General features: G+C 50.8%; 55 protein-coding genes and 1 other RNA gene (2 of these 56 running past the window's edge). 13 read left to right on the top strand and 43 right to left on the bottom strand.

Annotation, left to right across the window (positions count from 1 at the left end; genetic code table 11):
* The 3 genes in view from AC3RCL_RS09285 to AC3RCL_RS09275 are tightly spaced (at most 32 nt apart) and all read left to right on the top strand, a layout consistent with a single transcriptional unit that may run on beyond the window.
* Positions 1–494, top strand: partial view of a spore germination protein gene (locus tag AC3RCL_RS09285; RefSeq protein WP_492535245.1) — the final stretch only. The gene continues 1,039 nt to the left of window position 1, outside the view; only the last 494 of its 1,533 coding nucleotides appear in the window; its start codon lies beyond the left edge, outside the window; its stop codon occupies positions 492–494.
* Between the two features lie 32 nt (positions 495–526).
* A complete protein-coding gene (locus tag AC3RCL_RS09280) occupies positions 527–1,618 on the top strand; it encodes a spore germination protein (RefSeq protein ID WP_492535244.1) in 1,092 nt (363 codons plus the stop codon).
* Positions 1,615–2,814, top strand: coding sequence for a Ger(x)C family spore germination protein (locus AC3RCL_RS09275; RefSeq protein ID WP_492535243.1), 1,200 nt, complete (start codon positions 1,615–1,617; stop codon positions 2,812–2,814). Before AC3RCL_RS09280 ends, AC3RCL_RS09275 begins: the two co-directional genes overlap by 4 nt.
* Here AC3RCL_RS09275 and AC3RCL_RS09270 read toward each other — a convergent pair.
* The 3 genes from AC3RCL_RS09270 to AC3RCL_RS09260 form a co-directional block, all read right to left on the bottom strand.
* A complete protein-coding gene (locus AC3RCL_RS09270; RefSeq protein WP_492535242.1) occupies positions 2,793–3,221 on the bottom strand; it encodes a GNAT family N-acetyltransferase in 429 nt (142 codons plus the stop codon). The two genes, AC3RCL_RS09275 and AC3RCL_RS09270, sit on opposite strands and share 22 nt — an antisense overlap.
* 14 nt (positions 3,222–3,235) lie before the next feature.
* On the bottom strand, positions 3,236–3,610 hold the full coding sequence (locus AC3RCL_RS09265; RefSeq protein WP_492535241.1) for a sensory rhodopsin transducer: 375 nt from the start codon (positions 3,608–3,610) through the stop codon (positions 3,236–3,238).
* Between the two features lie 94 nt (positions 3,611–3,704).
* Positions 3,705–4,811: a rhamnogalacturonan acetylesterase gene (locus AC3RCL_RS09260; protein ID WP_492535240.1), complete on the bottom strand. Its 1,107-nt coding sequence runs from the start codon at positions 4,809–4,811 to the stop codon at positions 3,705–3,707.
* 227 nt (positions 4,812–5,038) lie between these two features.
* Between AC3RCL_RS09260 and AC3RCL_RS09255 the strand changes: the two genes are divergently transcribed.
* From AC3RCL_RS09255 to AC3RCL_RS09230, 6 genes are all read left to right on the top strand, one after another.
* The gene (locus AC3RCL_RS09255; RefSeq protein WP_492535239.1) at positions 5,039–6,772 is read left to right on the top strand and encodes a cache domain-containing sensor histidine kinase; all 1,734 of its coding nucleotides are present in this window, start codon (positions 5,039–5,041) and stop codon (positions 6,770–6,772) included.
* Positions 6,773–6,785: 13 nt separating this feature from the next.
* Positions 6,786–8,333, top strand: coding sequence for a response regulator transcription factor (locus AC3RCL_RS09250; protein ID WP_492535238.1), 1,548 nt, complete (start codon positions 6,786–6,788; stop codon positions 8,331–8,333).
* 143 nt (positions 8,334–8,476) lie between these two features.
* Positions 8,477–9,817 carry an ABC transporter substrate-binding protein gene (locus tag AC3RCL_RS09245; RefSeq protein WP_332295470.1) on the top strand — a complete coding sequence of 447 codons (1,341 nt, stop codon included), beginning with the start codon at positions 8,477–8,479 and terminating at the stop codon, positions 9,815–9,817.
* Between the two features lie 118 nt (positions 9,818–9,935).
* Positions 9,936–10,835, top strand: coding sequence for a carbohydrate ABC transporter permease (locus AC3RCL_RS09240; protein ID WP_096776784.1), 900 nt, complete (start codon positions 9,936–9,938; stop codon positions 10,833–10,835).
* Positions 10,836–10,840: 5 nt separating this feature from the next.
* Positions 10,841–11,674, top strand: a complete 834-nt coding sequence (locus tag AC3RCL_RS09235; RefSeq protein ID WP_096776785.1) for a carbohydrate ABC transporter permease — start codon at positions 10,841–10,843, stop codon at positions 11,672–11,674.
* A gap of 44 nt (positions 11,675–11,718) precedes the next feature.
* Positions 11,719–12,750: a glycoside hydrolase family 88/105 protein gene (locus tag AC3RCL_RS09230; protein ID WP_492535237.1), complete on the top strand. Its 1,032-nt coding sequence runs from the start codon at positions 11,719–11,721 to the stop codon at positions 12,748–12,750.
* 122 nt (positions 12,751–12,872) lie between these two features.
* Here AC3RCL_RS09230 and AC3RCL_RS09225 read toward each other — a convergent pair whose 3' ends face one another.
* The 3 genes from AC3RCL_RS09225 to AC3RCL_RS09215 form a co-directional block, all read right to left on the bottom strand.
* Entirely contained in the window at positions 12,873–14,066 is a 1,194-nt protein-coding gene (locus tag AC3RCL_RS09225) for a transposase (protein ID WP_028407136.1), read from the bottom strand.
* A gap of 336 nt (positions 14,067–14,402) precedes the next feature.
* Positions 14,403–16,484: a peptidoglycan D,D-transpeptidase FtsI family protein gene (locus AC3RCL_RS09220; protein ID WP_492535236.1), complete on the bottom strand. Its 2,082-nt coding sequence runs from the start codon at positions 16,482–16,484 to the stop codon at positions 14,403–14,405.
* Positions 16,485–16,511: 27 nt separating this feature from the next.
* The gene (locus tag AC3RCL_RS09215) at positions 16,512–17,129 is read right to left on the bottom strand and encodes an NUDIX hydrolase (RefSeq protein ID WP_220684516.1); all 618 of its coding nucleotides are present in this window, start codon (positions 17,127–17,129) and stop codon (positions 16,512–16,514) included.
* A 145-nt stretch (positions 17,130–17,274) separates the two neighbouring features.
* On the opposite strand from AC3RCL_RS09215, the gene AC3RCL_RS09210 reads away from it, so the two are divergent.
* A complete protein-coding gene (locus tag AC3RCL_RS09210) occupies positions 17,275–17,757 on the top strand; it encodes a hypothetical protein (RefSeq protein ID WP_492535235.1) in 483 nt (160 codons plus the stop codon).
* Positions 17,758–17,839: 82 nt separating this feature from the next.
* On the opposite strand, the gene AC3RCL_RS09205 is transcribed toward AC3RCL_RS09210, so the two are convergent.
* From AC3RCL_RS09205 to AC3RCL_RS09160, 10 genes are all read right to left on the bottom strand, one after another.
* Complete coding sequence (locus tag AC3RCL_RS09205; protein WP_015736455.1) at positions 17,840–18,190, bottom strand: potassium channel family protein; 351 nt, start codon at positions 18,188–18,190, stop codon at positions 17,840–17,842.
* A 90-nt stretch (positions 18,191–18,280) separates the two neighbouring features.
* On the bottom strand, positions 18,281–18,853 hold the full coding sequence (locus AC3RCL_RS09200) for a hypothetical protein (RefSeq protein ID WP_492535234.1): 573 nt from the start codon (positions 18,851–18,853) through the stop codon (positions 18,281–18,283).
* Between the two features lie 52 nt (positions 18,854–18,905).
* Positions 18,906–22,241 carry a DEAD/DEAH box helicase gene (locus tag AC3RCL_RS09195; protein WP_492535233.1) on the bottom strand — a complete coding sequence of 1,112 codons (3,336 nt, stop codon included), beginning with the start codon at positions 22,239–22,241 and terminating at the stop codon, positions 18,906–18,908.
* A 200-nt stretch (positions 22,242–22,441) separates the two neighbouring features.
* Complete coding sequence (locus AC3RCL_RS09190; RefSeq protein WP_277746441.1) at positions 22,442–22,951, bottom strand: GNAT family N-acetyltransferase; 510 nt, start codon at positions 22,949–22,951, stop codon at positions 22,442–22,444.
* 103 nt (positions 22,952–23,054) lie between these two features.
* Positions 23,055–23,945: a TIGR01777 family oxidoreductase gene (locus AC3RCL_RS09185; RefSeq protein ID WP_192571203.1), complete on the bottom strand. Its 891-nt coding sequence runs from the start codon at positions 23,943–23,945 to the stop codon at positions 23,055–23,057.
* Between the two features lie 142 nt (positions 23,946–24,087).
* Positions 24,088–24,657 (bottom strand): methyltransferase domain-containing protein, encoded by a 570-nt coding sequence (locus AC3RCL_RS09180; protein WP_009589841.1) that lies wholly within the window; start codon positions 24,655–24,657, stop codon positions 24,088–24,090.
* Between the two features lie 366 nt (positions 24,658–25,023).
* Positions 25,024–26,082 carry an IS4 family transposase gene (locus AC3RCL_RS09175; protein WP_492535232.1) on the bottom strand — a complete coding sequence of 353 codons (1,059 nt, stop codon included), beginning with the start codon at positions 26,080–26,082 and terminating at the stop codon, positions 25,024–25,026.
* 47 nt (positions 26,083–26,129) lie between these two features.
* Positions 26,130–26,345, bottom strand: coding sequence for a hypothetical protein (locus tag AC3RCL_RS09170; protein ID WP_492535231.1), 216 nt, complete (start codon positions 26,343–26,345; stop codon positions 26,130–26,132).
* Between the two features lie 181 nt (positions 26,346–26,526).
* Positions 26,527–27,777 carry an extracellular solute-binding protein gene (locus AC3RCL_RS09165; RefSeq protein WP_492535230.1) on the bottom strand — a complete coding sequence of 417 codons (1,251 nt, stop codon included), beginning with the start codon at positions 27,775–27,777 and terminating at the stop codon, positions 26,527–26,529.
* A gap of 197 nt (positions 27,778–27,974) precedes the next feature.
* On the bottom strand, positions 27,975–29,306 hold the full coding sequence (locus AC3RCL_RS09160) for a PhoH family protein (RefSeq protein ID WP_492535229.1): 1,332 nt from the start codon (positions 29,304–29,306) through the stop codon (positions 27,975–27,977).
* A gap of 117 nt (positions 29,307–29,423) precedes the next feature.
* Here AC3RCL_RS09160 and AC3RCL_RS09155 point away from each other — a divergent pair, with 117 nt between their 5' ends.
* Positions 29,424–30,122, top strand: a complete 699-nt coding sequence (locus AC3RCL_RS09155; protein ID WP_277748374.1) for a YhcN/YlaJ family sporulation lipoprotein — start codon at positions 29,424–29,426, stop codon at positions 30,120–30,122.
* A 456-nt stretch (positions 30,123–30,578) separates the two neighbouring features.
* On the opposite strand, the gene AC3RCL_RS09150 is transcribed toward AC3RCL_RS09155, so the two are convergent.
* The 5 genes from AC3RCL_RS09150 to AC3RCL_RS09130 form a co-directional block, all read right to left on the bottom strand.
* The gene (locus AC3RCL_RS09150; protein ID WP_492535228.1) at positions 30,579–31,682 is read right to left on the bottom strand and encodes an LCP family protein; all 1,104 of its coding nucleotides are present in this window, start codon (positions 31,680–31,682) and stop codon (positions 30,579–30,581) included.
* A 163-nt stretch (positions 31,683–31,845) separates the two neighbouring features.
* Positions 31,846–32,139: a YlaH-like family protein gene (locus AC3RCL_RS09145; RefSeq protein WP_009592386.1), complete on the bottom strand. Its 294-nt coding sequence runs from the start codon at positions 32,137–32,139 to the stop codon at positions 31,846–31,848.
* A 39-nt stretch (positions 32,140–32,178) separates the two neighbouring features.
* On the bottom strand, positions 32,179–34,020 hold the full coding sequence (gene typA, locus AC3RCL_RS09140; protein ID WP_009592389.1) for a translational GTPase TypA: 1,842 nt from the start codon (positions 34,018–34,020) through the stop codon (positions 32,179–32,181).
* A 152-nt stretch (positions 34,021–34,172) separates the two neighbouring features.
* Positions 34,173–34,685, bottom strand: a complete 513-nt coding sequence (locus AC3RCL_RS09135; protein ID WP_090911800.1) for a hypothetical protein — start codon at positions 34,683–34,685, stop codon at positions 34,173–34,175.
* Between the two features lie 258 nt (positions 34,686–34,943).
* A complete protein-coding gene (locus tag AC3RCL_RS09130) occupies positions 34,944–35,606 on the bottom strand; it encodes a TerC family protein (protein ID WP_492535227.1) in 663 nt (220 codons plus the stop codon).
* 128 nt (positions 35,607–35,734) lie between these two features.
* Here AC3RCL_RS09130 and AC3RCL_RS09125 point away from each other — a divergent pair, with 128 nt between their 5' ends.
* A complete protein-coding gene (locus AC3RCL_RS09125; protein WP_096773056.1) occupies positions 35,735–36,427 on the top strand; it encodes a TerC family protein in 693 nt (230 codons plus the stop codon).
* Positions 36,428–36,559: 132 nt separating this feature from the next.
* On the opposite strand, the gene thiI is transcribed toward AC3RCL_RS09125, so the two are convergent.
* The 6 genes from thiI to AC3RCL_RS09095 form a co-directional block, all read right to left on the bottom strand.
* Positions 36,560–37,798 carry a tRNA uracil 4-sulfurtransferase ThiI gene (thiI, locus tag AC3RCL_RS09120; protein ID WP_096773055.1) on the bottom strand — a complete coding sequence of 413 codons (1,239 nt, stop codon included), beginning with the start codon at positions 37,796–37,798 and terminating at the stop codon, positions 36,560–36,562.
* On the bottom strand, positions 37,795–38,955 hold the full coding sequence (locus tag AC3RCL_RS09115; protein WP_492535226.1) for a cysteine desulfurase family protein: 1,161 nt from the start codon (positions 38,953–38,955) through the stop codon (positions 37,795–37,797). Before AC3RCL_RS09115 ends, thiI begins: the two co-directional genes overlap by 4 nt.
* 168 nt (positions 38,956–39,123) lie before the next feature.
* On the bottom strand, positions 39,124–39,813 hold the full coding sequence (locus AC3RCL_RS09110; RefSeq protein ID WP_192569228.1) for a lytic transglycosylase domain-containing protein: 690 nt from the start codon (positions 39,811–39,813) through the stop codon (positions 39,124–39,126).
* A 153-nt stretch (positions 39,814–39,966) separates the two neighbouring features.
* Complete coding sequence (locus AC3RCL_RS09105) at positions 39,967–40,329, bottom strand: hypothetical protein (protein ID WP_009592139.1); 363 nt, start codon at positions 40,327–40,329, stop codon at positions 39,967–39,969.
* A 69-nt stretch (positions 40,330–40,398) separates the two neighbouring features.
* Entirely contained in the window at positions 40,399–40,623 is a 225-nt protein-coding gene (locus tag AC3RCL_RS09100; RefSeq protein ID WP_006209042.1) for a DUF1540 domain-containing protein, read from the bottom strand.
* A 138-nt stretch (positions 40,624–40,761) separates the two neighbouring features.
* On the bottom strand, positions 40,762–41,268 hold the full coding sequence (locus AC3RCL_RS09095) for a YpuI family protein (RefSeq protein ID WP_009592128.1): 507 nt from the start codon (positions 41,266–41,268) through the stop codon (positions 40,762–40,764).
* Between the two features lie 254 nt (positions 41,269–41,522).
* Between AC3RCL_RS09095 and AC3RCL_RS09090 the strand changes: the two genes are divergently transcribed.
* Entirely contained in the window at positions 41,523–43,445 is a 1,923-nt protein-coding gene (locus tag AC3RCL_RS09090; protein WP_015734210.1) for a S8 family peptidase, read from the top strand.
* 74 nt (positions 43,446–43,519) lie between these two features.
* Here the strand turns inward: AC3RCL_RS09090 and AC3RCL_RS09085 are convergent, their stop codons facing one another.
* The 16 genes from AC3RCL_RS09085 to AC3RCL_RS09010 form a co-directional block, all read right to left on the bottom strand.
* On the bottom strand, positions 43,520–43,798 hold the full coding sequence (locus AC3RCL_RS09085; RefSeq protein ID WP_015734209.1) for a hypothetical protein: 279 nt from the start codon (positions 43,796–43,798) through the stop codon (positions 43,520–43,522).
* Positions 43,799–44,111: 313 nt separating this feature from the next.
* Positions 44,112–44,518: RNase P RNA component class A (gene rnpB, locus AC3RCL_RS09080), an RNA gene on the bottom strand.
* Positions 44,519–44,606: 88 nt separating this feature from the next.
* Positions 44,607–45,722 (bottom strand): Nif3-like dinuclear metal center hexameric protein, encoded by a 1,116-nt coding sequence (locus AC3RCL_RS09075; RefSeq protein WP_015734208.1) that lies wholly within the window; start codon positions 45,720–45,722, stop codon positions 44,607–44,609.
* On the bottom strand, positions 45,698–46,456 hold the full coding sequence (locus tag AC3RCL_RS09070) for a tRNA (adenine(22)-N(1))-methyltransferase (protein WP_041621953.1): 759 nt from the start codon (positions 46,454–46,456) through the stop codon (positions 45,698–45,700). The genes AC3RCL_RS09075 and AC3RCL_RS09070 overlap by 25 nt, the downstream gene beginning before the upstream one ends.
* A gap of 262 nt (positions 46,457–46,718) precedes the next feature.
* The gene (rpoD, locus tag AC3RCL_RS09065) at positions 46,719–47,849 is read right to left on the bottom strand and encodes an RNA polymerase sigma factor RpoD (RefSeq protein WP_036666181.1); all 1,131 of its coding nucleotides are present in this window, start codon (positions 47,847–47,849) and stop codon (positions 46,719–46,721) included.
* 42 nt (positions 47,850–47,891) lie between these two features.
* Positions 47,892–49,709, bottom strand: coding sequence for a DNA primase (gene dnaG, locus AC3RCL_RS09060; RefSeq protein ID WP_015734206.1), 1,818 nt, complete (start codon positions 49,707–49,709; stop codon positions 47,892–47,894).
* A 41-nt stretch (positions 49,710–49,750) separates the two neighbouring features.
* Entirely contained in the window at positions 49,751–50,227 is a 477-nt protein-coding gene (locus tag AC3RCL_RS09055; RefSeq protein ID WP_096773049.1) for a YaiI/YqxD family protein, read from the bottom strand.
* 213 nt (positions 50,228–50,440) lie between these two features.
* Positions 50,441–52,516 (bottom strand): glycine--tRNA ligase subunit beta, encoded by a 2,076-nt coding sequence (gene glyS / locus AC3RCL_RS09050; RefSeq protein ID WP_492535225.1) that lies wholly within the window; start codon positions 52,514–52,516, stop codon positions 50,441–50,443.
* A complete protein-coding gene (glyQ, locus tag AC3RCL_RS09045) occupies positions 52,509–53,396 on the bottom strand; it encodes a glycine--tRNA ligase subunit alpha (protein WP_015734204.1) in 888 nt (295 codons plus the stop codon). Before glyQ ends, glyS begins: the two co-directional genes overlap by 8 nt.
* Positions 53,397–53,766: 370 nt before the next feature.
* Complete coding sequence (recO, locus tag AC3RCL_RS09040; RefSeq protein ID WP_015734203.1) at positions 53,767–54,522, bottom strand: DNA repair protein RecO; 756 nt, start codon at positions 54,520–54,522, stop codon at positions 53,767–53,769.
* A 36-nt stretch (positions 54,523–54,558) separates the two neighbouring features.
* Complete coding sequence (locus AC3RCL_RS09035; protein ID WP_090911830.1) at positions 54,559–54,699, bottom strand: YqzL family protein; 141 nt, start codon at positions 54,697–54,699, stop codon at positions 54,559–54,561.
* A gap of 138 nt (positions 54,700–54,837) precedes the next feature.
* Positions 54,838–55,740 (bottom strand): GTPase Era, encoded by a 903-nt coding sequence (gene era, locus AC3RCL_RS09030; RefSeq protein ID WP_015734202.1) that lies wholly within the window; start codon positions 55,738–55,740, stop codon positions 54,838–54,840.
* A gap of 75 nt (positions 55,741–55,815) precedes the next feature.
* Complete coding sequence (cdd, locus tag AC3RCL_RS09025; protein ID WP_009590810.1) at positions 55,816–56,223, bottom strand: cytidine deaminase; 408 nt, start codon at positions 56,221–56,223, stop codon at positions 55,816–55,818.
* A 21-nt stretch (positions 56,224–56,244) separates the two neighbouring features.
* A complete protein-coding gene (locus tag AC3RCL_RS09020; RefSeq protein WP_492535224.1) occupies positions 56,245–56,628 on the bottom strand; it encodes a diacylglycerol kinase family protein in 384 nt (127 codons plus the stop codon).
* Positions 56,628–57,125, bottom strand: a complete 498-nt coding sequence (gene ybeY, locus AC3RCL_RS09015) for an rRNA maturation RNase YbeY (RefSeq protein WP_009590805.1) — start codon at positions 57,123–57,125, stop codon at positions 56,628–56,630. Before ybeY ends, AC3RCL_RS09020 begins: the two co-directional genes overlap by 1 nt.
* A 3-nt stretch (positions 57,126–57,128) precedes the next feature.
* Positions 57,129–57,671, bottom strand: the final stretch of a protein-coding gene (locus tag AC3RCL_RS09010; protein ID WP_492535223.1) for an HD family phosphohydrolase. Its footprint extends 1,758 nt past the window's final position; 543 of the gene's 2,301 nt are visible here — the last part of the coding sequence; its start codon lies beyond the right edge, outside the window; its stop codon occupies positions 57,129–57,131.

Raw genomic sequence — 57,671 nt, 5'->3', positions numbered from 1 at the left:
TCATGGGCACGAGGGAAGGCGTACCGTTTCCAGCCATAATCGAAGCCCTGATCATGGAAGTGGCGATCGAGATTCTGCGGGAAGGTGGTCTGCGATTGCCTAAACCCATTGGTCCGGCCATGGGTATCGTTGGCGGATTAGTCATAGGGGAAGCAGCCGTACAAGCGGGGATTGTCAGTCCGATTATGGTGATCGTGGTGGCGTTGACTGCCATTTCTTCCTTTGCCGTCCCTCAATACAGCGCTGGAATTACGTTTCGCATGCTTCGTTTTGTAGCGATGTTTTTCGCTGCTGTGTATGGATTGTACGGGGTCGTTTTGTTTTTCCTTTTCCTTTGCAGCCATTTAGTGAGGTTGAAGAGTTTTGGTGTTCCCTTTATCACTCCGGTCGTTCCTTATCGAGTAAGTGATTGGAAAGACTTAATGATTCGAATGCCACTTCTGAAGATGAAACGCTTTCGGAAGGCGATACATAAGAAAGATTCCATCCGTTAAGGATAGCTCTTTATGAAAGGAAATAAAACAACATGATGGGTAGTTCAAAGGGCCAAATTACGAATGTGCAAGCAGCGGTTATCCTCGTCAATTATATTCTTGCAGCCGGGATCCTCACCCTCCCCCGAACTTCCGTGGAGAAAGTGAAAACGCCCGATGTGTGGATCACCGTTATTTTGGGCGGAATCATCGCCATGATCGTAGGGCTGATCATCGTGAAATTAAACCAGCGATACCCCGAAAAAACCTTCTATCAATACAGCCAAGAAATTGTAGGAAAATGGATGGGCGGGTTCCTCAGTTTACTTATTATCGGTTACTTTTTTACACTTTCTGCATATGAAGTCAGAACAATGGCAGAAGTAACCGGCCTTTTTTTGCTGGAAGGTACCCCCACCTGGGCCATCATCCTTCCTTTTATGTGGATAGGTCTTTATCTGATCATAGGCGGAATAAACACGATCGCCCGTTTGTTTGAAATCATATTCCCTATTACCATCGTCATTTTTTTACTGGTTGCCTTTTTGAGTTTAGGCATATTTGAAATAGATAATCTCCGTCCCGTGTTAGGATTGGGAATTGTCCCTATGCTAAAGGGAATAAAGACAACCGCTCTCGCTTTTTTAGGTTCTGAAATTATGCTGCTCCTTGTAGCGTTTATGAAAAAGCCGGACAAAGCCGTTAAAGTTGTTCTAATTGGCGTATTCATCCCCTTGCTCTTTTACGTCATCACCGTTGTTATGGTCATCGGAGCCCTATCGATCGATGGAGTGGTCACGAGTACATGGCCCACGCTTGAACTTATGCGTAGTTTTGAAATCCCCGGTTTGATCTTTGAACGGTTTGAATCTTTCTTGCTTGTCATATGGATTATGCAAATATTCACGACCTTCACCATTACCTACTATGCGGCTGCTCTAGGGCTGGCCCAACTCTTCAAAAAAAAGATTCATTCATTTGTATATGGCTTGGTTCCGATAATTTACGTCATTGCCATGGCTCCCAAAAATATCAATGACCTATTTAAACTTGGGGATATGGTCGGCAATGTTGCGTTATTATTATTTGCCGTACTGCCAGTAATCTTACTTCTAGTCTCAAGAGTGAGAGGTGGAAAAGCTTGAAGCATATTACGATACGAACCCTCTTGAGTGCGCTGTTGGTTCTTATCCTCCTACCTCTTGCAGGATGCTGGAGCAATAAAGAAATTGAAGATTTGGGCCTCATTGTAGGTACTTCGTTGGATTTGGAAAAACAGGGGCCTCTGGAAGAGTCTGCGGGACAAGCAGGCGAGCCTCCTAAGCGGGATCGAATTACGATAACCAATCAAATTGTTACCGCAGAGACAACAGGCAAAGGAACAAAAACCGGTTCTTCACAACAAAAAGCGTATAACAACGTTTCCGAAACAGGAGATGCGATCCTGCCGACCTTACGCAATATGGTATTAAGAATCGAAAAGCACGCATTTGCTGAGCATTCAAAAGTGATTATTATTGGCGAGGATCTTGCACGTACCTTGGATTTGCAAAAGATCTTGGATTTTTTTATCAGGGAACAGGAGATGAGGCCAAGCGGCCTCCTTCTCATCGCTCAGAACCGTGCGAGCAAAACGCTAGAATCGAAAAAGCCGATGGAAATTCCAGCGTTTAAACTCGTTGAAATGACACATGGTCACGAAAGAACCACAAAGATCTTACCACCGACTACACTGACCAAGATCGAGGGGAAGCTGCATTCAGGGGCCAGCTTTCTTTTGCAAAATGTCGTTTCATCGTCGAATGGAGACATAAAATTTGCAGGAGCTGCCGTCATTGAAGGGAAAACTAGAAAACTGCGCGGTTTTTTGAATGAAAAGGAAATCGAAGGCTTAACGTGGATAACCGGAAAGGGGAAAGGCGGTCTGGTTAAAAGCGTGGATAAAAAGACAGGCCAGCCAATTATATATGAAATATTGTCAATGAAAAGTAAAATTAAGCCTCATGTTGACGGGAACAACATCTCGTTTGATATAAACATCGAGTCTGAAGGAAGAATCGCCGAGCATTGGGTGGTTTCGGAGAAAACCATGGAAACTGAATTTTTGAAAAGAACCGAAAGAGCGATTGAGGAAGAGGTGGAGCGTTTAGTTGAGAATGTCCTGGATAAAATTCAACATGAATACCGAGCAGACGTTTCCGGGTTCGGAAACAAATTGAGAATCAAGTATCCTCATATATGGAAAGAAGCCAAAAAAGATTGGGATCAAACCTTTAGTGAGGTTCCGATCAAGCATGAGGTCAAAATAACGATCAAGGATTATGGGACGTCCGATGAATGAGTTCGCTGAATATTCTTCTTCATCCCAATGGTGAATCGCTGAAAGCCCAGTTTCTCGTAATACGGTTCCAGTCCTTCCTCACACATCAGCTGCGGGAAGACCCGGGACTTCTCGCAATGTTCAACCAATCGTTGGAGGATCCGTCGGCCTATCCCTCTGGACTGATAATCCGGATGTACGCCTAATCCGCAAATAACGCCGGTGATCACCCCGTCGGAAATCACACGTCCCATGCCCACTAATTTCTGTCCTTCAAACGCATAGACGGCATACCAGCTATTCAAGCACATCATGTTCAATTCGGTAACGGATAGATGGATAGAGTTCCAACCAAGCGAAGCGTACAAAGCCTCCAGTTGCTGAAAATCCTCTGGGGGCTCTGAGGTGTAGATCACAGTCTGTGTCATACAATCACCATCCTTTAAGATCTGCTTACCGGGTACGCCATCACGCTCATTAGAGCATTCTCGGCCTGAGTGGAATCGAGTCGGCTGTATTGAACAAACACAGGTGCACTGCTTGTAACTTCCATGGCATAGGGAATACCCGAAGGAATGCCTTTCCCTTCGTCCGTTTTAAGCAAGCTGGTCCGTATGTGCTTGGTTCTTCTTGCTGGCACGATGGTTTCCATTCCCAGCAATGGGTCACGATCCTCGAAGTAAGCATGAATCGTAACCACTACGTCCTGCTCGGTTAAGTTCAAAACACAGACGGATTCATGACTGGTTAGTTCTCCGCTGCTTTCAGGAGGGATATACCCATCGGGAATAATCCATTGCTTTTCACCTTTTGACATGCGTTTCGCTCCTCGCTCGTATGATTTAGGGTGTTTTGAATAGATTCGCTGCGGGTGCCAAAGTTCCTCTTTTTCAGGTTCGGGACCCGGCTTGTTACCGCAGAAACAGGGACAACGGCTGGAGTCCAAGCGCCTTCAAACCGCCAACCACCATATCGGCCAACTGGACCGCTCCTCGCTGTTGAAAATGAGTGTTGTCCATTACGCCCTGCGGGAACCGAAGAAATTCCCCCGGCCTTCCCCACATAAACACGGATTTGGTACCTTCCGGACCCAGCCGGTTAAAATACTCCAGACTCAGCGCCGCCAAATCGACCAAGGGCACCTGCTCCTCCGCGGCCAGCTCCCGAACGGCCGTTACATAATCACCATGCGTGTCCTTCAGCCTTCCCTTGCCATCAAAGTAACGGCGGTGAACAGGGGTAACCAGGATCGGAGTCGCCTGTTTCTCCCTGCAAACGTCCACGTACCGTGTTAAAAACTCCCTGTATGTCGAGTTAGGTTCCGTATACCTTCCCTCGTCGCGCTTCTGATCGTTATGGCCAAACTGAATCAGCATATAATCATGGGGTTTCATCTTCTCCCGGATTTGCTCCAGGATTCCCTCCGCAATAAAGCTCTTGGAGCTTCGGCCGGAACGTGCATAATTGCTCACGGCCGCATCCGCTTTTATGAATGCGGGCAGCATTTGCCCCCACCCGGCATAAGGATAGCCGTCCGCGGGCTGGTTTGTTACCGTCGAATCCCCAGCCAGAAACACCTGGCACGCATGCGGAGCAGGCAGCACTTCCAATGCGTTAATTCGGGGAGCCCGTCCAGAAAAGTACAGTACGATTTTCCCTTGAACCGCTGGCACCGTCATACTGTAACGTTCAAAGTGGCCTGCCGGGATGAGTTTCCCAGCGAGCAGCATTTGCCCTTCCGTCCCCCGAATGGAGGTTTCCGTATCAAACCAGGCATCGCCAATCAATAGATGCAAGGTGTACAGGCCATCCGAGACATCGACCTGAAACGCTGCGTTCAGCGGGATGATAAAATCTCCCGTTAATGCCTCTCCCCCCGCCCGATTCACGGCAGATATGCTGGATACGGAATGGAATCCGTAGCCAAGCTCAGGAATATATAAGGTCTCAGCGGTTATTTTGATATGTTCATGGCCTGGCGTTTCCGTACCGAAATCGAATTTATACATGTTTTGCAACGACCTTCACCTCTCCCGGTCGAAATTCATCTAACTCCATTATGGAACGGTAACCGCCGAACATACATTCAAATAACCGTCCTCCATGTTCAAATAACCGACTAAATAAAGAAAAGCCGCACCGATTATCCCGGGTATTGGAATAACCTCGCATGTATTGACAGCGTTTACAACCCGGTACATAATGTGTACACAACATTTTAGGACCAGCGCAAGGAGACGTTGCCGTGCAAAAATGGATGACGATCTATAAAAATATGAAAATCAAAAATAAGCTTTCCCTTCTTATCAGCCTTATCGTTGCCATGGCATTTGCGTTCGCCGTCATCGTCCAGCAGTATGCCTTCTCCATCTACGACGAGCAGCTGTACCTCAAATCATCCCAGGTCCTTCACCTGTCTTCCTCCGCGATTGAGTCAGAGCTCGAGCGGGTCGAACAGTTATCCTTTAATATCATTACGGATACCCAGATCCAGAATATATTGCGTTCCATCGCCGGGAGCGAATCCGATTATGACAGGCTCATCCTCCGGCAGCATTTGGTAGACCGCCTCCTGAATTATGTCGGTTCCGAGCCCATGCTCTACTCCATTCACCTGATTGATTCATATGACCATCAACAGGACGTCGGCAGCGTCGTCCCGATTGATCCTGCCAAGAAGGAACGGATTCTTCAGCTTGCCGGGGACGCGGATGGAGAAGAACGCTGGATATACCCGGACGAAAGTGATTCGGCCCTTCTACTTTCCCGGGAAATAAGATCCTATTCCGGCACATTATTCGATCTTAACTACTTGGGCACCATCATCATTCGCATCAATATGGACAAAATCGTCCGGAAATCCGCCGGCGGGGAAGGCGACCTGATCGTGACCTCGGGTGCGGATGTGATCTATCCCGCAACGCCGCACTTCGATCCGGCGGTCATTCAATCCTCCCTGTCAACCGGAAACGGGTACCTTACCCGGGAAATCGATGGCCACACCTACTTCATTGCGCATAACCGATCGGGCAACACGGGCTGGACATATATGAATGTCACGCCCTTTAACCAAACCTTCAAGCAAATCATATTCATTAAAGAGCTTGTCATCATCGTATTTACCGTTATTTTCGCGGTTGCGATTCTGCTCGGCATCAGGTTCAGCCGGGGACTGACACGTCCTATCGAAAGTCTCATTGCCCGGATGAAACTCGCGGAAAAAGGAAACTTTGCGGAAGCCAACGTGCTGCCTCAGGACGCAGCCCCCGTCGCCATGAACGAGCTGGGACTGCTGCATCGCACATTCCGTCTCATGATCGAGCGAATCAACGCCCTCATTACCGAGAACTATTCAAATCGGCTGTTGATCAAAGAGACCGAGTTTAAAGCGCTGCAAGCGCAAATCAATCCTCACTTTCTGTATAACACGCTGGAATCCGTGAACTGGCTGGCGAAGATGAACAAGCAGTCCCAAATCTCCGACATGGTGCAGGCATTAGCCTTCCTTCTCCGAAACTCCGTCAGTTTGAAAGAGCCCATTCTGACATTGGGGGAAGAATTGGAGATCGTCCGAAACTACGTCATCATACAAAAATTCCGGTTCGAAGACCGCTTACAATTTACGCTGGATGTACAAGAGCAGGATCTGCACCGCAAAATACCTAAGCTGTCCCTTCAGCCCCTGCTCGAAAATGCGATTCATTACGCACTGGAGCCATCCGTTGACCCTTGTCGAATTACGTTGTCCTGCAAGGAGACGCCTTCCGCATTCTGCGTCATCGTCGAGGATGACGGTCCCGGCATGGCGCCGGATACCCTGACACTTCTGCGAAGCGGCGATTTGGCCACCGGCGGTAACGGAATCGGACTGTTAAACATCGAAGAACGGATCAAGCTGGCTTTTGGCGACCATTACGGTTTATCCATCGACAGCGGACCGGGTCTTGGAACCCGCGTGATTCTGTCTTTACCCAAATAACGGAGGGATTCGAATGTACAAAGTACTTCTTGTGGACGATGAACGGATTATTCTGGACGGCATATCTCAGATGGTGGACTGGTCGGCATACCGAACCGAGCTGGCGGGTACCGCCCAGAACGGAATTCAAGCGTATGAAAAAATCGTCAGGGAGAGCCCGGATATCGTCGTGTGCGACATTCGCATGCCCGGACTCGACGGTCTGGAGCTCGTTGCCAAGACCCACGCCTCCCATCCTCATATCAAATTCGTGCTGCTGTCCGGCTTCGGCGAATTCGAGTATGCTAACCGCGCCATGCAATACGGCGTGAAGCATTACCTGCTGAAACCGACCGACGAGGACAAGATCGGTGGAGCGCTGAAAGAGGTCATCGACGAGCTGATCCAGGACCGGAACAAGGAAACGTTTGTCCAGGAGATGAAGGACCGGCTCCGGAAGGTGCTGCCCCATGTCAAAGAACAGGTGCTCAAGGAGTTCGTCACCAACAAGACCTATGGGCGCCATGATCTGGAGGAGTACCGGAGCCTGTTCGAATACGATTTCGATCAGCCTGTGCGTCTTCTGCTGTTCCAGCTGGAAGGCTTCGTCGAATTCGAGCATCAATTCGCCGTGAAGAACATCGCCGAGGATCTGCTGGACACGACGCTGCTGAGCACGACCATCGGGCAGCAGGTCCTGGTGCTGATCGAGGACCGTAACGATCAGCAGTGGCTTCATCAGCAGCTCCAGGATATCCGCTGCATTTTTAAGCAGTATTACAAAATGGACGTCACGATCGCGATCAGCGATCCCGGGCCTGTTACCCAGGCGCGGAGGCTGTACCGGGATACGCTGCAGTGCCTGAACTACCGATTCTACTTGGACGAAAGCGGAATGATCACAACCGAGGATACGCTGCACGGCAGCGGTATGGAAGGAAGCTTCGTCCTTGATGAGGAGCGGCTGTGCATGCCCGTCCGATCCGGCCATCGAAACGAAGCGGAGCATGCCCTGACCGAGTTCGTTCAGGAACTGAAGCGTGCGCAGCTGAGCATCGAGATGACCAAATCCTATATCATTCAGCAATACGTATCCCTCATCCGGCTGACCGATCCGGACCAGATGCAGGAACGTTACGCGCGAATCCCGGAAATCGCCGAGATGAGCACGCTCCAAGCGATTCAAGGCGTACTGGAAGAAACGGTTCGGGAAATCACGCTGCGAAACTTTGAACGGAACAAGGTCCAATACAACGCCATCGTGCGCAAGGTGGTGGAGATCATCGAGAACCAGCTGGGCAACTCGGAGCTTACCCTCAACCTTGTGGCAAACGACATGCTGTATATGAACGCCGACTATCTTGGCAAGCTGTTCAAAAAGGAGACCGGCGAGAAGTTCTCCAATTACGTGATGAAGCTTCGGATGAAACGCGCAACCGAAATGATGCTGAGCGATCCCGATATCAAAATTTTTGAAATGGCGGAGCGGCTCGGTTTTGGCGACAATCCTCAATATTTCAGCCAAGTGTTCAAGAAACAGATCGGTTGCACGCCATCCGAATATATGAAAAAGAGCGATTAACTTGTACGTACATCTCTGCTTTTTAAACAAACTGCACGGTTTTTTTCCTTACTCTTTCTCCTCGAAAACTAGATAATTGGGAATGTAAGCACTAACATTTGAAACGATGATTCGTGGTCCATCAACAAAGGGGAGGAAATGGAATGAAAAAAGTGTTAAACGCGGTCCTGATGTTTTCCCTGATCGGAAGCTTGATCGGCTGTTCGGGCGGAGGCGCTGCCGAACAGCCGGCAAACGGCGGAACCGGAACGGAAACGCCGCCGGCGGCTGCAAGCGATAGCAAGGATCCGGTCAAGCTCCGCATTGCGTGGTGGGGCGGTCAGTCCCGGCATGATTATACCTTGAAGGTCATCGAAATGTATGAGTCCCAGAATCCGCATGTCACCATTGAACCGGAATATGCCCCATTCGATGACTATTGGAAGAAGCTTGCTCCCCAAGCGGTGGCCGGCGGACTTCCGGACATTATCCAAATGGACATCTCCTACCTGAATCAATATGCAGGCCGGAATCAGCTGGCGGATTTGAAGCCGTTCACCGAGAGCGGCGAGCTGGATGTCGCCGACGTCAGCGAGAATGCGCTGAGCGGCGGTGAGGTCAACGGCAAGCTGGTTGCCATGAACCTCGGCGTGAACGCACTCCAAACCACGTTTGACGTCGAGACGATGAAGAAGAACGGCATCGATATTCCGTCCAAGGAATGGACCTGGGACGACATGGACAAAATGGGGGCCCAAGCCAAAGAAAAAGGCCTGCAAATCGGAGGCTTTGCTTACCGGCATGACGTCTTCTTCCCGTACTATTTAAGAACCATCGGGCAAAAAATGTACAGCGCTGACGGCAAAACGATCGGGTACAGCGACGACCAGCCCTTTATCGATTACTTCACCCGCTACCAGAAATGGTACGACAACGGATATATCCTGTCTCTCGACAAGGAAGCCCAGAAGAAAGGCGTAGCGGAGGAGGATGAAATCGTCCTTGGCAATTCCATCTCGGGCACCGGCTGGTCCAACCAGTTCCTTGCCGTGGCCAATCTGGTAACCGACCGTTCGTTGGAGTTGAATCCGATGCCGGGTCCCGGAACGAAGGACGGTCTCTTCCTGAAACCTTCGATGTATTTCTCGGTCACCGAAACCTCGAAGCACAAGGAAGAAGCCGCCAAATTCATCAGCTTCTTCATCAACGACATCGAGGCCAACAAGCTGATCAAGGGCGAACGCGGCGTTCCCGTATCCGCCAAGGTAAAGGAAGCGCTGAAGCCGCTCCTCTCCGAGAACGAAGCCAAAATTTTCGACTATGTCACTTGGGCTGAGGCCAACAGCACGCCAGGAGATCCGCCTAACCCGATCGGTGCGGTAGAGATCGAGAAGCTGCTGCGAGATCTCAGCGAACGCATCCTGTTCAAGAAAATCTCGATCGAAGATGCCGCGGCCGAGTTCCGCAAGGAAGCGAATGCCATCTTGGCCAGATCTCAGCAATAACCAGGATACGGCTAGACAAGGCATCTCCCGCACGTCTTTCCCGTGCAAGAGATGCCTTTTTACATCAGTGACCCCTGCACGGGGCGCAACCAAATCTGAATCGTAGGGGTTGAAGTCTATGAAGAGGCTCCGCGAGAACGAGCACATCACCGGTTACGTGTTTTCAGCGCCGTTCGTTCTTGGTTTTCTCATCTTTACCTTATATCCAATCCTGTCGTCCCTGTATTATTCGTTCACCAATTACAATCTGATGGAAGCGCCGAGATGGCTGGGCCTCGGGAATTATGAGCGGTTGTTTCTGGAGGACGACAAGATCGGCAAGTCCTTTCAGGTCACGTTCACCTATGTATTCGCCAGCGTTCCCCTGCGCCTCATTTTCGCCCTCTTCGTTGCCATGATTCTGAATACCGCAACCAAAGCCGTAGGGCTGTACCGCTCCGCCTTTTACCTGCCTTCCCTCATCGGGGGAAGCGTGGCCGTGGCCATCATGTGGCAGCAGATCTTCGGCGACAAGGGGCTCGTGAACTCTGCCCTGTCCCTCTTCGGAATCCATTCCACGACCTCTTGGATCGGGAATCCCAGCACGGCGCTTTGGACGCTCATCGCATTGTCCATCTGGCAGTTCGGCTCCTCGATGATCATTTTTCTGGCCGGCTTGAAAAATATACCGAAGGATTACTACGAAGCCGCCAGCGTGGACGGTGCCAATGCGGTCCATCGCTTTTTCAAGATTACGCTGCCTATGCTCAGTCCGATCATTCTCTTCAATCTGACGCTCCAGACGATCTCGGCGTTCCTGACCTTCACCCCCGCCTACATTATATCGCGCGGCGAAGGCGGCCCGCTGGATCAAACGCTGCTTTATTCGCTCTATTTATACCGCAAGGCGTTTTCGCATTTTGAAATGGGTTACGCGTCGGCTCTTGCCTGGATCATGCTCATTATCGTCGGTGTCCTGACCTTGCTCATCTTCAGATCATCCACCCGCTGGGTTCATTACGAGACGAAAGGAGATTGACGGTTATGACCACATCCAGACGTGTTCTCTACCATACCCTGGTCGGATTGTTCGCCCTCGGCATGACCTATCCGATTCTGTGGCTGGTCGCCAGCTCGCTTAAGCCCAATCATGAAATATTCACGACGGCTTACAGCCTGATTCCGAGTCGGCTGGAATTCTCGAATTATGCTACAGGCTGGAAGGGATTCGCCGGGACCACCTTCGGCACCTTCTTCAAAAACTCGTTCATCATTGTCATCATCTCCACCATCGGTGCCGTCGCCTCCTCGGCGCTTGTCGCCTTCGGATTGGCTCGGACCAAGTTCTTCGGACAGCAGTTCTGGTTCGCCTGCATGATGATTACGATGATGCTGCCTCATGATGTCGTGATTGTTCCGCAGTATGTGATGTTCGCCAAATTCGGCTGGCTGTCTTCCTTCAAGCCGTTAATCGTTCCCCAATTCTTCGGCATTCCGTTCTTCATCTTTCTGATCATGCAGTTCATCCGCACGATTCCGAAGGAACTGGACGAAGCCGCCAAGATTGACGGATGCAGCAAGTACGGGATTTTCTTCCGGGTCGTTGTGCCGCTGATCGTGCCCGCGCTCATTACATGTTCGATTTTCTCCTTCTACTGGAGATGGGACGATTTCATCAATCCGCTCATTTATTTGAACAATCCGGAGAAATATCCCGTGTCACTTGCCTTGAAGTTGTTCCTTGACGGGGAGTCGCTTAATAACTGGGGCGGCATGTTTGCCATGGCTACCTTATCGCTGCTGCCGGTCGTCATCGTCTTCTTTATCTTCCAGAAATACATCGTGGAAGGGATCAGCACGACAGGATTGAAAGGGTAATCCATACACATAGATTCAATTGAATATGAAGGGAGTTTCTCATCATGCCAGCACTTGTATTTGATGATCAACAGATTGAGAATGTCATAGACCGCGTGGTTGACCGGACTTTTCGCATGGATTTCAGCTGGGATTGGCCGGGCGGGGTCGCCTTTTACGGGGTATGCGAAGCCTACAAGGCCACCGGCAAAAAGGAATATCTGGAACAGCTGAAAGCCTGGGTCGACGAAAATATGGAAGAGGGGCTGCCGAAGCTGTCCGTCAACGGCGTCTCCATCGGCCACTCCCTCCTGACGCTGTATGAGGTTTATGAGGATGAGCGGTATATCGAAACGGCCAAGGAAATGGCCGAGTATCTTACTCATGATGCACTGCGTTTCGGCAACGGCATCTTTCAGCATACGGTGAACTCCGAAACGTATAACTTTCCGGAGCAGGCGTGGGTCGATACGATGTTCATGGCAGGCTACTTCCTGCTTCGGATCGGCGTGATGCTGGACCGGGAGGATTACTTCGAGGATGGTTTGAAGCAGTATCATGGCCATGAGGATTGCCTGCAGGATCCCGTCACGAATCTGTATTACCACGGCTGGGACAACATCGCCGGCAACCATATGTCAGGCGTCTTCTGGTGCCGGGGCAATGCCTGGGCTGCCATCACGATGGCTCGTGCCCTGGAGCTTGTGCCGGTCACGCATCCGTCCTTCATGATCATCGAAGGCTCGCTGCGCGACCAGCTCAGCGCCCTGGTCCGGCTGCAGCATGAATCCGGCATGTGGCATACAATTACGACCGATCCGCAATCCCCGCTGGAAACGTCCGGCTCGGCCGGCATCGCCGCCGCCCTGTTGACCAAAGGACGCATCTATAATAAATACACGCAGAAATCGATTGACGGCATCATGGCCAAAATCACCGAGGATGGTACCGTAACCGGCGTATCTGCAGGTACGGCCGTCATGAAGGACGCCGCAGGTTACAGAGGCGTGCCCGATAAGCGAATCCAGGGCTGGGGCCAAGGCCTAGCCTTGACCTTTCTCGCAGAAGTGCTGAAGATCAGGAGCAATCCTTATTGATTGAGCATTTTGCATAATTCCGAATTTGGATAAATCATAGGAAGAACAGACATTGTCTCGTCTCTAAATCACGCGTTTTCTGAAAAAGGACAGACCTCCAGAATTTTTGAAGTTTGAACTTTTTAAGCGGCGGCTTGCTTTCTTCTCGAAGCAGTTGAGAGCGCAGATACGAGTAGGACGATGGCGTTCAAATACTGCTGCGTAGTGACTTTTTGAACGCCCCAGACATGCAGGCTATCCGCGGACAAATACGTTTTCATTCGAGAATTGCACCGTTCCACGCTGGTTCGTTCATTGTAAAGCTCTTTCCAGCGCTTGGTATCGCGATGCGGATTACTATATCGCCTTAGATCGTCCTTCGTATCGACTTTGACGACCATGCCATAGTTGGACGCTGAGCAAGTGGCCATGCCTAACGGGCAATCTACTTTGCCTGTGGCATGCGGACAACGAAACTTCAAGTAATCGCCGTCGGCGCCCCAGTAAGTCATCGCGAACCCCATCGTACAGCAGGGTGTTCCGTTTGTCGTCATGCCAGCGGGCGGTTCTTTTTCTCCCCGAGGATTGAGAGGAATAATGGCTTGAGCGTTCACCTTTCGAGCCGCTTCGTACACTTTCATTTGGTCATAGCCCGCATCAAGCATGAAGAATCTCGTGCGTTTATCGACAGCAACCTTCTCAATCAGGCTCGGCGCCATTTCTCCATCATTCACATGCGCTGGCGTGACTTCGAGCGCAAGTGGAAGTTCGCTTTTCGTATCCACCGCCAAGTGGAGCTTATAGCCGAACCAAGTCACTTTATTACCGAAGGAGTCGAACTTCGCTCCCCAGTTCGCATTGCCCGTTTGCTCGCTTTTTCGCTTAGGCTGCTTCTTTTCGTAAGCGTGAATCGAGGCACTGTCGATCGCAACATGATTTCCGTCGATGATGCCGTCTTGCTTGCAGCGATTGACCAAGTCTTCGAACAACTGTTTGGCCAGCTCTTTCTTCGTCAGCTCGGCAAAGACTCTGCTTAATGTAGCGATGGATGGAGCCTCGCGGTCGAGTGGAAGTCCGCATTGATAGCGAAACCTAAGATCGGTACTCAGTCGATGATGTAAACCAGTAAATGTCTGGATACGTTCTAGAGGAGCAGCAAGAAGGGCGCGCAAAATGCCTTCTCTGCAATGCCCGTCGGCTCCTCGGGGTGAACGACTTCTCAGTTCTTTCGCGTAAGGACGGAGGTCCAGCACACTGAAAAAGATCGGCAAACGATCTTTTGACTCGATTTTTAGCAGTTCCTCAAAGGAAAACAGACTTTCTTGGAGAATATACAAGAGACTTTACCCCTTCTTGAGTTTTCTGGATTGGTCTCTTGAAAACTTCTGCAAGTTGGGGTAAAGTCCCTTTTTTATGCCTGAAAATCCTTGCGTAGCAAGGGCTTAGATTACTGCAAAATACTCGATTAAATAAGATACAAAAAAGGCAGGATGGAGAGGATCAAGTTCGCCTCTACAGCCTGCCTTTTCGTTATATGCGTTTCCACAAGCGAATGGTATTGATTAATAATGATGAACATGAACCGACTGCACCCGATATACTTTCATCCCATATCATTGGTTTAGTCTCCCCGTCTCCCATCGCTAATCTTCACGATTCCCCGTCTACGCTGTTTATTCATTGTCCCCTGTCTCGTCTTCTCCGTTATTCTTAGCTTGATCTTCGGTTTTCTTCGGATGCGGCGTTCCGTCAAGCCCGTAGATTTCGTCATAAGCGTCGAATATCTTCCTCGCAATCGGCGCTGCGCTTTGCGAGCCGAAGCCGCCTTCCGGTACAACGACGGCCACCGCCAGCTTCGGGTTGTCGCGCGGAGCAAAGGCGATGAAGACGCCGTTATCAATCTTCTGCCACTTCCCATTCACTTTAGCTTCCTGCTCGGAGGTTCCCGTTTTGCGGGCGAAGTCATATTTAAAATCATCAAAGGCTGCGAGACCCTGCGTATTCATCCCCCGCTTAATGGTCTGCCAGTACGTTTTGGGGAATTCGACCTCATTCAGGACCTCGCGCCCGAATTCCTTGACCACGTTGCCATCCTGGTCCGTAATTTTGCTGACCAGCTGCGGCTTGATGCGCTTGCCTTCATTCGCCAGCATGACGGTGTATTGAGCAAGCTGTAGAGGGGTGTATTTCCCCTGCTGACCGAAGGAAGCGTAGGCTAAAGCCGCCAGATTACTTCCCGCTGCTTTGGTATCGGTATAATTTTTCAGTCCTTTATGCTCGTTGGGCAAACCGCTCCCCGTTACGACGCCAAGACCAAACTTCTCCATATACTCATCCCAGACCGTAACGCCCTTCTCCCCGCCGTACTTGCTGACTAGTCTTTTGCCGATCATATCAATCATAAAAGCATTTGAGGATTGCTGAATCGCTAACTGCGGCTTGATGGGTCCGTTTCGATGACCGCTCGAGTTGGAAATTCTCGTTTCGCTTCCTTCCCGACCTATGGTGGCGTACCCTTGATCAGGATAAGTGTCATTAATGCCAAATAACCCCTCATTAAGCCCGATCAGCACCGTCAGCGGTTTAATGACGGAACCGAGAAAAATCATGGATTCAAAGCCGTTTCCCGATCTGCCCGATCCGTAAATCGTTATCGTGCCGTTTCCCGACGCGTCCACGACATCCTGCGTAATTTTGCCTCCGCTTTCCCATACATTCGGGTCGTAATCCGGCATGCTGGCCATCGCGACCACATGACCGGTATCCACCTCCATGGCCACGGCGTATCCGGTTACGGCATTCTTATGAAGCTTGCCCGATACCGGATGAGTATGGAGATATTGGAGCTGATCCATGATGGCCTGCTCCGTGGCAAGCTGAATGTCTTTATGAATCGTGGTGTGAATATCATGGCCTTTTTCAGGAGCGACCATCGTCGGTACGCCGTCCACCATATTCTGCGGATTGATTGGAATGCTGAGATACCCGCTCTTGCCGCGCAGTTCTTCCTGATACATCCGCTCCAATCCGTCATACCCCACCGATTCTTCTTCCGTGTAGATCATGCCGGGATTATCCTGATCCTTGTTGCTCTGATCAATTTCCTCATAAACTTTTACGGATTTAGAACCTTTGAACTTCCTTAAGTATCCGATCGTCTGAACGGCCACCGTATCCGGATCATAGTGCCTTACATTCTCCTCCACGATCTGGATGCCGGGAAACTTGGCTCGGTTCTCCATGAAATAAGCGATCTCTTCCTTTGTCAAATCGGATTTGATGCGTCTGGGCTCATAACCATGCTGCTTGTTATATTCCAAGTCCAGGTCATCCATCACTTTTTGAACGGTCGTCGGTTCCAATTTCGGATCCCCATACTTGTTAAACGCCTGGACAAGACGCTTCGCCATCTCCTCCGCTTCCGGCCGGTTTTCTTTTCCTTTGTCCGTCTTTTTGCTGTAATCCTTCATGAGCGTGATATATAAAGAATTTGAAGCCGTAGAGTATGCAAGCTTGGTGCCGGACGCATCGATGATGGACCCCCGGATCGGCTGCAGCGGGAAATGCTTCTGCTCCCCCCCTGTTTCCTGGCTTGCCAGCTCAGGTCCCTCCACGAACTGTAATATGGCAAGGCGAACGATAATGACGCAAAAGATTAAAAATGCGCTGAAAAAGAAAATATTGATCCGTCCATGGAATTTACGTCTGGTTTCCGATTCATCCGGTACGTCTTTATAAGGTTTAAAGCCGATCACATTGTCTACGCTCCTTTGTTATATGGTTTAATCCAGCCAAGTCGGCAAATGCGGGTTGTTCTCGAATTCGAATATTCTCTTCAGCTGCTCCTTGGTATTCCGTTCTTCGGACAACGGCGGCAGTTCGTCCTGAGGGAAAAAACCGACCGCGGACGTTTCGGTCCCCACGCCTGCGGCTCCGCCCGTAATGTCGCACTGAATGAACATTTTGTACACGTGGAAGGCCGAGGGCGGATGGTTATGAAATTTCTTGTCCAATACGGCCAGCAGCCTCCCTGCACGCACGTCGTAACCGGCCTCTTCCTTCACTTCCTTCACCACGACCTCCGCAGGGGATAAGCCGATGTCCGCCCATCCTCCCGGCAGCGCCCAGGCCCCGTCGGCCTTTTCCTTCACCAGCAGCAGCTTTCCGTCTTGAAAAATAACGCCGCGGACATCCACCTTCGGCGTCTGGTATCCGGTTTCACTCGCAAACAGCGTACGGATCTTCTCTTCGCCTGCTTCGGTATACTCCTGCATGATCTGGATGCTGAGCTCCCTCAGCTGCTCAAACCGTTCCTTGTCGTAAACGTCCCTCGTATACTCCAGTCCGGCCTGGCTGATGGCCTGCATCTCCTTGGCCCACGCTAACCATTTTATTGTCATAGGTTTCATCCTCTTCAAAGAATCTCATAATATATAACGCCTGCTATCCGTGATTGGTTTATAATGGAAGTGCTTGATTTCAAAATTATAACATATTTTCTAGCAAGTTATGAGACAAAGGATATAAAGGGGGGGACAGCTGGACATGAAAAAAATGCGGCCGGTGTTATACATTGTTCTTCTAATCATGGTGTTCGGTACCGGGTACTACATCGGATCCAGGTCCGAGAACGTAACGCCGATCTCGAAGGAAAATGCCCGCAAAGCCGTTCAGACCCTGTGGGTGAAGGCCGCCGAACCTCCGCTGCCCAAGGTAAGCATTGACGGCACCGAGATCAATCTCCAACGTGGCGGTTATTCGTGGTGCAACGGGGATAACTGCGCGACGACGGATGCGGCCCGTCCCAGGCTCGAGGATATGACGCCGGTTGCGGTCCAAGGCGGTGCCGACATTCAATCGAAGCCGCCCGAAGGAATACAAGGCTTCACCATCCTCAACCTGACGGATTCAGGTAACGATGGATATACCGTGCCAGCGAAAGCCGGCTCGTACCTGTACGAAATTCACTGCACATGGCCTCTGGATCAAGGTGAAGCCCGCTTTTATTTTGCGGTGAAGGTTGAATAGACCTGCTCTGGATCGATTAACCAAGCATTTCCGCATCCGAAAAAGAAACAGCCCCGGCGCCAGGGCTGTTTCTTCGTTTCCATTATGAATTCGTTGTCTTCTTCTCTTCCCTTTGATTCGTACGGATTAAAGCATACGCCAACTGTCCGACCATTCCGAGGAACAAGCCCGTCCCGACGACGATGTAAACCATGGTGAAGGTTTTTCCGAGCGGCGTCTGCGGCACGAATTCCGGATGCCCTACCGTGCTCAAGGTCACCACGCAGAAATAAAGGGCATCCAGCACCGACAAGCCTTCTTGCCTGGTATAAAACATCGTGCCCGATAACAGCATGATGACGATCAGCACAAACAGCGCCATGAAATACCGCTGCTTAAACGCTCGAAACAAACCGCTCAGGAGACGTTTTAACGTTAATAAAAAAGAGATCATCCGAGAACCGTCCTATTCTATATCTGGAGTAAATGCTGCATACATCACATACATCCTATTATATCAGCGTTTATGCTTCACGCCCATCCGCTACGGTTGAACGGAAAGGATATTCCCTTCGGCATCGATGCTCCGAAATATGAAGCCCCCGGTCTGGTCGGCAGGCAGCTGCTCATAATGGATGGCGTACCCTTGCTCCACGTCGATTTCCATGTAAATCCCGGACAAAGCCTTCACCTGTTCCAGATCTTCGATCGGTTTATCGTCCCAGGGCTCATTGGTGACGATGATTTTCTTGCTTTCGGGTTCCGACGTCTCCACTGCCACCAGGGTGTCATAGATGCCGTCACCACGATGGCTGGCAGACCAGGTTCGTACAAAAGGTTCATCTTCGGACTTGGGTTCCAGCGCGACCGCGTTCGTAATTTTATGCAGCATTCCCCATTTGCTCTCCAGGACGTTGACCGTCTTTACATGCCCATCTTGCCAGACGATCAGCTTATGATGATCCTCTGACCTCTCGTACAGCTTATCCCCGGTATACGCAGGGTGAACGCGCCGTATCGCCTGCTCTTCATTGTATGCATAGCCGTCCAGTAACAGCGGCAGGTAGCTGATGACGACCACAACGGCGGCCAGTATGAGAAACATGGCTTTTTTCAAAACAACAGCTCCTTGTCATCCTTTTGGAACGCGGTTCATCTTATCCGACCGATTAGCCCTGAAGGGCAAGCAGCTCCCGAATTTCCGCTTCAGACCAGCTTGGAAGCGACTCTTCCCCCGGCTGAACCAGCTCCTCGATCAGATCCTTTTTCTTCTGCTGCAGAGCCACCATTTTATCCTCGATCGTATCTTGAGCGACGAAGCGTATGACCTGCACAACCTTCTTCTGACCGATACGGTGCGCCCGGTCCATCGCCTGCTGCTCGACTGCCGGATTCCACCACAGGTCATACAGGATCACCGTATCGGCCCCGGTCAGGTTGAGCCCCGTTCCGCCTGCCTTCAGCGATATCAGGAATACCTCCCGTTCCCCCTCGTTGAAGCGATCGCACAGCTCCACCCGCTCCGATCCCGGCGTCTGTCCGTCCAGGTAAAAAAACGGAATCCCCCGATATCCCAGCTCCCCTGCGATCAGGTTCAGCATGCCTGTAAACTGGGAGAATACCAGCATCCGTCTCCCTGCAAGACGACATTCCTCGATCGTTTCCAGCAGCTGCTCAAGCTTGGCCGAACCGCCCTCGTAGTCTTCCACGAACAGAGCCGGGTGACAGCAGATCTGTCGCAAGCGGGTAATGCCCGCCAGGATACGGATCCGGTTCTTCTGGAAACCGTCCTGTGCCAAATGCTTAAGCGTCTCCTGCCGCAGTTTCGCAAGATAGGCGGTATACAGCTTCTTCTGTTCGATCAGCAGCCCTGAGGCCTGAATCGTCTCGATTTTCTCCGGCAGCTCCTTAAGCACGTCCGATTTCAGCCTGCGGAGCAGGAAAGGACGCACCCGTTTCACCACCGCTTCTTTAGGCAGTTCATGAAATGCTTTACGGTCACCGAAAAGAGCCGGGAAAACGGCATCGTAGATGGACCATAATTCCTCCAGGCGATTCTCGACCGGCGTGCCTGTCAACGCAAACCGATAACGGGCATGGAGCGTTTTTACGACTTGAGCCGTTTGCGTCGCGTAATTTTTGAAGGCTTGGGCTTCATCCAGAATCAAGGTTAAGAACGGCAGCTTCGCATATCGCTGGATATCCCTGCGGAGCAGCGGGTAAGAAGTGATGACAACATCCGCTTTGCCTATATTCTGGATCACCTTCGCGCGCTCGGACAGCGTGCCATCGGCAATGACGGCCTTGATCTCCGGCGCAAACTTCTTAAGCTCGTTAAACCAGTTATAGAGCAGGGAGGCAGGAGCCACAATGAGCGCGGGTTCTTTACGCTCCCGGATTTCAGGCAGCAACGACAGCATGAAAGCGATGCTCTGAATGGTTTTGCCGAGTCCCATATCATCGGCCAGGATGCCGCCGAAGCGGTAATGGGCCATCGTCTTCATCCACTGGAAGCCGAACTTCTGATAATCCCGGAGAACCGTTTCCAGGCTGGCCGGCACGGCAAAGTCCAAATGATCCGGATTCTTCACATTCTGCAGCATCCGGCGCAGGGAACGGCCAAGCTGGACCGATGATCCCGAATCCTCCCAATCCAGCAGTTGAAGTCCTTGGACCGCCGGCAGTTTAAACCGCGTCCCCTCCCCTTCGTACAGCCAAGGTCCCACCCGGTTCATTAAAGCAACCATGGCCTGGAACTCCGCACTTTCCAGCGGAAGCAGCGCTCCGTTTCGCAGCCGATGATATTTGCGCTTTTCTTCGAGCGATTTGACGATTTCCCGGATTTCGGCTTCGCGAATCCCCTCCATGTCAAACTTCAGTTCAAGCCAATCCGTCCGTTCATCGACCTCCACCCGAACCTTGGCTCCCATCGGTTCAGTGAGCACCCGCTCCTTCACCGCCGTCGTTGCATAAACAACCAGCAGCTTCTCCAGCTGCGGAATCGTATGATACAAAAATTCATATTCGGCATCCTCGTCATTCATGAAGAAACCGCCGTCAGTCCTGGCAAAAGAGGCGTTCTCCATGAGCTCCAGAATCCGCTGCTCCGTCTCTCCATCGCGAACGAGAATCGAGCTGCTGCTGCGTTTGGCGCGGTGTCCCTCCAGCGGATTGATGATGATGTCGCCGTATTGAAATTCGAGTCCGGCCAATAGACGGCCGCGGACACGGTCCAGAAACAGCTTCGCTTTTAAAGGCGTTTTGACGATGCGGTCGGACACGGTCTGCGCCACATGCACGCTGCCCAGTTTCATCAGCCCCGGTACCACCCGCTCCATGATGGACTCCATCATCTCCGGCTGTATCCGAATATGCGGTGTGTTGGAAGGTTCAAGCAGCAGCTTCATCTCGGCGAGCCTTTTGCAAGCATCCATTTCAAGCTGTATCAGCCTTCCCTCCGCAATGACGACCCCGTACCCCTCCAGCACGGTCATCCGCTCCAATCCGTCGATCTTCATCAGATAGTGATCATCCGAAGCCTCATCGAACTCGAATTGCAGCGGGATCGGTTCCTGAGCGAACTCCAGCTTATCCGTCATGATTCCATCCATAGACAAGAGGGCACGATCCGAAGAACCGAGCGCCTCCCGTACTTGAGGCCAAAAGGCAGGAGGAATGATCAGCATTCGGTCGCCGTTCCCCTTTTTGCCAGGCGAAGCGTAAATGTCCAGTGACTGTTGATACATGCTCTCATGATCGGAAATACGGATCAGCTCCTGTAGAAGCGCGTCATCCTCCTTTTTGAAGCTGTGCACCTCCGGATCGTAGGTGAAATTCTTCGTGAACACGCAGGCTGCGCCGCGTTTCACGCACGCTAAGAACTCCCTAATCCGCTGTACGATGTACAAGCGTTTGTTCCCTACTCGCAGCTCGACGCCGAACAGGTATTTCCGGTCCCCGTGCGGATATAGCTTGAAAATGCACTCCATCTCCAGAACCTCTCGGGTATCAAAGCGGGATGTCGCCGCAGCCCTCCGGCCGCCGGAATACGTGAACAATCCGAGCAGCTGGCTGCTGAGCAGCGCATCCCGTTCTCTTTCGCTCGAGCTTCTGCCATATTCCGGTGAGTGCCGGGGCGTTAACTGTCCTTCTTCCATGTTCACGTTGGCGGAAGGATGTAATAACGATGGAAAGGGGCGCATCGGAGCTTCAACCGTTTGTTCAATATCCCGTATGTTCAGGAGGAGAGCCGCAATATGCCTGCACCGCTTTCGGGAAAATCCGTAATCGATGCAGCTGCATTCCGTGTATACGTCCCCGTTCGAGTCAATCTCCACATAGGCGATTCCCGACTCCTGATCTTTCACTTCAGCCTCGTATTTTCGAGCGTCCGGATCCTGCTTCAGCATCGATACATAACCATCTCTATATAAAACCCCGCCGCGGTCGTAGGAGGTTTTTCCGCATAACAGTTTGATCACCCGTTCAGTCAGCTGGTAACCCATAACCACATTCCTTTCTCTATTGCCTGTTAAAAAACAGTATACCATTTTCTCATATTTTCAAAAAAAAGAACTCACCGCTACGGCAAGTTCCTGCGCTCTTTGTCATCGACCTTGGTCATCCTTTCATATCGCTTGTTATTCCCTTTCCATGCCCCGTTGGATACGATAAAGCCCACCGCGATATAAATGGGAAAATAATCTTAGATGCGCTTGTAATACAGCACCGTTCCGGCAAGCTCACCGTTAGAGGATATGGCATAATCGGGTATAACTCCAGCTTGGATGTAACCCAGAGACTGATACAGCTTGTTGGAAGGGTCCCCCTCCCGGGTATCCAAGACCAATAGGGTTCTGCCCTCTGCCTTGGCTTTCGGCTCCAGATGCAGCATCAGCGTTCTGCCGATACCTCCGCGGCGGGAAGCCGGATCTACCATCAATTTCGCCACCTCGGCCCGGTGTCTGCCATTCGCTTTCGTTGCGCACTGCAATTGAACCGTGCCGATCATCTTCCCATCCTGCATGGCTGCCCACAGGGTAACCCCTGGGCCAAGCGCATCCTTCCAGTAAGCGGAAGCTTCATCATAAGACAGCGGAGCTAAGAATCCCACCGAGGCCCCATCTTCTACAACCCGAATCAATAATTCCGTTAATTGATGATGCGTGTCGGTTTCTAATCGGTCGATCTCCACAATCGTAAACTCCTGATTCATGTTCGGACACCCCTCTCTCATCTATTAAACCCATTCTATCCGTTCTGTTGCCATATGTAATCATTTTCTGCAAAGTCAAGCCAGGGCGCGCGTTCAGAATCCCTTATCGTTTCAAGATGTCGGCCAGTGCTTTATTCAGCGTATCGTACGCAAAATGAAAACCTGCCTTGCAGAGTCTGTCCGGAATCACCCAGCGGCTCTTCAGCACGAGTTCCGTTTCCGTACGAATAAGCCCGGCCCCTATCTCAAGCAGCCATTTAGGCGACGGCAATCCTATTCTGCGATTCAACGCAAGCCTAAGCTGCTCCATCAGTTCCTTGTTCGTCACCGGATAGGGAGAAGCACCATTGAAAACCCCGCTCAGCTCTTCCTTCTCCTGCAAAAACAGAATCATGCGGTACAGATCCTCCACATGAATCCAGCTGAACCTTTGCTTCCCCGTACCTTGAACGCCGCCGAGCCCGAATTTTACCAAGTTAACATAAGGCGTCATAACGCCTCCGCCAGGTCCCAGCACAATGGCAATGCGCAGGGCGATTTGCCTCGTCTGAGGCAATCGGAATGAGAAGAAAGCGCGCTCCCATTCCTTGGCAACCTCGACGGAGAAGCCTTCGCCGATCTCGCCCTGCTCCTCCGTCATCGGCTTATCTTCGGCATGGCGATAAATCGTGGCCGTGCTGGAATTAAACCAGGTTCGCGGAGGAATACGGCAGGCCTCGACGGCGCTGCCGAGTATGTTCGTTGTCTCTGTTCTCGATTTCAGAATAAGCTCCTTGTTGGTTTCATTGTAACGGCAATTAACGGATTTGCCCGCTAAATTAATGAGCATATCCGCCCCCTCCAGGGCAGCGACGATGGCTTCGCGATCGTTCCATGCGATATGACCCTGCCGTCGGGAGATCATAAGTACCTGTGCTTGCAGCTCATTCGTGAATTTTTTCGCAAGATAAGTTCCGATAAAACCAGTTCCACCAGCTAAAACGATCTTTTTCATAGAATAGAATCAGCTCATTTCTCTATGTTTTATCCACATCATATACTCCATTTGACCTTCGTTTCTTCCAATATACCATTTTTTCAATTGAGAATAAAAAGAAAACACCCTCCTCATAGAAGGTGCTCCATTCATACGAAACCTACTTCCTTGGCATCGAAAACAAATACGTGGAGAAATCACGGTTAATGTAATCCTTAAAATGCCTCTTGTCAGCTACGGGAAAACGATCCAGTTCCTCTGTTGTCCACTCGCTCAAATGGGTCTCGAACTCATTGCCGTATTCAGCGCCCTGCGGCCAGTCTGTTCCAATCGGAATATTAAGCAGGACAAAGCGGGATTTTTCAATGCAGGTCTGCAGCAGGACGAGCGCCCGCTCTTTTGTAAAGTGCTCCAGAACGTCACCCAGAATGATTAAATCGAATTGTCCCGGCTGGACTTGCGTTTGCAGATGATCGTAAGCATCCGCAACGTGGATTTTATTATAGAAGCATTCGTGGTAGGTATCGATATTGACGGGGTAAATCTCGATTCCTTCGATCCGCGTGTTCCAATACGCGCGAAATACGCGCCCTTCCCATACGTCCAAATACTCCCGGCAGATCATGCCCCAGCGGCCAAAACCTACCCCGATATCCAGAACGGACTTGGGAGCTACATAGCGGATCAGATCCACGCAATACGATAAATTCTGCCAGTTTGACGTCCCCATTCCCATACCTCCATTCGGAATCTTAACGCCCCAAATTCATCATCATATTCATCATTCGGTAACGCTGGATTCATGACGCTTCCCGGCTCTTCCATTCCAACCTAATCCAGTGTATTCCTGGCCTTCCATTCCGGACTCGTCAGGTAACCATTTTCGTTGCACATTTCGCTCATAAACAAAAAAAAAGATCCCCGAAGGGCAATGTCATTAAGATAAGCTCAAAGGCAAGATTGGAAATACGATGGATTCTGAAACGGCATGGGGAAGCGCCCTGTGCCGTTTGTTTTCTCATGGAGACAAGTGAAAATGCGTACAGCAAACTAAGCGGACGATATACCCGCTTTAAAAATGTTCATTGGGGCCGGTTTATGCTACTCTATAAACGAAGCTAACAGCTGATTTGTAGCGGATTTTGCGCGTATTCTGCTGTCCTGGGCGGATGGGTCGAATCGGCAAAATATTCTTACCTATCAGCGCTTCTACATTAGGCGGGGGTTCATCGTCCCGCGAGCGCAGGAAATGTCTACAAACGTGAACGGCAACCGTGAAGTTGACTTGGTATTGGTGCTGTTTATCTTTTCGGGAAATGATTACGTGCGAGGTAATCATTTCGGCGAAATTGTACATGATTAATCTTGCGAAAATCTCCTGAGCGATGGACTCTTGTCTTTTTGCGTGAAAACTCGTAAGACCTACGGTGTATTTTAATGCCCGGAATGAGGTTTCAATACCCCATCGCATGCTGTAAATGGACTTGATTTCGACGGGTGAGAACTCGTCTGCAGATAGATTGGTAATGACGGTTTCATAAGCGCCAGTAGGCAGGAGGAAACGAACAACCCGAAAGGAAATCGGGTAAAACAAGTTCTTCTGCAAATCCACAAATTCAAATGAGGAATGGGAAGGGACGAACTTGTACATTTCAGGATGAGCCTTGACCTCTTTGGTTTGTTTTTTGGTGAGTATCACTTGAGCGTCAAGATCAAATTCTCCGCTAGTGGGCAAACGCAAGCCTGAAAGAATACCATTGGAGTTCAAATCCTTTACGCGTATGACGTAGTTCCACCCTTTACGTTCAATATGCGCAAAATTGTTGTAGCTCTCATAGCCGCGATCGGCAATAACAATGACTTTTCCTTGGATGGGGGAGCGGTCCACCATATCGGCCAGTGCCCTGCCCTCATTCCACAACCTACGGGGCTGAACAATGGCATCCACGTAAAGTCTGTTGCACAAGTCATAGGCTGCGTTCAAATGCAGAAGGTTAAAGCCTTTCGTGTTCGGTTGACTTTGAAAATATGTATCCGTGTCGGCAGGGTTCGTTGCGATATGCAAATCCGAACCGTCAATGGCAAGCAATCGATATCCTCGGTAGTACTTGATATCCGTATACGATTGCGTAAATTTGTGAAATAAGGATTCCACAGCAGTTGGCAGGATTTTATTCCTCTGCTGGACAAAGGCAGACGTGGTCAGGTGTGTACGTTATAGCCCTGAGATTCCAAGAGTTCCTTATAAATGCTATTGCCGCCCATGGAGATCAGGAGCTGCATGACCGTTTCAAAGGGCAGCTTTTTCTTTCGGGTAAAATCCTTTTCAGGGTTTTTGACATAAGGTGCTGGATCGGCTGACATCTCTCGTATGAGGGATGTCAGTGTTTGTTTTAGCGCGTTCGCGTACTCATTCATTGGCAAAACCTCCTCGTTTTTCAAGGGGCTTCGCCACACATTTCTAACGACTTGTCAAGTCTTTTTATGCCATATACAAAAAAAAGAGCGTGGCTATCTTTTCGATAACCTGCTCTTTTCTTGATGTTTGGTCCTGAGCCTTAACTAAATGACATTGCCCGCGAGGGCAGCTTTTTTCTTGTTATGGTTGAGCAGGCGTGTACAATTTCATATATTCTTCAACCGTTATTTCGCCATGCAGCAATCGATATGCCGATTCGCTATAAGTCTGGAAACCTTCCGAATCGCCAAAATCCAAAGCGGCCGGCTCATTCCGAGAGAGCAGCACCTGGGCGGGAACCGCTGCTTTTTGCCAAATGCCCCGATCCCTCAGGTTCGTGCCCGTGACATACATTTCGGATACAACGGGGAGTGTTCCTGACGTTTTGCTCCATTCCTGCTGCATCTCTTTGCTTGTCATATACGTAATCCATTTCATGGCAAGCGCAGACGACTCCGTCTGTGCGGCTACCGCTAAACTTCTCGCTCGCACAACCGGCGTATTCAAATGACTCTTTCCCATGGCCAATGCGGAAGACAATCCGCTTACCTCTCGGTCCGCGAAGCTCGAATACGGCTCAACGGCCACGGAAGCCTCCTCTATGCCAGAGGAAGGTTCCTGCCCCGTTTCTATCGTATCTGCTGCGCCGTGGGACGATTCCAGCGTTCGAAGGTGATTGCGGATTAACATTTCAAGCACCTCTTGATCCGGCTTGGAAGGATCGCCTTCAAGCAAATGCACCGCCGCGCCGAATGCGTAAGGATCCTTCGGATCAAATGAGAGGACAGGGCTCGTCTTATGAAGCTCCATATATTCCTTCCAAGCCTGACGGCTCTCCGGCATGTTAAATGAGGCGCCGTCCTTCCCTTCGGTCTGCCAGGTCACGATATAGGGATCTATATCAAAAGGCATTCCCCATTGATACCCGTTCCATTGCAGCTGCGGCAGAAGACCATTCAGGGTATCTTCGCCGGTCACCGTTGTCTGTGATGCATCGACGGGCAGAAGATATCCCGTCATTGCAAGCGCTTTAATGTAATGGGAATCCGTTAATATAATGTCCGGTCCTTCGCCAAGGGACATATGAAGCAAAAACGATTCTTTCTCCGTACCGGCTGTTTCCAGAGGCGTGATTTCGATCTCGGCTCCGGTCTCTTCCATAAAGCGTTCGTTGAGCGCTTTCAGGTGCCTCAGCTCGTCCGGATTCAATTGGACGCCGACCTTGATGGGGCCCAGGTCGCTCTCTGGCACCTCCGGCCTCTGCTGCGGAGGAATCGGTTCATCCCCGGGCGGTTCCCGTCTCGTATGATGAGTGAAGTCAAAGCTGGGAGATAAACTGGATAAGGATAATAATAAAATGGCGAATAAGAACCAATATTTCTTCCGCTTCATATCCCCTCTTCACTCCTCCCATAGTCGCATGCCCTTATTTTACCAAACTTATAGTGCTCTTGTCCTATCTTTTTTTATAATTTACCAGTCCATATTTTACTAATAGGACCCGATCGCTAAAAGGACTGTCCTATGAATTCTGGACAGTCCTTCTCGTACAAGTTACTTTGTGAGATCATTTCTCGGGAAATATCACGCTACAGCAAATCGGCTGCCAGCTGTGCCAGCTTGGAACGCTCCCCTTTAGTCAGCGTAACATGTCCGCTTAAACCTTCCTGCTTAAATCGTTCAACCACATAGGTCAGCCCATTGCTAACGGCATCCAGGTAGGGATGGTCAATCTGTTCGGGGTCCCCCATCAGTATCACCTTGCTCCCTTCTCCCGCCCGGGAAACAATCGTCTTGACCTCATGGCGGGATAAGTTCTGAGCCTCATCAACGATGATGAACTGACCTGGAATGGAGCGACCGCGGATGTAAGTCAGTGCTTCTACCTGGATGCTTCCCAGACCCATCAATATTTTATCGATATCGCCGGATTTCTTGGTGTCGAACAAATACTCCAGGTTGTCATAGATCGGCTGCATCCACGGTCTCAGCTTCTCTTCCTTTTCTCCCGGCAAATATCCGATATCTTTCCCCATCGGAACGACCGGACGCGCAATGAGCAGTTTTTTGTATTTGTGCTCATCCTCCACCTTGGATAGTCCTGCTGCCAATGCCAGCAAGGTTTTTCCCGTTCCGGCTTTTCCCGTAATGGTAACCAGCGGAATGTCGTCATTCAGGAGAAGCTCAATCGCCATGCGCTGTTGAGCATTCCGGGCACTGATGCCCCATACGGGCTCGTTGCTTAGATGAAGCGGCTCTAGTCGGGTTGCATCTTCATTCACATGAAGAAGGGCAGACTTGCCGGATCCCATCTCGTCCTTCAGAATAACGAATTCGTGCGGATAAAGCGGATAAGTGAGTTGAAGTGGTTTAATCGGCAAATAACGATAGCTGTAGAATTCATCGATCACGGAAGGATGCACCTTGATCGTTGAGAATCCCGGATATAATTCGCTTGGATCCGCCGTGCGGTCAGATAGATAATCCTGTGTCGTTAGCCCAAGCACATCCGCTTTTATTCGAACGAGGACATCCTTGCTGACAAGAACAACGGGTCTTCCGTCCTCCTTCGGCTCCTCCTCCAATTTATAATTTAACGCGACAGCCAAAATACGATTGTCGTTCGATGCTTCGCTAAATAACTCCTGTACCTTGACGAAGCTGCGATGATTTAGCTCAACCTTCAACGTCCCGCCGTTCTCCAGAAGAACTCCGTCGTGAAGATGCCCTTGTTCTCTAAGCCCATCAAGCAATCGGGAGACCATACGGGCATTGCGGCCGATTTCATCGGCATTTCGCTTCTTGGAATCAATCTCTTCAAGAACCACCGCAGGAATGATGACTTCATGCTCCTCGAATGCATAAATCGATTGAGGATCATGCAGCAGTACGTTCGTATCCAGTACAAATATTTTTTTCATCTTATCCCTCCACTGCTTCTTCATCAGGTACACACATAAACCTTTCCGTCCCGGACATAATAAGCGTAGCGACTGGAGTAATTTAGCGAATTCTATTACGAAAGGACAGATCAATCCATGAGAGCTGCTCTATCCATCATGCTGGCGGTGTTGTTGCTCGCAGGCTGCGGGACCGCCAATAACAATGCATCACCCTCTCCTCGTAATCAAACCGATGGAACCACTGCTAACAGTGTTCGCAACATGAACGGGAACAGAGGTTATACCACCAACAATGTAGACGGTTGGACACCGGATAACCCCAATACGGGGCGTGTCGGTAACGTAAATGATAACAACGGACGAGTTGACGCTACAACCGCAAATCACCTGAAATCGCTGGCTGAGAGCGTGCCTGGCGTTAAAAACGCGAACTGTGTTGTCATGGGCAATACGGCTGTCGTCGGGCTGAATGTAGATGGAAATTTAGATCGTGCAGAAGTTGGAACCATTAAATACACGGTCGCGGAAGCCCTTCAAACCGATCCGGCAGGCGCCAATGCGCTGGTTACCGCCGATTTGGACGTAGCCAACCGGATTGCCGAGCTTGGTCGGCACATTCAGGAGGGACATCCTGTTTCCGGACTTGCCAGTGAACTTGCAGACATCGTTGGCCGTATCATCCCTCAATTGCCGAAAGACGTAACGCCGCGAGACGGGAATGCACAGCGAAACGGGAATGGGCAGCAAAACGGAAATGTGCAGCAAAACGGTGCTAAAACGGTAAAACCAAATCATCGCGGTCATGCACCGGCCCATCCACAAAACGGGAAATAAACTTGAGGATGAATTCGGTCTTACGCGCGGACATATCCCGTCATGACCCGAGTTTGTCCGTCACAAGTCTCCAAATTTCATACAAAAAAAGCCCAGTGATGCTCACTGGGCTTTTTTTAAGGTCATAACAACGCCACTAGCAGGCATAACTGCTTCGCTAGGGACATGACCGTTAACATATTTGGAGTATGACTGCTTATTCGGTGCAATATGGACACCCATGTCGAAAGAACCCGTCATGAGCGACATGGAATCAGAAGGACGACATCCGAAGGATTCCCATTCCCTAATGGAATCCGCCCGCACCAATGTAGGGGCAGGGCAAACCGTCTGCCGACTATGGATCAATGGGTGTGTCGTATGCATCATGAGGTAGGACATTCCTTCGGCCTCCTGTACAATGATCTCCATCTGATACATTGTATTATAACATACGATAAAACTTGCCTTCAATTGTCACGGAGCCGTTGCAGAATCCGCTTCTGTTCCCTGATCGCCGGAGTTGTGTTTTCCTGCAAGCTCATCTTGCAGCGCTTGTTTGGCTGCATTGAGTTCATTTGCGTTAATGTAAACGTTAGGACTTCTCCACTCACCGGTAATCGGCATAAATTTAACGTCTTCTTTGCCAATATCATAATAAGTCGCGAGCAAGTTCCGGATTTGCTCCTGCTCGAAATCGGTGGTCATGTTGTCGCTGACCGCATCCAGCGCATTGCCGACTTTCGTAACGCCGCCGAACGATTTCATCTTGTCGAGCAAGGAATGCAACACTTCGCTTTGGCGGGCATTGCGATCAAAGTCGTTGGACTCCTTGGTTTTCGGATTACAGTTCATTGATTTGCGGTAACGCACATAGTCTAGCGCCTTCTTGCCGTCCAGCTTTTGTGGACCCACTGTCAGGTTGATGTCGGTTCCATCCACGGAATCCCGGTGGCACATGTTGTATTGTACGTTAACATCCACCCCGCCGAAGGTATCCACGACGTCGCGGAAACCCTGAAAATCGATGACCGTTACATAATCGATATTAACGCCAAGATACTTGCTCATCATGACTTTCATTTCTTCTTCTGCCGGAATGCCGCTGCCCGGCTCCTTTTTCTCGGCTGCTTTATAAGCTGCTTTAAATCTTGGGTAGTAGGCGTTCAGCTTCGTCGCCTTGTATCCTTCAAGTTCAATCAGCGTATCCCGCGGCAGGGATACCAGCGTCGACGTATTGGTTTCCGGATGCATGGAGGCGACCATCACCACGTCCGTCAGGTACGTCCCTGTTTCCGGACGATGATCGGTTCCCAAGAGCAGCACGGTAATCGGTTTTTCTTTCGCGGAATGGCCCGGAGCTACCGGCTTGTCGATCCCGCTTTTCTCGATAACCTGATTTCCCTTGAAGAAGAGATATCCGGCATAACCTGCTGCAGCCAAAACCGCGATTAGCAGTACGATCAGAATAAATTTAAAAAATGATTTCCATGGGCTTTTTTTCTTTTTAGGAACTGGCTGTTTCTTGCCCTTCCCCCCACTTTTGGCTCTTGGAGGGAGACTGGTATGAGTAGGATTCATATCATAACACCTGATTTCATTCAAATTAGATGAATGTCCGATAAACGCTTCAAATTGCGAAGCATTTACCGGACCATGGTTGACTTCTCTCTCTTATAAACGATGGGGACTGACAAAAAGTTGCCGTATGGTTGTTGCCTGAAATGCTAAATTTCTACAAACCTTATGACTTCGGCTCGGCTTGAGCCTTCTTCTTCTGACGATCTTCAACAAAGTATCGAATACGCACCATCAGCATCAACGCCACGGCGACCAACAAGCATTGGATAATCGGCAGCTTATCGATCTGAAACACAAGCAGTATCGCCGAACCCAGGGCCATCAAGATATACAGGAGAATCTCCTTCAACAGAGGAAGCTTCTGCTTCACTCGGAATACCTTGTTGTAAACGTAGGTGATCAGCACAAATATGACGATATACGAAACGAGCGGGTGCGCGGCAAACCATTCCTGCATGATAGGTTCACTCCTTTTGGGCAAGTAGATCTCTATCTATTATAGATTTGCTTGCGCCATTTTACGATGTTTTTCTGCGCGTTCGCGCTCACTCTTGTTCAAAATCTTCTTGCGGAGACGAACGGATTTCGGCGTAATCTCGCAATACTCGTCGTCGTTCAAGTATTCCAGAGCTTGCTCAAGCGAGAAGATGACCGGTGTTTTCAATTTCACCGTATCGTCCTTCGTTGCCGAACGAACGTTGGTCAATTGCTTCTCTTTACAAATATTGACGACGATATCGTTGTCGCGGGTATGCTCCCCGACGATCATGCCTTCATAAATCTCGGTCCCCGGTTCCAGGAACAGGGTTCCGCGGTCTTCAACCGACATCATGCCGTAGAACGTCGAAGATCCGTTTTCCGTGGAAACCAGCACGCCTTGATGGCGTCCGCCCACTTGGCCGCCAACCAGCGGGCCATAGCTGTCGAACGCGTGGTTCATAATGCCGTAGCCGCGTGTCAGCGTCAAGAAATGGGTGCGGTAGCCGATAAGCCCGCGAGCCGGAATCAGGAATTCCAGACGGACTTGACCGTTTCCGTTGTTCACCATGTTCACCATTTCGGCCTTGCGTGTTCCAAGGCTTTCCATAACAGCGCCCATGCTCTCTTCCGGCACGTCAATGAGGAGGCGTTCGATCGGTTCCATTTTGACGCCATCGATTTCCCTTACGATAACTTCAGGCTTGGATACTTGAAGCTCATAGCCTTCACGACGCATATTCTCAATCAGGATACTGAGGTGAAGCTCGCCGCGTCCCGAAACGATATAGGCATCCGGGCTGTCCGTCTCATCCACTCGCAAGCTGACGTCCGTTTCCAGTTCTTTGAAGAGACGGTCACGAAGCTTGCGGGATGTCACCCATTTGCCTTCGCGTCCGGCAAAAGGACTGTTGTTCACCAGGAACGTCATTTGCAGGGTAGGCTCGTCAATTTTGAGAACCGGGAGGGCTTCCGGATGCTGCGGATCCGCAATGGTTTCTCCGATGTTGATGTCTTTGATGCCTGCGATCGCCACGATGTCGCCAGCGCCTGCTTCGGCAACCTCGATCCGCTTCAGTCCCTGGAAACCGAACAGCTTCTCGATACGGGCATTCTTGGTGGAACCGTCTCTAAGCATAACGGCAACCGGTTGGCCTTGCTTAATGACACCGCGATTCACGCGGCCGACGGCGATACGGCCCAGATATTCATTGTAATCCATCAAGGTAACGAGGAACTGCAGAGGCTCGTCCACTTTCTCGGTAGGGGAAGGGATATGGTCGATAATGGTTTCGTAAAGAGCAAGCATGTTATCGTCTTGCTTCTCCGGATCCATGCTAGAAGTACCGTTTAGGGCAGATGCATATACTACGGGGAAATCCAACTGGTCGTCGTTCGCTCCAAGCTCAATGAACAGGTCAAGCACTTCATCGATCACTTCAGCTGGGCGAGCAGCCGGACGGTCGATCTTGTTTACAACGACGATCGGCGTCAAGTTATGGGCAAGCGCTTTGCCCAGAACGAACTTGGTCTGAGGCATGCAGCCTTCGTATGCGTCAACAACGAGCAGAACGCCGTCGACCATTTTCATGATACGTTCGACTTCACCGCCGAAATCGGCGTGTCCAGGCGTATCCACGATGTTGATCAAGAAATCTTTATACGTAATAGCCGTATTTTTGGCTAGGATGGTAATACCGCGTTCGCGCTCCAAATCATTGGAATCCATCGCGCGCTCCTGCAGCGTCTCATGCTCCCGGAAAATACCGGACTGCTGCAGCAGTTGGTCTACAAGTGTTGTTTTGCCATGGTCAACGTGAGCAATAATGGCAATGTTGCGAATCTGATCTCTTGATTGCATAAATATATCTCAAATCCCTTCTATTCGAATGAGCCACAAAGAAAGCGCCGGACGACATGCCGACGCTTCAACATACATCCTATAATATAGGTAAACGAGCGGGAAAATCAAGTCTTTTCAGAAAACTTCCAGCAACTTTTACCTCTTCCCGATTACCAGCCTCGGCTCCATTTATTATTGCGTCTCGAACGATTGCGGCCGAAGATCATCCAAGCGCCCGCCGCGATCAAGATCAGCGCAATAATGTAGAACGCTCCTGTCTGAAGCCAGGTGAAGATGAATATCACAACGGAAAGCGCCGTCAGACCAAGCGCAATCGGCAGTGCAGCGCCGGGACGCGGGCTCTCGTACAGATAATACTCAAACAGGCCTACGGCCACACCGAGAATGAGAACAGGCCATAATGAGGCCATTAGTCCCCAGCCGCCGATATTGCATATGAGGAACAGAAGCCCGTATACCGTCAGAATACCGCCCGGTATCAGTACGGCGGCAGAAGCCCGGCGACCAAAAAACAGGATATGCAAAAAAATACCCGGCAGCAGCAGGACGAGCGGCCATAACGTTCTGCCCAGAAATCCGAACACGCCAAGCTTGCCGAGCAAAATAACGACTCCAGCGACAACGATGAAAATACCCAATGCCAAATCTTTTCTGGAGGACATTTGATCACCCTCTCTTCAATATATGTATCACCATAAACAGCGGTTTCTAACAGAAGCAGTTACGTTAATTTTAGCCCAAACCGACAAAAAAAACCATATCCCGAGCTTGTTCCGCTTAAAAATTACCCCGCCCGGCCCACGAGGCATCGGCCTAGCATCACAAGAAATGGACGACTGCGAGAGACAGTCGTCCATTTATCCGGTTTACGGCTTCCGCATGAGTATGTCCAACACCGCAGCCTGCAGTAATGTCCCCGTTTACGCGCCGGTCCGTCTTACCGTCTGCAATCCGCCGATGAGAACAACGAAACCCGCCACGATAATCGGCAGCAAGCTGTGCGCATAGGGCATCCAATAAGCCAGCAGCAGGCCGACGCGAGAATCCTGTATGAGCATTTCGCCTGCTGTAAAAGCTAAAATACCGGCACCTATATAGAGCAGTACGGGAAACTTTTGAAGCAGCCTGGAGATCATCCCGCTTCCCCATACAACAATTGGAATGCTTAATATAATCCCGATGACAATCAGGGAGAGATCGCCATTGGCAAGCCCCGCGATTGCCAAGACATTGTCCAGGCTCATGACAAAATCGGCGATCAGAATCGTATTGACCGCGCCCCATATCGTGGAAGCCCTGGCCATGCTCGCAGGATCATGTTCCTTTTGCATCATCAGTTTGACCGCGATCCAGATGAGCAGCAATGCGCCGCCAGCCTGCAGAAACGGAATTTTCAACAGCAGAACGGCCACAAAAGTCAGAATGCAGCGCAAAAGTACGGCCCCCGCCGTCCCGATCCAAACGGCCCGTTTGCGGTGTATTTCCGGAAGATCCTTGCTGGCCATAGCAATGACCAAGGCATTGTCGCCGCTGAGTACAAGATTGACCACTAATATTTGTCCCAACAAAAAAATCGTCTCCACCAGAACAACCCCCCCACTCTACACATATGTGGTTTTTGTCCAGGCTATGCTTGCACATCGGGAAAAATAGGCCTATAATAAATCCACTTTGTTTAATGGTGGAACGTATTCTAAGAGGAGTGACATTCATGGAAACCACAGCCGCTGAATTTTTTCTTGCATTAATCAACATTGTGTTTTTGGATTTGATATTGGCCGGGGACAACGCCATCGTGATCGGCCTGGCGGCACGCAATCTTCCGAAGGAAACCCAGAAAAAAGCCATTATCTACGGTACGGCAGGTGCTGTAATTCTCCGCATCATAGCCACCATCCTTGTAGTCTGGCTGCTCAACATCCCTTGGCTGCTGCTTGTGGGAGGCGTGCTCCTGATCGGCATTGCTTACAAGCTGTTGACCGACGACAATAATGATCACGGCAATATCAAGGCTGGCAGCAACCTGGGCGCGGCCATCCGCACCATCATCGTAGCCGATGCCGCCATGGGCCTGGACAACGTCATTGCCGTTGCCGGCGCGGCAAAACATAACATGATCCTTGTAACCCTGGGCCTGCTCATCAGCGTTCCCATCGTGGTATGGGGCAGCACCCTGTTCATCAAGCTGATCAACCGCTTCCCATGGATTATCTATGTAGGTTCAGCGGTGCTTGCATATACGGCATCCTCCATGATTACCGAGGAGAAGCATTTTATGGGGTACTTTGAAGGGCACCAGATTATAAAGTATCTGTTCATTGCCGCCATCATCGTCGGGGTACTGACGGCAGGACATCTGAAAAAAAAATCAGCCGCTCGCCGTCAGTCGTCCACCCTGTCCTAACGGTCTCAACATACCATAAAAACGCCCCGAGGCTTATCGTAAGCCTCGGGGCGTTTTTATGGTTTTTATCTAATCGAATAGCATAAGACGCTCTGTCGGCGGCGCCATGGCGGCCGCAGCTTCATACCCGATTTAGAACCAGTCTTCGTTGACTACGGGCTCCTCACGCTTCTCGCCAAGCTCGCCGATCTTACTGTCCGGCGTGATGATCACGGTCTCCGTGCCTTCAACCGCCGCTTGAATCAAGGCAGGCAGCTCGGTAAGCGAAGCCTCCACCTTCTCGATAATCTTCAGATTCGGATTGGTGGTCGGCGATTTAGGAACAAACAACGTGCAGCAATCCTCATACGGCAGAATCGACGTGTCAAATGTGCCGATATCCATCGCAATGTTGATGATGTCGTTCTTATCCATCATGACGAGCGGCCGGAGAAGCGGCAGCTCGGTAGCTCTTCCGATCACATTCATGCTCGGCAGCGTTTGGCTGGCCACTTGTCCCAGGCTATCCCCGGTCACGATCGCCAGTGCCCCTTCCCGCTCAGCAAGCGAGGAAGCAATCCGTAACATGGCTCTGCGCATAAAAGTAATGATCAGATTATCCTGGCCGATGCCGACAAAGGAGGTCTGCACATCGGTAAACGGCACCAGGTGAAGCTTGATTTTTCCTGTATAGCCCGATAACAGCCTCGTTAACTCCATGACCTTTTCCTTCGCAAGCTGGCTGGTGTAGGGGAAGCTGTAGAAGTGGACGCACTCAATTTCAAGTCCCCTGCGCATCGCTGACCAGCCCGCTACAGGACTGTCAATTCCTCCGGAGAGGAGCAGCATCGCCTTCCCGTTCGTACCAAGGGGGTAACCGCCGGCGCCGGGAATCACTTCATAGTACAAATACGTCTCGTTCTCCCGAATTTCCACGCGCAGCTCCATATCGGGCTGCTTCACTTTCACTTTAAGCTGGGGATAGGTCCGCAGCAATGGCGATCCGACCAAATGATTCATCTCTTGCGAGGAATGAGGGAATTGCTTCCATACTCTTCTGGCATTGACCTTGAAGGTTACCGTGCCTTCCAGTTCCTTCTGCCCCACAAATTCAACCGCTGTTTCGATAATGCGTTCAGGTTCCGAAGAACAAACGCGAACCGGACTGATGGAAACCAGGCCAAATACCTTCTTCAGCACTTGAATCAGCGCCTCGGGAGACTCCCCGTTAAGCTCGACGTACAGGCGGCCGTATTCCTTGATGATTTTCGCGCCCGGATACGGTCTGAGCACGCTTCGAATATGATTCAGCACCGATCTCTCGAACCGGTTGCGGTTTTTGCCTTTCAGGGTAAACTCGCCAAAGCGAAGCAGCAGTTTATCGTAAGTCATCTCCGATTACCCTCTCTTTCTATGACGGGACGCAGGTTCCCGCAAACTTTCGCCAATACCTCGATCAGCCGCGCTGCATCGCCCAGCTGATGCTCCTTGCCAAGACTGATACGAATTCCGGAGGAAGCTGCCTCCCTGTCTTTTCCCATCGCCAACAGCACCCGGCTGGGTTCGCTGAATTTGGACGAACAAGCCGATTTGGTCGATACGAGCATGCCCATCTCTTCCAGAGCATGGACCATCACCTCGGGTTTTAATCCCGGATACGAAAAATGAATGATGTGCGGTGCGCTCTGCTCGCTGCTGTTTAACACCAAGCCCGGAATTTTGCGGATGCCCTGAAACAGCAGCTCCCTGATCTCCGTCATCCTGGCATAAAGCTCAGGCTGATTTTCCCCGGACAATCGCATGGCCTTCGACATCGCTACCGCTCCGGCAACATTCTCCGTGCCCGCCCGATGCCCGCTCTCCTGGGATCCGCCGGATATCAGGGGAAAGAGCTGCACGCCTTGCCTGATGTACAGCACCCCCATTCCCCTTGGACCGTTGAACTTATGTGCGGACAAGCTGTACAAATCGGCCTGCCACCCGGATAGCGAGACCGGGAGCTTGCCGAATCCCTGTACGCCATCGACATGCAGCAGCGTGCGCGGGTTCCGCTCCTTCACGATACGCCCCACTTCCGCCAGCGGCTGTACGGCCCCCGTTTCATTATTCACATGCATGATGCTGACCAGCACCGTATCTTTACGGACCGCTTCGCTCAAGGCAGCCAGATCCACCATGCCTTCGGCATCCACGGGAAGGTACGTCACTTCCCAGCCCAGCGTTTCCAGCTGTCTGCAGCATTCATATACGGACGGATGCTCGGTTCCCGTCGTGATGATATGCTTGCCCCGGCTGCTGTACTGCATCGCAGCCCCTTTTATCGCCATGTTATTGCCCTCGGTCGCCCCGGACGTAAATACGATCTCATCAGGCTGAACGTCCAGCGCGGCTGCGCACACCTCTCTTGCCCTTTTCTGCAATTTGGCGGCCGCTTCGCCTGAACGGTGAAGGGCTGACGGGTTGGCATAATGAAGCTTCATGACTTCCGCCATCGTGTCCACCACTTCATCAAAAGGAGGGGTCGTTGCAGCGTGATCCCAATATATCAAGGTAATTTCCCCTTTCCATCTTACGCATCGCAGATTGCATAGCTTATGATTCCAGACCTTTATATTTACACAAAAAGACCAAACGGTAAAGCCGCACTCCATCTTGCCTTGGACAAAGCGGCGCTTATCGTTTGATCCTCTATCAGATTACTATTCGCCCCAATCGGACTACAATGCGTATTTCGACTGGGCGTTCATGACTTTGCTAATGTATGCCTGGGTTTCCTTGGGCAATTCATGAGCCACGGACATCAGCTCTTCATCGCTGGATACACCCAAACCCGCGACGCGTGTCGGTCCTGCATTATAGGCAGCAAGCACCATGGCTATCTCTCCGCCAAACCGTTGGATCAGATTGGACAAATATTTGGTGCCGCCCTCGATGTTCTGAGCCGGATCAAAAGGGTTGCTTACCCCGAGTCCTCTCGCCGTACCGTCCATGAGCTGCATCAGTCCCTTGGCACCTGCAGACGAGACCGCATGCGGATTAAACGAGGATTCCGCGTCGATGACCGCTTTGATCAACGATACCGGCACGCCATAGCGTTCCCCTGCCGCCGTGATTAAATCCTCAAAAGTCGTAGGCTTTGTTGCCCCGGTGTCGTTGACCACTGCTTCTATCGAGGTGCTCGACGAAACGGATTCATTTACAACGCCTAACTGCTGCCACAACAGCCCGTCCTTAAAGGTGACGCCGGGCGCCAGCTGTGTCATGGAACGTTCAACCGGTTTGGAAGTGGATTCTTCGTTAAGCAGGCTGCTCAGCACATTGACAAATCCGGCTGACGATTCGGTGGAATTCGTATTCATCTGTGATACATCCGTCATTTGCTTCCATGATATCGGATCTATTTGCATCGTTTAACTCACTTTCTGCCGTTAAATTTCAAACTTGTCCTTATTTTATCACGGAACTGGAACAATCTGCTATACCTATTCGACAAAAAAATAGGCGGACCAACCCTTCCCGGTTGACCCGCCCATATTAAACGATGATAAATAAATCAATCATTATCTGCTGAAAGGAATCAAGATAAAATAACTGAGCGTCGCCAGAATGCCGAGTCCTATGGACCAAGCACCTGTCGTTCTGCTGCCTTTGCTGTATGCGTAATAACCCACGACAGCCGCGATAGGTCCGAGAATGACCGACCACATGAACAAGGAGGCAATCCCTAATACAAGGCCTACGTATCCGACCGCCCGGCCGGTGGAGAGATCCGTCTTATCCTCGTCTGCATGCCGTACCGAGGTTTCCATCGGCGGAGCCACCTCGGCAGCATATTCCTCGCGGTGATCCTTTCGCGGGAAGTCTACCCGGTTTCGCTTGCCTTGAACAACCTTCATTTTATTTTTGCGATGTTTTTTATCCATAGCTCGCTTCCTCCATTTCCATCATCCTAAAGTGCCCGGCACCCGAACTTTATCCGGAGCTTGTGCCCGTCAGCCCTTCGGCTTGAAGGTCAGACAGCAGGTCTCGGAAGACTTGTCAGCAACATCCTGATGATCGTCTACGTAAGGCTCTGCCCCATACTCTTCGTTAAGTTTCACATTCGCATGACGGTCAATCTCGATCATAATCATCTCGGCATGACATAAATTTTGTTCTCCCCAGTAATGGCAATTGCTGACACTGCACTTCACTAATGGTTTGGCTTCGTTGGCCATTTTAGCATCACCTCGTCAACATTTTTTCCTATGTTTAGGGCCGGTATGCACGATAACGATTGTCAGTTGGTGCCTTAGGCGCGGAACGCAAAAAAGAGATGCCAACGGCTGGCATCTCTTGAGTCTTCCATAATTATACTAAGCGTGGCTTCTCTCGGATTGCATCCGGCGCTCCGTCAAATAATCGCTCTCGTAATAAGCAAGATCGTCGCGAAGCTCTTCATAAATCTTGGTAATGTTCATGATGACGTCACGTGCGGGACGTACCGGCTTCTTCCGGAAACGGATGGCATCCTGTCCGGTGTAGGCGTAACGGCCATCTTCGGAATAACTTTCATTTTTTGGATAGAAGAAGCTGTTCACGCAGCGATGATACAAATTATACAAAGCCTTCTCGGCAAAATCGATATCAAAATTAGGGCGACGCTGTACAACGCCTAGCTTCTCATAGGAAACTTCAGAAAATACGAGCAAATGGCGAACATCCGACAGAAATCCTTTGTAAAAGTGAACGGTTTCCTCGTCCTGTTCCGTTACCAATTGAGATAAAGCATGTTCATTCAAAAACGTTTCCATAATCGAAATAGCAGATTTCAACTTTTCTCTGGATTCTGAGCATAATTTCTGAAGATTGTCTGCTGGCATTACGATAGATCCCCCTTAAATGGTCGTGACCTGCAGGCCAAAACGGCCTGACGGTCATGCTAATATGTACTATCCTAACACAAATTTTGGGATAACGAAATCCCTATCATGAATACACTTACAAGGTTATTTTTAGTACATTTTTTTGGCGTATTCACTCTTATTGACTAAAGATTTCTTGCACGCATAAAAAGGATACACTCTTCCCACGCTAAGATTACTTACATCCTGAAATGCGGCGAGGAGGAAAATATGTGAAATCTCGTACCTTTTGGAGCATTATAGGGGCAGCGTCAGTTATTGGCGCGCTTTTGATCTTGCTGTTCATCCCCGGCTCGAAACAGCCGGCTCCAACGGCTGAACCGTCACGGCCCTTAAAACCCCAGCAGGAGAACAAGGCCAAGCATTTTACCATGCTGGGCGATATCCAGGCAACGGATCAATTAAACCGTCTCGATGCCAGGGGACACCTCCGCAAAATGCTGAACAATGATTCTTTGCGCAGCGCGGGGCAAGTCAAGGCGTATACGCAGAAAGAGCAAAAGATGCACAAGCATTTTCAGCAAGTACGCTGGTATAACCTCAAGGAAAACAAGATGGCGGACATTCAAGGCCAGCTTCCCAAAATGAGCAAAACCGACAAAAATCGGATCGCTCATCATTTTCAACTGGCGCAGCAGAAATTGAAACGTGGCGAACCTTATGATTCCCCCAAATTCAACGCGGCGGGGCAGCCTTATTTTGTTGTGGCCGAACCGTCCAAGGATGGCAGATATGGCGCTGCCGCCCTGGTCAATCAAGCCGTGCTCCAAGAGGTAAGCAATCATCAGAAGCGGAATCTCCGCTTAATTCCGTATCCGAAGGAAGGAAAATTCCGGGTCGAGTCCATCCATGCGGATACCCTCTCCGACATCACCGTCAAAACCGGCCATGATAATGAAAAGGCCAGTCATTTTTACGAAAATGAAATCGTGGTGTCCTTTCAAAATGAACCGTCAAAGCAGCAGCTGTTGGATATCTCCAAGGAAATATCATGCGAAACGCCAAGGAAACTGGGTTATGCCTATGTTTTCCGTTCCAAAGATATGGATTACCAGAAGCTTCGCTCCTATTTCCAGCAGAAGTGGAAAATCAAATACACGGAGCCTCACTACATTTATTTAACCAATGATCGCAGCCCTCAATCCCGGGTTAACTCGGATTTCCCGGATGGGACGAATGCCCAAGTCAATATTCCGAATGATCTCCTGTTTTCGGAATATCAATGGAATCTGCCCGTCATCGAGACAAACCGGGGCTGGGATCTGTCCAAAGGCAGCGAAGATGTCATCATCGCCGTAATTGACACAGGGGTGGATCTTCAGCATTCCGATTTGGACGGACAACTGGTGGAAGGATACAACATTGTCCAGAAAGACAAACAGCCGCTGGATGATGTGGGTCACGGGACGCACGTAGCCGGGATCATCGGTGCCCTGGTCAACAACGGCGAAGGCGTTGCGGGCGTTAGCTGGTACAACAAAATCATGCCGGTCAAAGCGCTCGACGGATCCGGATCGGGAACAACCTATGCTGTCGCGGAAGGCATTATTTGGGCCACGGATCACGGAGCCAAGGTAATCAATATGAGTCTTGGCAACTATGCCGACTCCCAGTTCCTGCATGATGCCGTTAAATACGCCTATGATCGCGACGTTGTGCTTGTTGCCGCATCAGGCAACGACAACACGGAGCGCCCCGGCTATCCTGCCGCCTATCCGGAGGTGCTGGCTGTCGCCGCAACGGATTCCAATCAGAAGCGGGCCGAATATTCCAACTACGGCGATTACATCGATGTGGCCGCTCCAGGGACCAATATCGCAAGCACCTTCCCGGGAAATCAATATGCTGCTCTATCCGGGACCTCCATGGCCAGTCCCCATGCAGCCGCCATGGCGGGGCTCATCCGTTCCCTTAATCCTGACCTGACCAATCAAGAAGTCATGGACGTCATGATCAACCAAGCGGTGGATCTCGGCGACAAGGGAAGGGATAAATATTACGGTCATGGTCAGATCGATATCTTCCAGTCCTTGAAAGCGGTTGGCGCGCCTGAAGTGCCTCTTCAAATGTGGCCCGGCCATACCCTTCGCAATCTGGAGCAAGAGCTCCGCAAATTAAACGGCTCAAACGAATAAAAGATAAAGAATAAAGCAGCTTCCGCCTCTCGCGTTGGCTGCTCTATTCATGATCCGAGACAATGCCGTCACATTTATTTCTTCCGGCGGGTACGGCTGGTACGCACTGTAGCTTTCTTGGAACGCTTGCCGGATACCGTAACGCCGCCGTAGCCTCCATTTTCGGTTACGACTTCTTCTTCGCTGTACGTGTACAGATGTTTTTCTACCGGGACGCAGTGAATCTTATCCACCACTTTTATAGGATGAATAACCGGTACGATTTGCGGTACATAGTGGTCTCTCACGACTACAATCGGATCGCACACAATCGGGGACACCGGAGGACATGGATAATCGTTATGACAAGACATGTGTTTGCATCTCCTTTCCGTTGATGATTATAGCTTATTATCCCAAGGGCTATTTGGTATGGACGATTATCCGTACAGGGCACATGATCTCCCAATATTTTCACAAATCCAGAAGAAAAACGTCTATCGACGTACTTTCTCGGAAGACAGACCGCGGTTAGAGGAAGTTTTTCTTGCGATATCAGGAAGACCCAAGCTTCGAAGTTTAACTTTCTGATATCTTGAAAAAACGCGTATTTCCTATACACCCCCTACAAGGAGTGAAAAGAAAATACGCGTTTGTACCTTAGCATATTCATAAACGTTGTGCAGTTGGGAAAGTTTTCCGTAAGCCGGGTTCTGTGCTCTTCGTGGTCATAGCGGGAACTACCCTGCCACCATAAGCGACAATCATCTATCTAGGCCGATCATTACTAATCGGCTCAAGCGACCAACCCGGACGCGCCTCGGGCTAAGGCTGTCTCCTCGAAGGAGACTGCGTCCCATTAGGTCTTGCTCCAGGTGGGGTTTACCAGGAACGAAGTCACCAGCGTTCCTCGGGGTCTCTTACACCTCGGTTCCATCCTTGCCTGTGCCGCCCTAAGGCGGCCATCGGCGGTCCATTTCTGTGGCACTATCCTTCAACTCGCGCTGACTGGACGTTATCCAGCACCCTGCCCTATGGAGCCCGGACTTTCCTCTCGCGGCTTTGAGGCCGCCAGCGATTGTCTGTCAAACTTTCCGGACAACATTACATATTATATCGTGATTCCATGCGGTACACAACCATTAAACATTAACAACAGCTGATTATTTTCCCATTCCGAAATCAAACAAACTGGAACGGCTCCGTGTTGATGCGGGAAGCCACGACCCGAGTTTCGTACTTATGCTCCTGCAGCTTCTGCTCCATCCACTCGGCAACTTTGACTTTCATGATCTTCTCGGCATTGTGGCCAGGATCAATGATGGTAAGTCCTGCGGCCAACGCGTCCTGTGCCGTATGATAATCCACATCCCCCGTTACCAGCACGTCTGCTCCCCGAAACAGCGCCTTCATCATGTAGCGTCCTCCGGAGCCGCCGATAACGGCTGCCTTGCGTATGGTACGGTCGAGTTCTCCTACGACGCGAACATGAGGGACCTCCAGCTTCTCTTTTACCACGTCGACCAACTCAGCCAGTATCAGGGGCTCCTTCAGCTTCCCGACCCGTCCAAGACCGAGGGATCTTCCCTTCAGGTCCATGTTATACAGATCGTAGGCAACCTCTTCATAAGGATGCGCCTTCAGCATGGCCTGGATGACCTTGTTCTTAATCGTGTGGGGAACGATCGTTTCGATCCGGACCTCGTCTGCCCGTTCCATCTTTCCTTCTTTACCTTGAAAAGGGGTGCTGCCTTCTCTTGGAACGAAGGTACCGAAGCCCTCGATATTGAAGCTGCAGTGGCTGTAATTTCCGATCCAGCCTGCGCCGGCCCCGAGCACGGCATCCAGCACCTCTTGATGATGGCTCTTCGGAACAAACACCACCAGCTTGGACAGCTGCTCGTTATGCATGTCATGGATGGGCGACGTATCCTCGATGCCCAACGCCTCCGCCATCCAATCGTTCATGCCGCCCTCGGTTACGTCCAGATTGGTATGGCTTACATAGACCGCGATGTCGTGTTTGATCAGCTTCTCGTATACCTTGCCCATCGGCGTATCCGTCTGCAGCTGCTTCAGCGGACGGTAGATAATCGCATGATGCGCGATAATCAGATCAGCCCCAAGCTCAATGGCTTCATCCACCACTTCATCATTCACGTCCAGTGCAACCAGCACCGTGCGAATGTCCTTTTGCAAGGTTCCAAGCTGGAGCCCGATTCGGTCATCGGGTTCGGCCACGTGCTTCGGGGCCAATTGCTCCATGTATTGAATTACGGTTTGTCCTTTGGCAAGCATGCCAGCACCTCCTGAATAAACTCGATATCCGATCGAATCTCGCTCGCCTTATCGGCCGCCGTGGGCAGATCCGAACGCGATAACGACTGAAGTATATGCCCCATCTTCTCCATCTCCGACGTCCATTTATCGTGGAAAACCGGATTCGGGGATTGCGTCAACCAAGGCCCCATACGGAACAGCCAGTTCGCAGAAAGCCGGACACCGTCTCCGATCGTCCTTTCCTTGTATACCTGTTCATTCGTCAGGTCCGTTCCGTCCGAAGGCTCGGCGACCAGCACCTCGTAAATTTTCCCGTCTTCCTCCAGGATCCATTCCTCGATCAGCACCCAGCCATGGGAATGCAGCCATCTGCGCAAAATATCCTCTCCCACGTTCGGCTGTAAAACAAGCCTGCGAACGCCGGCCAGCTTCTCGATCCCGCGATCCAGAATCGCTGCAATCAGGCTGCCGCCCATGCCGGCAATGGTAATAACGTCGGCCTCACCGGCCGAGAGCACATTCAATCCGTCCCCTTTTCGCACGCTGATGACATCGGTCATCCCTGATTCGATGACCTGCTTGACGGCAGCATCGTAAGGTCCTGGATTTACCTCACCGGCGACGGCTTGAACCGCAGCTCCGCACTCCACGGCAGCCACGGGCAGCAGGGCATGATCCGAACCGATATCTGCAAGTTTGCTGCCGCGCGGAATCTTCTCCAGAATTTTCGTTAATCTTATTGATAATTTCAATGCTGACACCCTTACATTCCATATTTTCGTTCAATCCACGATCTATTCATTACCCTAACAGACACAATACCAAACTGCAAACCCGCAAATCCGGCAATCCAACCTGGTGCCAAGTCATTTGCAATGGGTCTGGAAAAGAGCTAAAATAAAGACCAATACAACAAATGCAGGAAGAAATTCCAGAACCAAGAAACTTCATTCGCCCTGCTTGCATTCGAAAAAAAGGACCTGCTGCGTTACTGCAGAAGGTCCGTGGATTAAGCTATTCGAGAAAATCCTTTAACCGCTTGCTGCGGCTCGGGTGACGAAGCTTACGGAGCGCTTTGGCTTCGATCTGCCGTATCCGCTCACGCGTAACGCCGAATACTTTGCCGACCTCTTCCAGCGTTCTTGTGCGGCCGTCATCGAGTCCGAAACGAAGGCGAAGGACATTCTCCTCGCGCTCTGTCAGCGTATCCAGCACATCCTCGAGCTGTTCCTTCAGGAGCTCGTAGGCAGCCGCGTCAGCAGGAGCGAGTGCTTCCTGATCCTCGATGAAATCCCCAAGATGGGAATCGTCCTCTTCGCCGATCGGCGTTTCCAGCGAAACCGGCTCCTGGGCAATCTTCATGATCTCCCGGACTTTCTCAACGCTGAGTTCCATCTCTGCAGCAATTTCCTCCGGCGAAGGCTCGCGCCCAAGCTCCTGCAGAAGCTGTCTGGATACACGAATCAGCTTGTTGATGGTCTCTACCATATGCACGGGAATACGGATGGTACGGGCCTGGTCCGCGATCGCGCGCGTGATCGCTTGGCGAATCCACCAAGTCGCATACGTACTGAATTTGAAGCCTTTTTTGTAATCGAATTTCTCCACGGCTTTGATCAAACCCATGTTGCCCTCCTGAATCAAATCCAGGAACAGCATTCCACGACCCACATAACGCTTCGCAATACTTACGACGAGACGCAGGTTGGCTTCGGCCAGACGGCGCTTGGCTTCTTCATCTCCCTGTTCAATCCGGTTGGCAAGCTCAATCTCATCATCCGCGGACAACAGCGGAACCCGACCAATTTCCTTCAGGTACATCCGAACCGGGTCGTTAATTTTGATCCCCGGAGGCAGTGAAAGATCGTCGTCAAATCCAAAATCCTCATTATCATGGGATTCGGAATCTCCCGATTGCCGGTGAGGGCCCTCTTCGTCATTTTCATTTACCACATCGATGCCCAGGTCGGCCAGCTGCTCATAGAACTCTTCCATCTGCTCCGTGTCCTGATCAAATGGCGACAATTTCTCCATAATATCTTTATAGCTTAATACGGATCTCTTTTTACCCTGTTCAATCAACTGATCCTTGACTTGATCCAGCGTAAATTCCGTTTCTAGTTCAGTATGCTGATCATTCGCCATCATTCGACTCCCTCCTCCCTAGAAACAGCAATGCGCGGGGCTTCATTGTCTTTCTAGGGCGATAATCTCACTTGCAATTTGCGCGGCTCGCAAAAAATCACCAGAGCGCTCCGCTTTTATCATTTCTTCTTTTTTCTGGTCGATCTCTCTCTGCTGCGGAAATTTCAGCACCTCGCGTATGCAATCATCGAGCACTTGAACGTTCCACTCGGCGGGTGCTTCCATCATCATGATCGAGCTGACCGTCATTTCCAAACGATCGTCTTGGAGCGATGACATGAAACGGCTGATATCCGGAGATTTGCCCTGTGCGTAAAAAGCATATAGATAAGCAGCGATTGCCGCATGATCTTCAATATTAAACGCTTCTCCCAGGCGATCGCCAACGTATCGCGCGGCCTCCGCATCCTGCAGCATCAGCGACAGCAGCCGCCGTTCTGCAGCATGGTAAGCAGGCAGAAGTGCCGGGGCGGGCTGGCGCCCTTTTTTATGCCTACCATTATTCCACCTTTTTTCCTTATTATCCCCATCGCCCATCTTTTTTTGCATCGATTGCCGAAGCAGATTGCAATCCTGCTTAAGACTTTCGTAGGAAAGATGAAGCTCGGAGGATAATTCCCTCAAATAAACCTCCCGTTCGGTTGAGGAATCCAGTACGGCGATAATGGGCAGTGCCTCTTTGGCGTACGCAATTTTACCATCTTCTTCTAGCAGTATATGGTTTTTCTTCAGATATATAAGTTTAAATTTTGTTGTTGAAACGGCTGTTTCTACCACATGCCTGAAACGCTCGGGACCGAACTTGCGGATATAATCATCCGGGTCCATTCCTTCGTTCACCAAAGCGATTCGTACCTTGAGACCAACGCCTTCCAGCATTGGAATGACTTTTGACGCGGCGGCCATGCCGGCTTTATCGCCATCATAGACAACAACAACTTCTTCAGCCACCGATTTCATGATTGCCACTTGGTTTTCCGTTAGAGAGGTTCCCATCGTTGCCACGCCGTTGTGCAGTCCTGCTTCCCATGACGAAATGACATCGCCGTATCCTTCGAATAACAGGATTTGACGCAATTTGCGTATGGATGTTTTGGCCTGGTGCAGGTTGTACAATGTGCGGCTCTTATTAAATAGAAGTGTCTCCGGGGAATTCAGGTACTTCGGTTGACCGTCCCCCAGTATTCTGCCAGCAAACGCGATGACCTTGCCGCTGCGGTCATGTATCGGAAACATGATTCGTCCGCGAAAACGGTCGAGATAGCCTTCTTGTTCATGTCTTGCGGATAATAAACCGCCTCTTTCCATCTCTTTCAAGTCAAAGGAGCGTTTGGTCAGGAACTGAACCAGCGTGTCCCAACGATCTGGCGCATAACCGATTTGAAACTGATCAATCATCTTGTCGTTCATTCCGCGGGCTCTTAAATACTTCATGGCTTCCGTACCATGTTCCGTATTCTTCAGCAGGAAATGGTACAGCTTGGCGCTAAGCTCATACGCTTCAATCAAACGTTCTTTTTCCGGATTACGAGGAATTACGGGAACTCCTTGACCTTCCGGCAACGAGATATCATTCTCTTCTGCCATTGTCTTGACGGCTTCGGGAAAAGAAAATCCTTCGATTTCCATTCTAAACTTAATGGCGTTTCCGCCCTTACCGCAGCCATAGCAGTAAAAGATTTGGCGTTCCGGTGTAACCGTAAAGGAAGGAGTCTTCTCTGAGTGAAACGGGCATAAGCCCTTCAGGTATTTCCCCTGTTTGGTAAGATGCACGTATTTGCTGACCGTATCCACAATATCGCTTTTGGCCAGTACTTCCTCAATGACATCATCCGGAATATTGCCTTGTCCGGTACTCATCCAAACCACCTTCATCTCTTTTGGCACGTAAATAGTATTCGCTACGGGTGGACATTCTCCTGCAATTCACGCAAAAGTTTTGTCAGTTTATGTTGAAAAAACCTCCGGTCTTCGTCAAGCAGTTTCTTGGGCCCTTTGCCATACCTTCCTTGTTTCCTCGCCTTCGCCTGATGGTGACGGGAATCCAGCATGAAATCGATATCCGTATTATGGAAAATACGGCCGCGAAAGGAGATCACGTGGCATGATTTGGCAAGCGCAAGCGCAGCCAGTCCATAATCCTGCGTCACCACGATATCCCCCCTGGATATGTGGTTGGCGATGTAGAGGTCCGCACTTTGATCACTCCGGTCCACCTGGATCGTCGTAACCCCTTCTTCGGCTTGCAGCAGATGATCATAGGAAGAAACAAGCAGCACCGGCACACGGAATGTACGAGCAGTCTCTGCGATTTCCTTCTTGACTGGACAAGCATCCCCGTCAACCACGATCGAAATGGAGCTTTCGTTCATACGCATCACCGGCTCTTATCTTAATCTTGGGTCCTTATTATGCTGTATATTATTATATACGTCTTTGGCCGATTAAAATCCTGCTGCCCAAATAAACAATGACCTTGCCCTTGCTTGAATCCGTCCGTTCATAGCGAAAGCGCCATCCCGCGCTGAACCGCGGGCTGTCGCTTTCACTGAACAATACATTATACCATTTGCAAAATCATGCTGTCACTACTACCACACCAATTTCGTGAAATCGGCATACCGCTTCAAGTCACCGTCGATGCCGGAGAGCAGCGCGAGGCGATTGGCCCGAACCGCTTCGTCTTCAGCCATCACCATGACCGAATCAAAGAACCCGGTAATCGGCTCCCTTAGTCCACTCAGCAAGGACAATGAACGTTCGCCGTCCGCTGCCTGCAGCGCGGCATGGTAATCTGCGCGAATCGCGTTCCAAGCTTCATAAAGCTTGTTTTCTTCCGATTCCGTGAACAGTTCGGCGTTGACAGCGGCCTTGCCCGCCTTGGCAGCCAAATTGCTGACCCGGTTGAAGGACTCTACCGTCGTTTTGAAATCCTGGACGCTCTCCACGGCATTCATCAGCGCATGGCCGCGGGATACGACGGACACCACATGATCGAATCCGGCCGTAATGACCGCATCCACCACATCATAACGCTGGTCTTCGGACAACAGCTTCTTCACGCGAAGCCCGAAGAACTCCTTAAGGTCTTTGCGGATCTCGTCCGTCGATCGCTTCAATACGCGAATGTTCTCGTGAACCTCGAGCGCCACGCCGAACACGTCGGATAAAGTCACCGGAAGTTTGTGCTCCAAGATGATCTGAACGATGCCCGCAGCCTGACGCCGGAGTGCGTAAGGATCCTGGGAGCCAGTCGGAATAATGCCGATGGAGAAACATCCCACGATGGTGTCGATTTTATCGGCGATGCTTACGATGGAACCCACCATTGTGGAAGGCACCGAATCACCGGCAAAGCGAGGCTGGTAATGCTCAAACACCGCTTTGGCCACATGCTCCTTCTCACCGGCTTTTCTTGCGTAATCCTCTCCCATGACCCCCTGCAATTCAGGGAACTCATAGACCATCTGCGTCACCAGATCGAATTTGCAAATATCGGCCGCACGGCTTACGGAATCCGCTGCGTCTGCAGAAACGTTAAGCTTCGCGGACAACTGATCCGAAATCCGTCGGATTCTGCGGACTTTATCGCCGATCGTCCCCAGCTCTTCATGGAAAACGATGCTCTCCAGCTTCGACAGGGCATCCTTGATCTGAAGCTTCTGGTCTTCCTCATAGAAAAATTTTGCATCCGATAACCGGGCCCGCAGCACCTTCTCGTTTCCTCTCGCAATCACGTCGAGGGAGCGGCTGTCCCCGCTGCGAACCGTTACGAAATACGGAAGCAATTGTCCCTGCTTATCCAGCACCGGGAAATACCGCTGATGCTCACGCATGGACGTAATCAATACTTCCTGCGGAATATGAAGGAATGAGGAGTCGAACGATCCGTACAGCACGGTTGGAGTCTCAACCAGGAACAATACCTCTTCTAGCAGGTCATCCTTGATCGCGATATTCCAGTCCTTCTCCTGGGCCAGCGCCTGGATTTGCGAAACGATCATCTCCTGGCGCTCATTCACATCGACGATAACATGCTGTTCGCGAAGTACGTCGCGGTAAGCAGATGCTTCCGGAATTACGGCTTCTCCGCCAAGGAAACGATGCCCGCGAGTTACGTTACCGGCCTTCACGCCCGTAATTTCCAGATCTACCGTCTCGCTGCCCAGCATCGCGACCATCCACTTAATCGGACGGACGAATTTGAATTCGTGCGCTCCCCAGCGCATGTTTTTCGGGAATGTCATCGAAGTCAGTATTCCAAGCAACCCTTCGGACAGGATGGACTTCGTATCCACGCCGACGCTATTCTTCGTCACGTAAATATACTCGACTCCGCCGAGCTCCTTAAACATAAAGCTCTCGGGATCAACGCCCTGGCTTTTGGCAAAACCAAGAGCCGCCTTGCTCCACTGCCCGCTGTCATCAAGAGCGATCTTGCGGGAAGGCCCTTTCACTTCCTCGCTGACGTCCTCTTGCTTATCCGCAACGTTCTGAACCCATACCGCCAAGCGGCGCGGGGTAGCAAATGCCGTGACTTCGCCATGCGCGATTCTGGAAGCATCCAGCCATTTGACCAACTTGTCCTGAAGCTGCTCCATCGCGGCGCGCAGAAATCTCGCCGGCACTTCTTCCAGACCGATTTCAAACAATAAATCCTTAGACATGCTCTGCGCCCCCTTTCTTAATCAGCGGGAAGCCCAGCTTCTCGCGCTCCTCCAAATACGTGGCAGCTACCTGACGAGCCAGGTTGCGCACGCGCATGATGTATCCCGTTCTCTCCGTTACGCTGATCGCGCCTCTGGCATCCAGAAGGTTGAACGTGTGCGAGCATTTCAGAACATAGTCATAAGCGGGGAACACCAGATGCTGGTTCATCGCTTTATTCGCTTCTTCCTCGTACATGTTAAACAGCGTAAACAGCATCTTCACGTCGGACACTTCAAAGGTATACTTCGAATGCTCGAATTCCGGCTGATGGAACACGTCTCCGTAGGTAATGCCGTCTACCCACTCCAGATCGAACACGTTCTCTTTATCCTGGATGTAGGATGCAAGGCGCTCCATGCCGTAGGTAATCTCCACAGCCACCGGATTGGCGTCAATGCCGCCAACCTGCTGGAAATACGTAAACTGCGTGATCTCCATACCATCGAGCCATACTTCCCAGCCCAAGCCCCATGCACCGAGCGTTGGCGCTTCCCAGTTGTCCTCGACAAAACGGATGTCATGATCAAGCGGATTGATGCCAAGACGCTTCAGGCTTTCCAAATACAGCTCCTGGATATTGTCAGGCGAAGGTTTGAGAATGACCTGGAATTGGTGATGCTGATACAAACGGTTCGGGTTCTCCCCATAGCGGCCGTCGGCCGGGCGACGGGAAGGCTCAACATAAGCCACGTTCCACGGCTCAGGTCCGATCGAACGCAAATACGTCATCGGGTTCATGGTACCGGCGCCTTTTTCCGTGTCGTACGGCTGCACGATGATGCAATTCTGTTCCGCCCAAAATTGCTGCAGCGTCAAAATCATCTGCTGGAAATTCATGATTTTAGCTCCTTTGTTTTCTTTTTCGAATCCAATCCATCATGCTAACATTTCTCTGTACAACAAAAAGCTCTCGTCCTACGCCTGTTGTACAGACATAGGGACGAGAGCTGTAGCTTCCCGCGGTTCCACCCTACTTGGCCTTGCTTTTGCCGCCGAGTGATCTGACGATCTCCAGCGATAAGCAAAACCCACTTTATCGTTTCACCATGCTCCCGGGTGCCCTGTTCATGAATATCTCCCGCCAGGCTTCCACCGCCCCCGGCTCGCTATCATTGGATCGATTATTCACTACTTTCCCGTTCAATGCATGTCAGTATTCAAAAAACTAATAAACTGATAAATATAATACCTCATTCCATACCTTACGTCAAATGTTGTACTTGTCCATTTGATCCAAAAAGTTTTGCGATTTCAAACGCAGCCCCAGCTGCATATCCATCAACGCTCGCATAACTTTTTTGAGCTCGGCCTTCGTTTCGTCCTTTACGTCTACATTGCCCAGCCGCCTCAGGTCCAGGCGTCCAAACAGGCGCAGCAGCTTCAACGTTCTGGTTGAGATGGCCATCGCCGGCGGATCCAGATGTTTGCAGTAACGGCACAGCACGCCGCCAAGGCGGGGGCTCACCAGCATATCTTCGTCTTTTCTGGATTGATTGCATGAAATGCAAACATCCAGCTCCGGCCCGTACCCTGCCGCCTGCAAAATTTTCATCTCATACAGATTGATGATAATTTGGGGATCCTTATCCTCCTGAAGGGCTTCCAGGCAGGCCTTGAGCTGATGAAACCAAAAAGCGCCCGTCTCCTCATCCTGCAGCACCCGATCCAAGAGCTCGCAGGCATAAGAAGCATAGGCGGCTTTTACAAGGTCCTCCCTGAGCCCGTGGTGAGATTCCATAATCTCGCCGGCGTTCAAGTTGCCAAGCCCGGTACCATTCCGGAAGAACACATATTCTCCATAAGTAAACAGCTGCGTCAGAGCAGCATGACGGCTTTTCACCTTCTTTGCTCCTCTGACCAGCACGCCTACCTTGCCCGATTCTTTGGTGCAAAGTGTAATGATTTTGTTCCCTTCACCGTAGTCCATGCTGCGGATGACAATCCCTTCCGCCCGATATAGCATGCGCTTTCCCCCAACCATTCCTGGAACAACCAATGATTACTCGTCTTCTTCATGCGGGGCCGCCTCATCTTCAACGGATGCAGCTGCAAGGACCGATTCACCCTCGGCTTCCTTATACAGCAAATACGCATCGACATCTCCAGTCATCGCAAAATACTTCCACGAAAAATCTCGCATTCGTATTCATCCTCTCTTCGGAAATGACGTCTGCATCATCTACGAAAATTAGGATGTGCCTCTAGAGCAGATTTATGAAATGCAATTGTTGGCAGGCGGCTGCCGCGTATGATTTTCCTCGAATCTGCACCGGCTTCATTATTCCCCGCGGTGAAATCCGAGATCGCGAAGAACGCGTTCTTGATTGCGCCAATCTTTTTTTACTTTAACCCAGAGCTCCAAGAAAATCTTGGACCCCAGCAGCCTTTGAATATCCTGGCGGGCCTGTCTGCCGACTTCTTTAAGCAGCGCCCCCTGCTTGCCGATAATGATGCCCTTCTGGGAATCGCGCTCTACGAAAATAACGGCGGAAATATAGACAGTTCCGTTCTCTTCGACCCGCATATCCTCGATGGTGACTGCGATGGAATGGGGCACTTCCTCCCTGGTCATGTGCAAAATTTTCTCGCGAATCAGCTCGGCGCATACGAATTGCTCCGGATGATCCGTCACTTGGTCCTCAGGATAGTACTGCGGGCCTGGCGGCAAATACTTCTGGATCTGCTCGAGCAGCGTATTTACATTGCTGCCGAGCTTTGCGGAAATCGGGACGATCTCTGCAAAATCATGCAGCTTCCGATATTGCTCGATCAGAGGCAGCAGAGCGGGCGGCTCAATCTTGTCGATTTTGTTCATCACCAGGATGATCGGCGTCTTGATCTTCTGCAGCTGCTCGGCGATATACCGGTCTCCCCCGCCGATGCCCTCGGACGCGTCAACCAGGAACAAAGCCGCTTCAACCTCACCCAATGTGCTCAAAGCGGTCTGGTTCATATAATCTCCGAGCTTGGACTGACGCTTATGGATGCCCGGCGTATCCAGAAAGACCACTTGGGAATCCGGGGTCGTATACACGCCATGGATTTTGTTTCTTGTCGTTTGCGGCTTGTCCGACATGATGGCGATTTTCTGGCCGATCACTTGGTTCATTAGCGTTGATTTGCCTACGTTCGGTCTACCGATAATTGCCACAAAACCGGATTTAAATTGTTTTTTTTGCATACCATGCCTCCGTTACGGTTCCGTATCTACGTGTTGTGTTATAATACATGATTCCATACCATATGATTTGCAGTCTTACTGCTTGTTTAAATCCCATGGACCGAACGCCCCCGGCAGCAGTTCGCTGACGGTCGTCTCCTTGATGTCGCCCTTCATGTTGCCCATAATGACCTTCATATCCGGCTTGCACAGCTCCACCAGCACTTGCCGGCATACCCCGCACGGCGTGCACGGGCCGTCCGTATCCGCAACGATGGCAATCGCTTGGAAGCTCCCCGCTTCATGACCGTCGGCAATCGCCCGGAACAATGCCGTGCGCTCCGCGCAATTGGTCGGTCCGTACGCGGCATTCTCCACGTTGCAGCCCAAATGCACCTGTCCGCGCGAATCCAGCAGGGCCGCTCCCACGCCGAATTTCGAATAAGGTATGTACGCCCGCGTGCGCGCCTTAATCGCTTCTTGCATCAACAAACCTGCATCCATATCTAGTTCCTCCTATATCGTTCAGCTTGTTAAAGATTGTATCCATTCCCATACCGGTTCATAGAAGACCAGAATGCCGATCACGACGGCAAACGCCGCTGCAACGAATGCTGCACCGGCTGCCGTATCCTTAGCCACCCGGGCTAGCTCATGTTCGTCTGGCGAGATCAAATCGATGATGGCCTCCACCGCAGTATTCACCAGCTCCGCGATGAATACAAGGGAAACCGCCAATAGCAAAAATAACCAGCGGATTCGATCCAATTGCAGCAAAGCTGCTGCGATGAACACGATCAAGGCAGCAGCAATGTGGATTTTCATATTGCGTTCCGTTTGTACAGCCGTCAAGATGCCTTTTATAGCGCACCTAAAAGCCCTGTATAACGATTGTCTGTGCGGCTTCACTATCTTGTCAATCCTACTTCGGCAAGTACGGCTTCCTGTTTGCCCATCATTTCGGCTTCGCTTGCCTCATCCTGATGGTCATATCCGAGCAAGTGAAGAAATCCGTGAACAAACAGAAACCCCAGCTCACGCTCCAGGGAGTGACCGTATTCTTCGCTTTGCAGCTTCGCCCGAGGGACCGAAATAATGATATCGCCCAGTACATCCGGCACGCTCTCAAGCTCTTCTCCCTCTTCCAGCTCATAAATGATCTCGAGCTCATCGTTCGTTATTTCATTCATTGCAAAGGAGAGCACGTCGGTCGGACGATCGATTCCCCGGTACTCCCGGTTCAATTCATGGATCCCTTCATCATCGACAAAGGTCAGATCAACCTCGCCATCGGTTACGCCTTCAGCCTCTCCGGCCTTCTGCAGAATCGCTTCAAGCAGGGCGATCAATTCCTCGCTAATCTGAAAATCCTCTTGTTCATTATTCCATGCCAGCTGCAGGCTCATTCTTTATACGCTCCTTCTCTGTTCCTCACTCGTTGCGGACGTCTCCGAAGCAGTCGACGCTTCGCCGTTCGGCCCGGACAGCTTGGGACGCTTCACATCCTCCGGATATTCGATCCGCGAATGGAAAATCCCCATTACCGTCTCCTTTAACGTCTTGGCGATGATGTCCAGTTCCTTCATCGTTAAATCGCAATCATTAAACTGATGGTCATCCAGACGCCCCTTGATAATCTTCTCGATCATCGATTCGACCTGTTCGACCGTTGGCTTACGCAATGATCGGACCGCCGCTTCCACGCTGTCGGCGATGCCGACAATCGCGGACTCCTTGGATTGGGCCTTCGGTCCCGGATAGCGGAAATCATCCTCCGTGAAATCCGGCTCGACGCCCTGCTCTTCCGCCTGGCGAACCGCCTTATGATAGAAATAGTGTAAAAACGTGGTGCCATGATGCTGCTCCGCAATATCCCTTATCGGTTTGGGCAGCTTGTACTCCTTGAGCATCTCCACGCCATCCCTTGCATGCGCTACGATAATGGATTTGCT

It is taken from the genome of Paenibacillus sp. MT86 (assembly GCF_058792535.1).
Note: the sequence above shows the minus strand (reverse complement) of the source record. Positions and strands in the feature narration are given on the sequence as shown.

Bases quoted from the DNA above. Each gene is read 5' to 3' on its own strand.
- AC3RCL_RS09280 (WP_492535244.1), top strand. From the start codon at position 527: ATGATGGGTAGTTCAAAGGGCCAAATTACGAATGTGCAAGCAGCGGTT.
- AC3RCL_RS09270 (WP_492535242.1), bottom strand. From the start codon at position 3,221: ATGACACAGACTGTGATCTACACCTCAGAGCCCCCAGAGGATTTTCAG.
- AC3RCL_RS09265 (WP_492535241.1), bottom strand. From the start codon at position 3,610: ATGTCAAAAGGTGAAAAGCAATGGATTATTCCCGATGGGTATATCCCT.
- AC3RCL_RS09250 (WP_492535238.1), top strand. From the start codon at position 6,786: ATGTACAAAGTACTTCTTGTGGACGATGAACGGATTATTCTGGACGGC.
- AC3RCL_RS09245 (WP_332295470.1), top strand. From the start codon at position 8,477: ATGAAAAAAGTGTTAAACGCGGTCCTGATGTTTTCCCTGATCGGAAGC.
- AC3RCL_RS09240 (WP_096776784.1), top strand. From the start codon at position 9,936: ATGAAGAGGCTCCGCGAGAACGAGCACATCACCGGTTACGTGTTTTCA.
- AC3RCL_RS09235 (WP_096776785.1), top strand. From the start codon at position 10,841: ATGACCACATCCAGACGTGTTCTCTACCATACCCTGGTCGGATTGTTC.
- AC3RCL_RS09230 (WP_492535237.1), top strand. From the start codon at position 11,719: ATGCCAGCACTTGTATTTGATGATCAACAGATTGAGAATGTCATAGAC.
- AC3RCL_RS09215 (WP_220684516.1), bottom strand. From the start codon at position 17,129: ATGACAATAAAATGGTTAGCGTGGGCCAAGGAGATGCAGGCCATCAGC.
- AC3RCL_RS09210 (WP_492535235.1), top strand. From the start codon at position 17,275: ATGAAAAAAATGCGGCCGGTGTTATACATTGTTCTTCTAATCATGGTG.
- AC3RCL_RS09205 (WP_015736455.1), bottom strand. From the start codon at position 18,190: ATGATCTCTTTTTTATTAACGTTAAAACGTCTCCTGAGCGGTTTGTTT.
- AC3RCL_RS09195 (WP_492535233.1), bottom strand. From the start codon at position 22,241: ATGGGTTACCAGCTGACTGAACGGGTGATCAAACTGTTATGCGGAAAA.
- AC3RCL_RS09190 (WP_277746441.1), bottom strand. From the start codon at position 22,951: ATGAATCAGGAGTTTACGATTGTGGAGATCGACCGATTAGAAACCGAC.
- AC3RCL_RS09185 (WP_192571203.1), bottom strand. From the start codon at position 23,945: ATGAAAAAGATCGTTTTAGCTGGTGGAACTGGTTTTATCGGAACTTAT.
- AC3RCL_RS09180 (WP_009589841.1), bottom strand. From the start codon at position 24,657: ATGGGGACGTCAAACTGGCAGAATTTATCGTATTGCGTGGATCTGATC.
- AC3RCL_RS09170 (WP_492535231.1), bottom strand. From the start codon at position 26,345: ATGAATGAGTACGCGAACGCGCTAAAACAAACACTGACATCCCTCATA.
- AC3RCL_RS09165 (WP_492535230.1), bottom strand. From the start codon at position 27,777: ATGAAGCGGAAGAAATATTGGTTCTTATTCGCCATTTTATTATTATCC.
- AC3RCL_RS09160 (WP_492535229.1), bottom strand. From the start codon at position 29,306: ATGAAAAAAATATTTGTACTGGATACGAACGTACTGCTGCATGATCCT.
- AC3RCL_RS09155 (WP_277748374.1), top strand. From the start codon at position 29,424: ATGAGAGCTGCTCTATCCATCATGCTGGCGGTGTTGTTGCTCGCAGGC.
- AC3RCL_RS09150 (WP_492535228.1), bottom strand. From the start codon at position 31,682: ATGAATCCTACTCATACCAGTCTCCCTCCAAGAGCCAAAAGTGGGGGG.
- AC3RCL_RS09145 (WP_009592386.1), bottom strand. From the start codon at position 32,139: ATGCAGGAATGGTTTGCCGCGCACCCGCTCGTTTCGTATATCGTCATA.
- typA (WP_009592389.1), bottom strand. From the start codon at position 34,020: ATGCAATCAAGAGATCAGATTCGCAACATTGCCATTATTGCTCACGTT.
- AC3RCL_RS09135 (WP_090911800.1), bottom strand. From the start codon at position 34,685: ATGTCCTCCAGAAAAGATTTGGCATTGGGTATTTTCATCGTTGTCGCT.
- AC3RCL_RS09125 (WP_096773056.1), top strand. From the start codon at position 35,735: ATGGAAACCACAGCCGCTGAATTTTTTCTTGCATTAATCAACATTGTG.
- thiI (WP_096773055.1), bottom strand. From the start codon at position 37,798: ATGACTTACGATAAACTGCTGCTTCGCTTTGGCGAGTTTACCCTGAAA.
- AC3RCL_RS09110 (WP_192569228.1), bottom strand. From the start codon at position 39,813: ATGCAAATAGATCCGATATCATGGAAGCAAATGACGGATGTATCACAG.
- AC3RCL_RS09105 (WP_009592139.1), bottom strand. From the start codon at position 40,329: ATGGATAAAAAACATCGCAAAAATAAAATGAAGGTTGTTCAAGGCAAG.
- AC3RCL_RS09100 (WP_006209042.1), bottom strand. From the start codon at position 40,623: ATGGCCAACGAAGCCAAACCATTAGTGAAGTGCAGTGTCAGCAATTGC.
- AC3RCL_RS09095 (WP_009592128.1), bottom strand. From the start codon at position 41,268: ATGCCAGCAGACAATCTTCAGAAATTATGCTCAGAATCCAGAGAAAAG.
- AC3RCL_RS09085 (WP_015734209.1), bottom strand. From the start codon at position 43,798: ATGTCTTGTCATAACGATTATCCATGTCCTCCGGTGTCCCCGATTGTG.
- AC3RCL_RS09075 (WP_015734208.1), bottom strand. From the start codon at position 45,722: ATGCTTGCCAAAGGACAAACCGTAATTCAATACATGGAGCAATTGGCC.
- rpoD (WP_036666181.1), bottom strand. From the start codon at position 47,849: ATGGCGAATGATCAGCATACTGAACTAGAAACGGAATTTACGCTGGAT.
- dnaG (WP_015734206.1), bottom strand. From the start codon at position 49,709: ATGAGTACCGGACAAGGCAATATTCCGGATGATGTCATTGAGGAAGTA.
- AC3RCL_RS09055 (WP_096773049.1), bottom strand. From the start codon at position 50,227: ATGCGTATGAACGAAAGCTCCATTTCGATCGTGGTTGACGGGGATGCT.
- glyS (WP_492535225.1), bottom strand. From the start codon at position 52,516: ATGTCTAAGGATTTATTGTTTGAAATCGGTCTGGAAGAAGTGCCGGCG.
- glyQ (WP_015734204.1), bottom strand. From the start codon at position 53,396: ATGAATTTCCAGCAGATGATTTTGACGCTGCAGCAATTTTGGGCGGAA.
- recO (WP_015734203.1), bottom strand. From the start codon at position 54,522: ATGCTATATCGGGCGGAAGGGATTGTCATCCGCAGCATGGACTACGGT.
- AC3RCL_RS09035 (WP_090911830.1), bottom strand. From the start codon at position 54,699: ATGCGAGATTTTTCGTGGAAGTATTTTGCGATGACTGGAGATGTCGAT.
- era (WP_015734202.1), bottom strand. From the start codon at position 55,740: ATGCAAAAAAAACAATTTAAATCCGGTTTTGTGGCAATTATCGGTAGA.
- cdd (WP_009590810.1), bottom strand. From the start codon at position 56,223: ATGGATGCAGGTTTGTTGATGCAAGAAGCGATTAAGGCGCGCACGCGG.
- ybeY (WP_009590805.1), bottom strand. From the start codon at position 57,125: ATGAGCCTGCAGCTGGCATGGAATAATGAACAAGAGGATTTTCAGATT.